This is a genomic window from Erwinia sp. LJJL01 (assembly GCF_047300805.2).
GTDB classification, from domain to species: domain Bacteria; phylum Pseudomonadota; class Gammaproteobacteria; order Enterobacterales; family Enterobacteriaceae; genus Erwinia; species Erwinia aphidicola.
On the sequence record NZ_CP178576.1, the window covers coordinates 920,603 to 978,273 of the forward strand.

A 57,671-nucleotide genomic window follows, 5' to 3' on the forward strand; every position below is an offset into this window, starting at 1 on the left:
TCCCTTCTTTCCATGTCCGTTTCTCCATAAAGACAGTGATACTGATGCGTCATGAGTGACGCCGCGTCACTTTATCGCAGAGAAGGGATCTTCAGAAAGCGGAATGAGTGGGAAGTTGTGCGCTTTAATCAGCAAAACGGGCCTTTCGGCCCGTTGATGTTATACCCGGCGTTTTTGTGCCAGCTGCCAGCCCCAGAGTACCGCAATGGCAATAGCAAACAGCGCGCCGAAGCCGACCCCGGTGGCAACCGGCGGCGCGCCCAGCTTGATCGCCAGCGAGTAAAGGCCGAGCATCAGCAGCATCGCGGTGTTCTCACCGAGGTTCTGCACCGCAATCGCATTGCCCGCCCCGACGCTCTCTTTACCGCGCATCTGCAGCAGCGCATTGAGCGGCACCACGAAGAATCCGCCGAGCATGCCGATAATCACCAGCAGCACGTAAGCATTGATCGCCTGATGCTGCAGCGAGAAGGCGACGACGGCCACACCGATCAACACCCCGGCAGGCATACAGCGGCCGACCGTTTTCAGCGTCACCAGCTTCGCGGCCGCAATCGCACCGATAACAATCCCTATCGCCACCATCGCATTCAGCAGCGTCGGCGTTTTATTATCGGTTATCCCCAGCGCCACCGGCACCCACAGCACCAGCAGGAAGCGCAGCGTGACGCCCGCGCCCCAGAACAGGCTGGTTCCGACCAGCGAGAAGCGCGTCTGGCCGTCGCGCCACAGCACGCGGCAGGCGTTGAAGAAGCTGGCCGACATCTGTTTCGGGTGCCAGGACTGGCCGCCGCGCGCCGCCGCCAGTTTCGGGATCAGCAGGTTAGCCGCTACCGCCAGGCCGTAGGCCAGCACGCAGGCCACCAGCGCCCCGGTCAGATTCCAGTCGGCGAGGAAGCCGCCCGCCACTGAACCCAGCAGGATCGCGGCGATGGTCGAAGACTCCATCAGCCCGTTGGCTTTTACCAGCGTTTCTCCGTCGGTCAGCTCGCCGAGAATGCCGTATTTCGCCGGGGAGTAAGCCGCAGCGCCAATGCCCACCAGGCTGTAGCCGAGGAACGGATCCAGCCCCACGCAGATGGTCAGCGCCCCCAGCAGCTTTAGCCCGTTGGCGAACATCATCACCCGTCCTTTAGCGTAGCTGTCCGCCAGCTGGCCGACGAACGGCGCGAGGATAATATAGGTAGCGACAAACACCATCTGTAATATCGGCTGGCTCCAGTCCGGATAGACCTGCTGTTTTAGCACCGCAAGGGTGGCAAACAGCAGCGCGTTATCGCCAAATGCTGACAGGAACTGGGCGGCGATCACCGCCATCATGCCTTTCGACATCAGCGGTTTAGCACCAGCAACTTCACTCTTCATGTTGTGCCTCTGGCTTTTCTGCCATTTCGCGCAGGGTGACAAAGTCCGGTTTCCCGCTGCCGAGCAGCGGCAGCTGTTTCAGCACGCGGATATCACGCGGTATCGCCAGCTCCGGGCTGCCCAGCTCGCGGGCGGCGCGGGTCAGCTGTTCACGCGTCAGTTCAGTATCGGTGGTAAACAGCACCAGCGCCTCGCCGCGATTACCGTCCGGCTTGATGGTTGCCGCATGCTGTTTTTCAGCGGACGCTTTCAGCGCGATCAGCTCGACGCTCTCCAGTGAGACCATCTCACCTGCGATTTTAGCAAAGCGCTTCACGCGCCCCTGTATCTGGCAGAAGCCGCCTTCGTCAAAGCTGACGATATCGCCGGTGTCATACCAGCCCGCTTCCATCTGCCCTTCGCCATTATCCGCCGCCGGCGCTTCCAGCACGCCCGGGCGTTCTACACGCAGGTAACCTTTCATAATGTTCGGGCCGCGCAGCTGGAGCTGGCCGCCATTTTCAATACCCGGAACCGAGATCAGGCGTGAATCCATCCCCGGGAGAATGCGCCCGACCGTGTGGGATTTTGCTGCCATCGGCACATTAATCGCCACCACTGGCGCGCACTCGGTAACGCCATAACCTTCGAGAATACGAATGCCGTACTTCTCCATCCACAGTTCACGCGTGGTATTTTGCAGCTTCTCAGCGCCGGCAACCACGTAGCGCAGGCGGGCGAAATCATACGGGTTGGCAAAGCGCGCGTAGTTGTTAAGGAAGGTCGAGGTGCCGAACAGCACGGTGCAGTTACGGTCATAGACCAGTTCAGGCACAATGCGGTAATGCAGCGGGCTGGGGTAGAGAAACACCTGCGCCCCGGTCATCAGCGGGGTAAACAGGCCCACGGTCAGGCCGAAGGCGTGGAACAGCGGCAGCGCGGACATAAAGCGGTCACGCGGGGTAAAGTCCGCCACGGTACGGATCTGCTCAACGTTAGCCAGCAGGCTCTTGTGTGAGTGCACCACGCCTTTCGGATGGCCTTCTGACCCCGAGGTGAACAGCACCATGGCTGCATCCTCCGGCTGCTGCACCACTTCCGCTCTGGACGGCATCAGCAGATGACGCAGCACCCACAGTTTGTCCTGCGTGGTGACGGTATCTTTCAGATCTTCGAGGTAGATCCATTTTACCTGGGTGATGCCTTCCGGCAGGTGCCACAGCTTGCCTTTGTCGAGGAACTGGCGCGAGGTGAAGACGGTTTTTACTTCAGCGGCGGTCAGCGCGCTGGTCAGCCCTTTCACCCCGGCGGTGTAGTTGAGCATCGCCGGAATTCGCCCGCGCAGCGATGCGCCCAGGATCGCCGCCGCGGTGACGGTGGCATTGGGCAGCAGCAGGCCGACATATTCGCCCTGGCGGGTGTAGCGCTCCAGAATGCGCCCGACGCCGAGCGCTTTTTTCAGCAGCCCGGTGTAGCTGTCAGGTTTGAAGCTGACGTCTTCAATGCAGGGCTTGAACAGGCCGTAGCGGGTGCGCGCCGCGAGAAATGCCTGATACAGCGTCTCACGCGGGCGCACCGCCATGCGTGCTTCCATCATAATGTGCTGCAGATGCTCGCCTGCCAGCTTGCGGCGGTCGCGCGCGCGCGGCGCATCCGGCATCGGAATGACGGTAGCGGGCAGCACGGTGAGGGTAATACGCGGGAACAGGCGGCGTTTAAACACCCCGGCCAGGCGGCCAAACGGCGAGAATTCGGCCCCTTCAATACGCATCGGCACCACGGTCGCCTGCGATTTGGCCGCGACGAACGCTGCACCGTCGTAGATTTTCATCAGGGAGCCGGTGACGGTGATACGTCCTTCCGGGAAGATCACCACCGGGCGCCCCTGGGCAACCAGCTTCACCAGATGTTTTAACGCCATCGGCTTCGTCGGGTCGAGCGGCACAAAGTCAATCAGCGAGCGCAGCGCGCGCATGTACCACTGTTCGCTGATCGAGGAATATACGGCAAAGACCGGCTTTACCGGCAGAAAGACCGCCAGCAGGATGCCGTCAATAAACGACATATGGTTGGGGGTGATGATCACCTTCTCTTTATATAACCCAGAGAGGTCGCCGTTCAGGCGCGTGCGGAACAGCACCCGCAACAGAAAACGCAGTACGGAAAACAGCATGTCTTGTCCTTTCTCGCTGCAATAAACTGGGTTAACGATGCAGGAAAGGTGCGGACAACTCAATATTTATTAAGGAATTGGTGCGGTGATGACGTGTAGGGGTCGACCTTCTTTTCCGGTCGACCCGTGCAGCCAGTTACGGGCGGACCGGAAAAAAAGGTCCGCCCCTACAGAACTTCGATGAGAAATAACCCATATATACTCTGTTAAGCATCAAGTAACCGACCCTACATTTTATCTGACCAGCCGCCGCCGAGCGCCACGATCAGCTTCACGCTGGTGACCCACTGGGTGCTTTGCAGCGTCAGCAGGCTCTGCTGCTGGCTAAGGCTGGTGTTTTCGGTGCTGGCAACGTCGAGATAGTCGATCATCCCGGCCTGATACTGATTATAGGTGACGCGGGCGGACTCCTGCGCCGATGCTGCCGCCCGCTGCTGCGCCTGCATTTCCGCCGCAAAAGTGTGCAGCTCCACCAGATAGTTTTCCACCTCTTCGAAGCCGGACAGCACCGTCTGCCGATAGCTGGCCACGTCAGCGTCATAGGCAGCCCGCGCCTGTTCAACTTTCGCCGAGGTGGCGCCAAAGTCGAGCAGCGTCCCGCTCAACTCCGGCCCCAGCGACCAGACGCGGTTCGGCAGGGAGATCAGGTGGCTAAAGGTCGAGCTGCTGTAGCCGCCGCTGGCGCTGAGCGTCAGGTCGGGATAGTAACCGGCAATCGCCACGCCAATCGCCGCATTGGCGGCGGCCACGGTGCGCTCGGCCTGGGCGATATCCGGGCGGCGCTGCAGCAGATCCGCCGGTAACGCCTGCGGAATAGCGGGCAGCGTGGCCTGCAGCGGTGCCACCGCCAGGCTGAACGCCGCCGGGGTTTGGCCGATCAGCACCGCAATGGCGTGCTCCAGCTGCGCGCGCTGCCAGCTGAGATCGAGCGCCGAGGCGCCGGCGCTCTCCAACTGCGTTTCCGCCTGCGCCAGCGTGCCGCGCGATTCGCTGCCCGCCTGGTATTTGTTGTTGATCACCGTCAGGTAGCGCTGATAGGCCTCAACGCTTTTCTGGTACAGGGCGATGCGCTGGTCGAGAATGCGCAGCTGGAAATAGTCCTGTGCCAGCGTCGACTGCGCGCTGAGGGTAATGTTGGCAAGCTCCGCCGCACTGGCATCGGCGCTGGCCCGGTTCTCCTCCAGCGTGCGGCGCAGTTTGCCCCAGATATCCAGCTCCCAGGACGCGGACGCCTGCAGCGAATGGCTGTTGCTGATGGATTTGCCTGTTTCACTGCTGCTGGCGGTGCCGCTGCGCGTCGAGCTGCCGCTGCCGGTAACGCTCGGCAACAGATTGCTGCGCGACTCCGAGGCCAGCGCCAGCGCCTGGCGATACTGCGCTTCATACTGCGCCACATTCTGGTTGGAGACCTGCACCTGACGCAGCAGGCCATCGAGCGTGGAGTCGCGATAGACCGCCCACCACGCGCCTTTGCTGGCCTGGTCCTGCGGAGTAGCCTGCTGCCAGCCCTGCGCTTCTTTATAGTGCAGCGCGCCCGGCGCACTCGGGCGCTGGTAGTCCGGGCCAACGGCACAGCCACCCATCAGCAGAGCGAGCGCAACGGGCAGGGTTTTCATCATCATTTTCATCGGATTATTCAGCCTGACGCAGGCGCTGCCACTGGCGTTGAGTGGCGCGACTGACGCGATCAAGATAGAGGTAAACCACCGGGGTGGTGAACAGGGTTAATAGCTGGCTGAGCGCCAGGCCACCGGCAATCGCCAGCCCCAGCGGGCTGCGCAGATCGGCATCGCCGCCGCTGCCGAGCGCCAGCGGCAGCGCGCCGAAGAAGGCGGCCAGCGTGGTCATCATAATCGGGCGGAAACGCATCAGGCAGGCCTGGGTAATCGCCTGCTGCGGGCTCATGCCCTGCTGGCGTTCGGCGGCCAGCGCAAAGTCGATCATCATAATGGCGTTCTTCTTCACAATGCCGATCAGCAGCAGAATACCGATCAGCGCAATCACCGTCAGCTCGGTGCCGGTCAGCAGCATCAGCAGCAGCGCGCCGACCCCGGCGGACGGCAGCGTGGAGAGGATGGTCAGCGGATGGATGTAGCTCTCATACAGCATGCCCAGCACGATATACACCGCCGCCAGCGCTGCCAGAATCAGCCACGGCATAGAGGCGCTCAGCTCGGTAAACGCCTGCGCGGTTCCGGCAAAGCCCGCCTGCACGTTGTCCGGCAGGCCGATTTTCGCCATCGCCGTTTTCACCGCCGCCTGCGCCTGCTCCAGCGATACGCCATCCTGCAGGTTGAAGGCGATGGTGCTGGTGGCCGACTGCCCCTGATGGTTTACCGACAAGGGCGCGTTAGCCCCGCTGAAGCTGGCGAAGGCGGAGAGCGGAATGCGATCGCCGCTGTCGTTAATCACAAACAGCTTATTCAGCGTCTGCGGGTCACGCGTCCATTCACCGCTGAGCGACATCACCACGTGGTACTGATTCAGCGTTTTATACAGCGTGGCGACCTGGCGCTGGCTGAAGGCGTTGTTCAGCATATCGTCGAGCATCTGCACGTTGACGCCGAGGCGAGTGGCGCGATCGCGATCGATGTTGATCATCACCTCTTGGCCGCCGGTCTGCGAATCTGAATCGACGCTGGTCAGCAGCGGGATCGCCTCCAGCGCCGCTTTGACCTTCGGCGTCCAGACGCGCAGCGTGTCGAGATCGTCGGCCTGCAGGCTGTACTGATACGAGGCGTTGGCGCTGCGCCCGCCGATATGGATATCCTGCGCCGCCATCAGAAACAGCTGCACCCCGGGCACGCTGCTCATTTTGCCGCTCAGGCGGTTGGCGACTTCGCTGGCGTTGGCGTCACGCTGGTCGAAGTCCTTCAGATGCACGAAGAACATCGCGGTATTGCGCGAACCGAATGCCCCGCTGCCCATCGACGACATCACGCCATCCACCGCCGGATCCTTTTCGATCATTGCGGCAAAGGCTTTCACCTTTGGCTCCATCGCCTGGAAGGAGACATTCTGATCGGCTCGCATCATGCCCATCAGCAGGCCGGTATCCTGATTAGGGAAAAACCCCTTCTGCACCACCGCATAGAGAAACAGGTTGAGCACCACGGTAAGCAGCAGGCTAAACAGCGTCAGGCGCTGGTGGCGCATCACCCACGCCAGCGCCGCCGCATAGCTGGACAGCAGGCGATTAAGGCCGTTTTCTATCCACTGGTAAAGAGGATGTGGCCGCTTTGTCACCTGCGGTTTACGCTTCAGCAGGCGCGAACAGAGCATCGGCGTCAGGCTGAGCGACACCACCATTGAGATAATCAGTGAGCTAGTCAGCGTGACCGCGAACTCGCGGAACAGGCGACCAACAATGCTGCCCATCAGCAGGATCGGGATAAACACCGCAATCAGCGACAGAGTCATCGACAGCACGGTAAAGCTGACCTCCTGCGCGCCTTTAATCGATGCACGTACCGGGCTCAGCCCCTGTTCGATATAGCGGGTGATGTTCTCCAGCACCACGATGGCGTCATCGACCACAAAGCCGGTGGCGATAATCAGCGCCATCAGCGACAGGTTATCCAGGCTATAGCCGAGCAGATACATCACCGCGCAGGTGCCGACCAGCGACACCGGCAATGCCAGCGCCGGGATCGCCAGCGCCCGCACGTCGCGCAGGAAAACAAACACCACGCCAATCACCAGCAGCATGGCGATCAGCAGCGTCTCTTCGGTGTCGTACAGCGAGGCGCGCACGTTGGGGCCGCGATCCACCACGATGGTCAGCCTGACGTCGGCGGGCAGCGCTTTCTCAATCTGCGGCAGCTGCGCTTTAATGCCGTCGATGGTCTCCAGCATGTTGGCCCCGGCGGAGCGCGTTACGCCAATGGTCACTGACGGCGAGCCGTTATAGAAACCGGCGCTGTAGTTATCCTCCACCGCGTCATAGACTTTCGCCACGTCGCTTAAGCGAATAGCGCGCCCGTTGCTGTAGCTCACCACCAGGTCACGATACTGCTGCGCCTGCTCCAGCTGGCCGTTGCCGTCAACCATCCACGACTGGGTTTTCCCTTCCAGCATTCCCTTAGGCAGATTGGTGGTGCTGTTGGCCACCGCTGCACGCACCGTATCCAGTGAGATACCGGCCTGGCTAAGCCGCTGCGGCTGCAGGTCGATGCGCACGGCGGGCAGCGCGCTGCCGCGCAGCGAGACCTCCCCGACCCCATTCACCTGGGCAACCTTCTGTTTGATCTTGCTGTCGGCAAGGTCATACAGCTCGGCGCTGGTGCGGGTGGTGGACGAGAGCGCCATCATCACTATCGGCGCGTCGGACGGGTTGGCTTTCTGGTAGGTCGGCAGCGACGGCATGCTGCTCGGCAGCAGGCTGCGCGAGGCGTTAATCGCCGCCTGCACGTCGCGCGCCGCGCCGTTGATATCGCGGCTCAGCGCAAACTGCAGGATGATATTGGTGGAGCCCTGCGAGCTTTCCGAGGTCATCTCGCTAATGCCGGCAATCTGCCCCAGCGCGCGCTCCAGCGGGGTAGCGACGGTGGCCGCCATGGTTTCCGGGCTGGCGCCGGGCAGGCTTGCCGACACCATAATGGTCGGAAAGTCCACCGTCGGCAGCGGTGCGACCGGCAGCAGGCGGTAGCCGAGCGCCCCCAGCAGCAGGATCCCCAGCGTCAGCAGCAGCGTGGCAACCGGGCGGAAAATAAACAGGCGCGTGATACTCATTCGCGCCCCCGCGCGGCGCGGCGGCGCAGAGCGCGTCTGGCGCGCTGCGACATGCCGTCAAACCACAGATAGATCACCGGGGTGGAGAACAGCGTCAGCAGCTGGCTGAAGATCAGCCCGCCGACGATCACCAGCCCCAGCGGCTGGCGCAGTTCGGCTCCGGAACCGGAAGCCAGCATCAGCGGCAGCGCCCCAAGCAGCGCGGCCATGGTGGTCATCAGGATCGGCCGAAAGCGCAGCAGGCACGCCTGGTGAATCGCCTCACGCGGGCTGAGGTGCTGCTTATTCTCCGCCTCCAGCGCAAAGTCGATCATCATAATGGCGTTCTTTTTCACGATGCCGATCAGCAGGATCACCCCAATCAGCGCGATCAGGCTGAATTCGGTATCCGCCAGCAGCAGCGTCAGCAGCGCGCCGACCGCCGCCGAGGGCAGCGTCGAAAGAATGGTCACCGGGTGGATAAAGCTCTCGTAGAGAATGCCCAGCACCACATACATGGTGAGCAGCGCGGCGAGGATCAGCCACAGCGTATTGCCGGTGGCGTTCTGGAATGCGGCGCTCTCGCCCTGGTAGCGCAGCGTAATGGATGACGGCTGCGCCAGCGCGGCGCTGACCTCGCTAATCGCCTGCTGCGCCTGCTCCAGCGAGTAGCCCTCATTCAGGTTGAACGACACGTTGACCGCCGGGAACTGATTGAGGCGCATATGGACCAGCGAGCCGGTGCGCAGATGGATGGCGGCCACCGAAGTCAGGCGCACCATGCCGGTGGTGGTCGTGGCGGTCGCGCTGCTGGAACTGCTGCTGGTTGATGTAGAGAGGGTAGCGCTGCTGGCGCTGGTCGAACTGCTGCCGGACGGCTGAAGCCAGACATCGTCAAACGACGCCGGGGAGCGCTGGAACCTTGGCGCCACCTCCAGCACCACGCGATACTGATTCGACTGGGTAAAGATGGTCGAAATCAGCCGCTGGCCGAAGGCGTTATACAGCGCGGTATCAACATCGGCGGCGGTAATGCCGTAGCGCGCGGCGGCATCGCGGTTCAGCTCGACCCAGGCCACTTGCCCCTGGTCCTGCAGGTCGCTGACCACGGAACTGAACTCCGGGCGCTGCTGCAGCGCGCTGACCAGCTTCGGCGACCACGTCACCAGGGTTTCGCTGTCGGCGTCGTCGAGGCTGAACTGGTAGCGGTCCGGCGTGACCCGATCGTTGACCGTGAGATCCTGTGCCGACTGCATATAGAGCTGAATGCCCGGCACGCTGGCGCTGGCCTGCTGCAGCTGTTTGATCACGGCATCGGCGCGCTCGTCACGATCCGCAAAAGATTTAAGGTTGATCTGCATACGGCCGCTGTTGAGGCTGGTGTTACTGCCGTCAATGCCGACGGTAGAGGAGAGGCTTTCAACCGCCGGATTTTTCAGGATCTCCGCTGCCAGCTGCTGCTGACGGCGCGACATCTCCTTAAACGACACATCCTGCGACGCCACGGTAACCCCCTGGATCAGCCCGGTATCCTGCGCCGGGAAGAAGCCTTTCGGGATCGCCACGTACAGCAGCACGGTAAACACCAGCGTGGCCAGCGCGACACAGAGCGTGAGCCGCTGATGGTTCAGCACGATGGTCAGCAGGCGGTCGTAACCGGCCACCAGCTTATCGAAGAACTGCCCGCCCTTGCGGTAAAAGCGCGACTGGCGCTCCTCGGGGATGTGGCGCAGCAGGTAGGCACACAGCATCGGCGTCAGGGTCAGCGACACCAGCATCGAGACGAAGATCGACACCGCCAGGGTGATGGCAAATTCGCGGAACAGCCGCCCGACGACATCCCCCATAAACAGCAGCGGGATCAGCACCGCAATCAGCGAGAAAGTCAGGGAGATAATGGTGAAGCCAATCTGCGCCGAGCCTTTTAGCGCCGCTTCCATCGGGGTTTCGCCCTGCTCAAGACGACGGGAGATGTTCTCCACCACCACAATCGCATCGTCGATGACAAAGCCGGTGGCAATGGTCAGCGCCATCAGCGAGAGGTTATTCAGGCTGAAGCCCGCCAGGTACATCACGCCAAAGGTGCCGACCAGCGACAGCGGCACCGCAAGGCTGGGGATCAGCGTCGCCGCCACGTTGCGCAGGAACAGGAAAGTCACCATCACCACCAGGCCAATCGACAGCATCAGCTCAAACTGTACGTCGCCGATCGAGGCGCGAATCGTCTGGGTGCGGTCGGAGAGTATCGTCATTTTCACCCCGTCCGGCAGCGCAGCCTGCAGGGCCGGCAGCTGGGCTTTGATGCTGTCCACCACCGAAATCACGTTGGCACCGGGCTGGCGCTGTACGCTGATAACAATCGCCGGGCTGTTGTTCGCCCACGCCGACTGCCAGGTGTTTTCCGCCGCCTCTTCAATGTGCGCCACGTCGCGCAGGCGCAGCGCCGACCCATTTTTATAAGTGAGGATCAGATTGCCGTACTCGGCGGCGGTGCGCAGCTGGTCGTTGGCGTCGATGGTGACCGAGTGAAACTGGCCGTCGAAGCCGCCCTTTGAACCGTTAACGTTGCTGTTGCTGACCAGGGTGTTAACGTCTTCCAGCGTCAGGCCGTGCGCCGCCAGCGCCTTCGGATCCATCTGCACGCGGATAGCGGGTTGATGCCCGCCCGCCAGCGTGACCATGCCAACGCCGGAGATCTGCGACAGCTTCAGCGCAATACGGGTGTTCACCAGATCCTGCACTTTGGTCAGCGGCAGCGTGTCCGAACTGGCCGCGAGAGCGATCACCGCGCTGTCCGCCGGATTCACCTTTTTATAGGTTGGCGGATTGGGCAGATCGGTCGGCAACAGGCTGTCGGCGGCATTGATCGCCGCCTGCACTTCCTGCTCCGCGACGTCGAGCGACAGGTCGAGGGAGAACTTCAGCGCAATTACCGAAGAGCCGCTGGAGCTGCTGGAGGACATCTGGCTAAGGCCCGACATCTGCCCGAGCTGGCGTTCCAGCGGCGCGGTGACCGAGGAGGCCATCACGTCCGAGCTGGCGCCGGGATAAAGCGTGGTGACCTGTATCGTCGGATAATCCACCTGCGGCAGCGCCGAGGTCGACAGCATGCGGTAAGCGAAAATCCCGGAGAGCAGCACGGCCACCATCAGCAGGATAGTGGCTACCGGGCGGGCGATAAAAATGCGTGACGGATTCATGGTGCTGTCTTACTGCCGGCCGCGCTCTGCACCTCTTCGGCAGAGACCACCGAGACTTTGCTGCCGTTGGTCAGGCGATCGATCCCTTCCGTAACGACCTGCTCGCCGGCCGTCACCCCTGCGAGGATCGCCTGCTGGCTGTCACCAAACGCCGGGCCAGTGTTCACCGCCCTGCGCGTCACGCTGTGGTCTTTATTGACCACCCAGACAAAGCTGCCATCGCTGCTGAGCTGCAGTGCCTGAGCCGGGATGACCATCGCCTGTTTCAGCGTGCCGGTTTGCAGGCGCAGATTGACAAACTGATTGGGATAGAGCGCCTCATCCTGATTGGCAAACAGCGCTTTTAGCTCCACGCTACCGGTACTGGTATCGATCTGGTTGCTGATAAACTGCACCTCCCCCTGCCCCAGCTCGCTGCTGCCCTGCTGGTCAAACGCGGTGGCGGGCAGGCTCTGGTCGTGGTGCAGCGCTTTAAGCAACGACGGGATATGGCTTTGCGGCACGCTAAAGGTCACCGCGGCAGGCTGGGTCTGGGTAATGGTGACTAACCCGGTAGTGGAGCTGCTCTGCACCATGTTACCGGCATCGACCAACCGCAGGCCGACGCGCCCGCCGATCGGGGCGGTGATGCGCGCATACTCAATGTTAAGCTTTGCCGCATCAATCTGTGCCAGATCGGCTTTCACCGCCCCGCTGTACTGGCCGACGGTGGCCGTTTGCGTGTCGAGATCCTGGCGCGCCAGCGAGTCCTGGGCAAACAGTTTCTGGTAGCGCGCCAGCGTCAGCTGGGCACTTTTCAGCAGCGCCTGATTCTGGTTAAGGTCGCCCTGATACTGCGCCAGCGTGGCCTGGTAGCTGCGCGGATCAATCTGCGCCAGCAGCTGCCCGGCGCTGACTTTCTGCCCCTCTTTGAAGTAAACGTGCGTCAGCTGCCCGTCAACGCGGCTGGTCACGGTGACCGTGGCGTTGGGGATGACAGTGCCAAGCGCCGTCAGATAGATGGGCACATCAGCCTGCGTGACCTCGCCGGTGTGCACCGGCGTCGTCATCCCCGCCATCATCGGGCCTGCACTGCCGGGCCCGCCCGGCCCTTTCATGCCGCCATGCGCGCCCGCTGCGGAATGAGCCGGCCAGAAGCGCCAGACCAGGCCTGCGACAAGCAATAGCAAAATAACGCAGAGGATGATATTACGCCGGGAGTGCGGCTTTTTCGGGCGGTTCGCGGTCATGAGGTTACGTTCTTTAAGATGCAGCAAAGTGATAAATGCGCCGGAATGTCCAGCGCGATAAGAATGCAATGCGGGTCAGATCTGTTCCGAACCCTACGCAACCTTGTACAACCACATTCTGACGGGCCAGGCATGCCATGGCCCCTACGGATATCTGATGCGGGCCTGGCATGCCATGGCCCCTACGGATATCTGATGTGGGCCAGGCATGCCGTGGCCCCTACGGATATCTGATGTGGGCCAGGCATGCCGTGGCCCCTACGGATATCTGATGCGGGCCTGGCATGCCGTGGCCCCTACGGATATCTGATGCGGGCCTGGCATGCCGTGGCCCCTACGGATATCTGATGCGGGCCAGGCATGCCGTGGCCCTACGGATATCTGATGTGGGCCAGGCATGCCGCGACAGCTGCGGATTTGTACTCTGGTTTTGTAGGGGTCAGGCATGCCTGACCCGCTAAGCCATCAACCTTTGTTGATAGTCATTTCTATCATCATCTATCCCGCTGACGAGATTCTATATTGGGGGCGTAAGAATTTCGTAAAAAATGCGATATTTAATCAGGAATGCTCACGATCTCCAGCCACCTCCCAGCGCTTTATACAGCGTGATCTGCTGGTTTAACTGCCCCAGACGGGTGGCAATCAGCGACTGCTGGGATGCATACAGTGAACGCTGCGCGACCAGAACATTGAGATAATTATCCACGCCTTCACGGTAGCGCACCGTGGCAAAGCGGAAATTGCGCTGGTTTGCCGCCTCATCCAGCTGGCGTGCTTTTAGCTCATCCTGATAGGTTTCCTGCCCCGCCAGGGCATCCCCCACCTCTTTAAACGCGGTCTGAATGGTTTTTTCATAGTCGGCGATTTCAATGCGTTTTTGCAGTTTAGCGATATCCAGATTGGCCGAATTCACCCCGCCATCGAAGATCGGCAGGCTGATACTCGGGCCAAACGACCAGGCCGCCGTGCCGCCGGAGAGCAGGTGGCTGAAAGTGGCCGAGGTCGAACCGCCAGAAGCGGTCAGGCTGATGCTGGGGAAGAACGCCGCCCGCGCCGCGCCGATATTGGCGTTGGCGGCTTTCAGGGTATGTTCCGCCGCGATAATATCCGGGCGGTGGGTCAGCAGGTCAGACGGCAGGCCCGCTGGCGTGGCCGGAAAGTGCCACGCTTTCTGCAGGCGCGCGCCCGCCAGCAGGTTCGGCGGCAGATCGCTCCCCACCAGCAGCGCCAGCGCGTTAACGTCCTGACGCACCTGACGGCTGTAGCTGGCGATATCGGCCTGCGCCGTGCGCACCGACGTTTCTGCCTGTACCAGATCCTGCTCGCTGGCCACGCCGCCGTCATAGCTGCGTTTGGTCAGGTCATATGAATCCTGCTGACTTTTCGCTGTCTCCTGCGCCAGTGCCAGCAGCTCGTTATCCGAGCACAGCGACAGATAGCTCGAAGCCACTTCGGCGATCAGGCTGATCTGCGTCGCGCGCTGGGTGGCTGCGGTGGCCAGATACTGTTCCAGCCCCTGGTCGCGCAGGCTGCGCAGGCGGCCGAAGAAGTCCAGCTCCCACGCGGTCACCCCCAGGCTGGTACTCATCTGATGATAGGTTACCGGGCCGCTGCTCTGCGTGCTGTAAAGGCCCCCTGGCAGATGGGTGCCGCTCCCTTCAGCATCGAGGTCGATGGACGGCAGCAGCGCCGCACGGTCAATTTGCACCTGCGAACGCGCCACTTCCACGTTCAGCGCCGCCACCCGCAGGTCGCGGTTATTGGCGAGCGCGCTGGCAATCAGTTTGTGCATCACCGGGTCGGTAAAAAAGCTCTGCCAGCGGATCTCTGCGCCATTTCCGGCGTGGGTTCGATCCTGGCTGCCATAGTGCGTGGCCACCGGCAGCGCCGGACGATGATAGTCCGGCTCCATGGTACAACCCGCCATAATCAGCGCCAGCGGCACAACACCCAGAGTGAATGACTTACGCATCATGTTTTTCATCCTCAGTTTGCGTCTTTTTAGTACGCGTGAAGCACTGTGAGATCGCCACATAGAACATCGGCACAAAGAAGATGGCGAGGAAGGTTGCGGTGATCATGCCCCCGACCACAGCGGTACCAATCGAGTGCTGGCTACCCGCCCCCGCGCCGTGCGAAATGGTCAGCGGGAAGACGCCCAGCACAAAGGCCATTGAGGTCATGATGATCGGGCGGATGCGCAGCCTGGCCGCTTCGGTTGCCGCCTCCACCAGGCTCTTGCCGTGGTTATCGTGCAGTTCTTTGGCAAACTCGACGATCAGAATGGCATTTTTCGCCGCCAGCCCGACGGTGGTCAACAACCCGACCTGGAAAAACACATCATTGGTCAGCCCGCGCAGCAGCACGGCGAGAATGGTCCCCAGCACGCCGAGTGGCACCACCAGCAGCACAGAAATGGGAATCGACCAGCTCTCATACAGCGCCGCCAGGCACAGGAACACCATGATGATCGAAATGGTATACAGCGCCGGGGTCTGCGATCCGGACATCTGCTCCTCATACGACAGGCCGTGCCACTGCACGCGGAACCCTTTCGGCAGCGTGGCGGCAATCTGATTAACGGCCTTCACCGCATCGCCGGAGCTGTAGCCTGCCGCCGGGGAACCCATAATTTCTACCGCCGAGACGCCGTTAAAGCGCTCATAGCGCGGCGAACCGGACTGCCATTTGCCGCTGCCAAACGCCGAATAGGGCACCATATCGCCGCTGGCATTGCGGAAGTACCATTTGTCGAGATCTTCCGGCGTGACGCGCGAACCGGCGTTGCCCTGCACGTAAACTTTCTTCACGCGCCCGTTGTAGATGAACTGGTTAACGTAGGTCGACCCCCAGGCGGTGGAGAGCGTGTCATTGATATCTTCCAGGCTCAGCCCCAGCGCCCGGGCGCGTTCATCGTCAATAATCAGGTGATACTGCGGCTCATCCTCCATGCCGTTGGGGCGGGTGGCGAACAGCCGTTTGTCCTGGGCGGCCTTAGCGAGGAACTGATTACGCGCCGCCATCAGCGCAGCATGGCCCTGGTTGTTGATATCCTGCAGGAAGAAGTCGAAGCCGGTGGCGTTACCCAGCTCCATGACCGCAGGCGGCACCAGCGCGTAGGCTTTGACATCTTTCAGCGTGGCGAAGTACGCCATGGTGCGCGCAGCCACTTTAGCCACCGACTCATTGCTGTTGCGCTGATCCCAGGGTTTTAGCAGTACGAAGGACATGGCGGTATTTTCCCCGCGCCCGGCAAAGCTAAAGCCGTTCGGTGAGAACACCGACTGTACGGCGGGTTCATGCTTCAGCAGCCAGGCTCCGGCCTCATCCAGCACCTGCTGGGTACGCTCGCTGGAGGCATTTGCGGGCAGGGTCATCTGCATCATCATCACCCCCTGGTCCTCGTCCGGCAGAAACGAGGTCGGCACGCGGGTAAACAGGTAGCCGGTGGCGCCGACAATCACCAGGTAGACGATAAAGAACAGGCCACGGCATGAGATCACCGTGCCCACGCTGCGGGTATAGCTCAGCGCCCCGGCGTCAAATTTGCGGTTGAACCAGCCCGCGAAACCGGTGGTTTTCACATTGGCCGAGCTGGCTTTTAGCAGCGTGGCGCAGAGCGCTGGCGTGAAGATCATCGCCATCAGCACCGACAGCACCATCGCCGAAACGATAGTGATCGAGAACTGGCGGTAGATGGTCCCGGTCGATCCGCTGAAGAAGGCCATCGGCAGCAGCACCGCCGACAGCACCAGCGCAATCCCCACCAGCGCCCCCTGAATCTGCTGCATCGATTTAATGGTGGCCGCTTTCGGATCCAGCCCTTCGTCATGCATCACGCGCTCGACGTTCTCTACCACCACGATGGCATCATCCACCAGCAGGCCAATCGCCAGCACCATGCCGAACATCGTCAGTGTGTTAATGGTGTAACCGCAGGCGGATAAAATACCGAAGGTGCCGAGCAGCACCACCGGCACCACCATGGTGGTGATCAGGGTAGCGCGCAGGTTTTGCAGGAACAGCAGCATCACCAGGAACACCAGGATAATCGCCTCAATCAGCGTTTTCACTACCTCGTGGATTGAGGCGCTGACCACCGGAGAAGTGTCATACGGGAAGTTCACTTTTACGCCTTCAGGCAGGAACGGCTCGATGGTTTTCACCGTGGCGCGCACGCTGTTAATCGCATCCAGCACGTTGCCGCCGCTGGCCAGGCGCAGCGCAATCCCCACGGAAGGTTTACCGTTAAAGGTGGCGGAAATGCTGTAATCCTGCGGACCGAGGTCGACACCGCCGACATCGCGCAGGTGCACCTGCGAGCCGTCCGTATTTACCCTCAGCAGGATATTTTTAAACTGTTCCACCGACTGCAGGCGCGTCTTGCCGACGATAGTGGCGCTGAAGCGCGCCCCCTGCACGGTTGGCAGCCCCGCCAGCTTACCGCTGGAGACCTGGACGTTCTGCTGGGTGATGGCGGTGGTGATATCGCTGGGGATCAGCTGATATTTGTACAGTTTCGCCGGGTCGAGCCAGATGCGCATGCCGTACTCAGACCCCAACACGATAAAATCACCGACGCCGTTACTGCGGGCGATGGGGTCCTGCAGTTTCGACACCAGCAGATCCGCCAGGTCGCCGTTGCTCATATTAGGGTTGCTGGAGGTGAGCCCAACGACCAGCATAAAGTTCGCCTGGTATTTACGGATATTGATCCCCTGATTCACCACCTCGGTCGGCAGCTGGGATTCCGCCAGCGACACCTTGTTCTGCACCTGCACCTGGGCAGTATCCGGGTCGGTGCCCTGATTAAAGGTGACAATGATGGTCGCGCTACCGTCACTGTTACTCTGTGATTCGATATAGCGCAGATTATCCAGCCCGTTGAGCTGCTGCTCGATAACCTGGACCACGGTGTTCTGGGTGGTCTCCGCGCTGGCGCCTGGGTAAGCCACCTGCACCGAGATCGCCGGCGGCGCAATGTTAGGATACTGGTTGATCGGCAGGCTGTAGATCGACAGTGCGCCGACCAGCATCACCACGATTGCCACCACCCAGGCGAAGATCGGGCGTTCAATGAAGAATTTTGACATCTGATTTTCCTGATTTACTGCGCGGAAGGATCGGTGGTGGTGAGGTTGGCCTGCGGCGCGACTTTAGGCTGGCTCGCCGTGGCGTTGACCCGTGTTCCGGCACGCACGTTTTGCAGGCCGTCCACCACCACGCGGTCGCCCGCTTTCAGGCCGGAGTTGACCAGCCAGGCTTTGCCGACCATCTGCCCGGTGCTGACCATCTGCACTTGCAGCCGGTTATCTGCCCCCACTACATACGCATAGGGCCGCCCTTTGGTGTCGTGCATAATCGCTTCCAGCGGCACCAGCAGCCCCTGCTCGGCGACGCCCTGCGGCAGGCTGGCATGCACAAACATTCCCGGCAGCAGTTGGCGCTGAGGGTTCGGGAATGCGGCTCGCAGCGTCACGCTTCCGGTGCTTTCATCGACGGTCACCTCAGTGAACTCCAGCTTCCCTTCCAGCGGGTACGCCGAGCCATCCTCCAGCGTCAGTTTTACGGCGGCGGCATTCTGCCCTGCGGCCTTCAGCCTGCCATCAGCCAGCGCGCGCCGCTGTGCCAGCAGGTTGAGTGAGGACTCGCTGACGTCAACGTAGATCGGGTCAAGCTGCTGGATCAGGCTCATATAGCCTGTCTGCCCGCTGGTGACCAGCGCGCCTTCCGTCGACAGCGAGCGGCCAATATGACCGCCGATCGGTGCCAGCACGTGGGTGTAATTGAGATTGACTTTAGCGCTTTCGAGATCGGCTTTCGCTTCGCGCGCGGCGGCAACGGCATCATCCCAGGTCTGGAAGCTGATGGCGTGGGCGGCGGCCAGCGGTTTGTAGCGCGCCGCCAGCTTGTCGGCGTTAATTGAGGTTGCCAGCGCCTTATCGTAAGCAGCCTGATAGGTCGCCGGATCGATCTGGTACAGCGGCTGCCCGGCTTTTACCTCGCTGCCTTCGGTAAACAGGCGTTTGAGAATAATCCCGCTCACCTGCGGGCGAACTTCCGCGGTACGTACCGCTGTGGTGCGGCCAGGCAATTGAGTAAACAGCGTGACGGGCTGGCTGTGTAAGGTCGCGACGCCGACGTTGACGGCAGCCTCGCTAATGGTTGGCGCGGGCGTCCGATCGCAGGCGGCCAGCAAAAAAATTAAACTCGCGGGGAGGATCCTTAAGCGCATGGTGAAGTCTCAATTAGATGATACTAATTAGTAACGAGAGTGATTACTCTCATAAAGGAGAGCCATTATAGAGGGAGCGTCATCCTGACAGTGTTAAGTTTCTGCAAGGGTTGTTATCGAAACGCTACGTTTAAACGCTTCGTGCCGAATCAACATAATCAACAGCCGTACATGGCCCCTTCGTACGGTTCATTCGCTGTTATTAGCCGCGCGGTTCAATCCCTCGCCGACGCAGCTCACGCCGGGCCAGCTCCTTCAGCCAGCAGGCAAGCGTGACATTGTCATCGTCGGTCAGCGTTCTTAGCTGAGCGTGAAGTTCAGGGTTGATACGCAACTGAAAAGCCGCTGAGCGGCCACCGACTTTCTGCGTCCTGTCTTTAAGTTTCGGCATCGTGAGCAATTCCTGAGAGTAAAAAAGCGCCCCTTGTCGCGCTACCAACACATCAAGGGGCTGACACCACGCAATGGAATGCAGAACTGCGCAGTGGTAGAAGCACCTTACAGGGTCGGAATTTTTTCTTTTGACGATTGGTGTAGTTAAAGCGGCTGCAGATGTTAGCGAGTCTTTCTGCTGACATGATTAGGTAATGGGAGAGTGGCGGGCAAAAAAAAACCCACGCATCCGCGTGGGTTGGTGCAACTGAACAGGGTATCAGCCTGCCGGGAGCAGGCTGCATTCTCACCAATCAATACCTCTGGGAAAGCTATTGTCATCTGAACCCCTTGGGGAAACCAGCAAACAAAAGCAAATGATTGGCGCGAAATGAAACCAGTTATGACCGCTGCTGCACTTCTTTACATATTGATTATATTAGGATTTTTCTTATCCATGGTTATTTAAGGCATCGGGGGCGATATTCATATGCTTCAGCACCGGGCCGATAATATTGCCAAATACCGGGGCCGCAACCGAGCCACCAAAGTGGTCGCCGGCGGTTGGGTGGTTAATCATGATCACCAGCGCCACCTGCGGGTTACTGGCCGGCGCCACGCCTGCCGTGTAGTTAATGTAGCCACCGTCATATTTTCCGCTGTCGCCCATCTTTTCGGCGGTACCGGTTTTAATTGCCAGGCGGTAACCCGGCACGGCGGCGCGCACGCCACTGCCGCCCGGCAGCGCATCGCTCTCCATCATGTGCACCACCGAACGCACCGTATCCTCCGGTGCGACCCGGGTGCCCATGACCGGCGGGCTGACCTTAGTGATCGACAGCGGGCGATAAACGCCAAACGAACCGAGGGTGGCATATTCACGGGCAATCTGCAGCGGGGTGACGCGCAGGCCATAGCCGAATGAGAAGGTGGCGCGTTCGATATCGGCCCAGCGCTCGCGGTGCAGCGGGAAGTAGCCCACGCTTTCACCGGTCAGCCCCAGCCCGGTCGGCTTGCCCAGCCCGAACGAGTGATAGGTGTTGACCAGCACTTCGGCAGGCATCGCCAGCGCGATGTGCGATACGCCGATATCGCTCGATTTTTGCAGGATGCCGGTCATGGTCAGGCGCGGCCAGTGACCAACATCGCGGATCAGGTGACCGTTGACGCGGTACGGCGTGGTGTCCAGCACCGAGTCCGGGCGCACCAGCTTGCGGATCAGCCCTTCCATCACCACCAGCGGCTTCACCGTCGAACCCGGTTCATAGCTGTCGTTGATCGCCGTATTGCGCATCTGCATCGGCGACACATCGACAAAATTGTTCGGGTTGAAAGAGGGGTAAGACGCCATACCGAGGATCTCCCCGGTGTCGATCTTAATCAGCACCGCCGCGCCCGAATCCGCTTTATTGAGGATCACCCCGTCGCGCAGCTTGCTGTACATGGTGTACTGATCAAATTTGTCGATGCTGAGCTGCACCGTCGGCGGCTGCCTGGGCGGCTCGTAGTTGATCATCGCCACAATATTGCCGTTGGCATCCTGGCGATATTTCTCCACGCCCGGCGTGCCCTGCAATAGCTTGTCGAAGCCCTTCTCCAGCCCGGTCAGGCCGGTATTATCCGCGCCGACAATCCCGAGCAGCGGGCCGGTTGCCTCAGACATCGGGTAGAAGCGGCTGTCGTCATACACGGTGGTGATGCCGGTCAGGTGCAGCTTGGCGATATCTTTGGCAATGCCGAGTTCGATTTTACGCCCAAGATACAGGAAGCGGCGATTGGGATTGGCGTTGATCTGGGCCGCCAGCTGTTCCGGGCGCTGATCGAGCGCATTCGCCAGGTATTCCCACTTGTCGCTGGTAAAATCCGGGTGCGCTTCCAGCACGCGCTGCGGGTCCGCGATGATATCGCGCGACGGCACGCTCAGGGCCAGCGCTTCACCGTTACGGTCCAGCAAGGTGCCACGGTTAGTCGGCAGCGTAACGGTACGCAGCGAGCGCTCGTCCGCCTGCTTCTCCAGCATTGGATGGTTGATGAGCTGCAAATCCGCAGTGCTGGCCAGCAGGAACACCAGGCAGCCCAGCACACCCAGGCACACCAGCCGGAAACGCACGGGATTAAAAGTGGGAGCAGGCTGATCTTTAGCCTTATTACGTTTGAGCGGCGGCATCAATTTTCCGGAAAAGAGAACGAGGTAACTATGCGGGAGTTATACAAAAAATGCAGGTGGGTTAACAGGGAAACTGTGTTTCAGATCGTGAGTGACAGGCAAAAAAAACCTGCGCATCTGCGCAGGTTGGTGAAACAAAGCGATAAAAACTTTTTGATGTTCACCCATCAATACCTCTGGGATCTGAACTGTAGCAATCCCCCCACTTCAGCCGCTACCGCGCAATCGCAACAGTTACCCGCAAAATGTAACCAGCTATGTGATATGTAGGGGTTTCTGCAATCTTTTTAGTCCGTCACCTCTGCCTTTTTAATTTCCACCAGGCAGCTCATCGCGTTCGGGCCCTGGGTCAGCGATGAGGTGCCGATATCCAGCGTCAGCACGTTAGGATTTCCGGCGCGATCGTACGGCTTCCACGCTTTACCAAAGCCCGGATCGAACCAGGCGCCGGTGGCGATCAGTACCACCTGCGGGCTGACGCCGTCGGTAAGGCGCACCCCGGCCTGCATACGGCCACGGTCGTTGCTCACTTCAATCACGTCGCCGTCGCTGATGCCGCGTGCGGCCGCATCGTCAGGATGCATCCACAGCGTTTCACGCCCGGCGGTTTTATTGGCCTGCACGGAAGGGGTCGCATCCATCTGACTGTGCAGACGGTCGTGCGGCTGAATGGAGATCATGTGCAGCGGGAAGCGCTCGCCAATTGGCGCACCCAGCCACTCCTGCGGCGGCAGCCACTCGGGATGCGGTGCGAAATCTTCCAGCTGATAACCGGCAATGGTTTGTGAGAACAGCTCGATCTTGCCGCTGGCGGTTTTGATTGGGTTGGCAATCGGGTCCTGGCGGAAATCGGCCATAAAGACCCACGGCTTTTCGCTCGGCGGGATCTCAACGTGGCCCTGCTGCCAGAAGGTTTCAAACTCCGGGAAGTCGATGCCTTTGCCCTGATGCGCCAGCGCGCAGCGCTGGTAAAGATGCTTGATCCACGCCATCTCATCACGCCCCTCGGTAAAGGTGTCGCGGTAGCCGAGGCGCTCTGCGATATCGGCAAAAATGTCGAAGTCATTACGCGCCTGATGCTGCGGCTTGATCGCCTGATGCATCGCCAGCACGAAGCGGTCCTTCGAGGAGCCGCCGATATCGTTACGCTCAAGGGAGGTCGTCACCGGCAGCACGATGTCCGCCATTTGCGCCGCGGGCGTCCAGACAATATCCTGCACGATCACCGTGTCCGGGCGATGCCAGCCCTCTACCAGCCGGTTGAGCTGCTGATGATGGTGGAACGGATTGCCACCGGCCCAGTGGATCAGGTGGATATCCGGGTAGTGATGCGTCTTGCCCTGGAAGCGATATTCCTGGCCCGGATTCAGCAGCATGTCGCTGATACGCGCCACCGGGATCGCCAGATCTTCAATCGGGTTGCGCCCGGTCGACATCAGCGGCGATGGCCCCTCGGTGCGCGGGTTGCCGACGCTGTTCATTGACCCATGCCCGAAGGAGAAACCCGCTCCCGGCAGGCCCGGCTGACCGAGCATCGATGACAGCGCGATCATCATCCAGTACGGCTGCTCGCCGCGATGGGCGCGCTGTACCGAATAGGAACAGGTAATAAAGCTGCGTTTGCCGCACAGCTGCTGCGCCAGCAGGCTGATACGCGCCGCCGGGATACCGGTAATCGCGCTGGCCCACTGCGCCGTTTTCGCCTGCCCGTCGCTGTGGCCAAGCAGATAATCGCGCAGCTGCGGATAGCCCACGCAGTGCGATTGCAGGAAGGCATTATCTACCGCGCCGAGGCGCTCAATTTCAAAACCGAGCGCCAGCATCAGCGCTACGTCGGTATTCGGGCGGATTGGGATCCACTCTGCGTTAACAAACGCCGGGCAGTCATCGCGCATCGGGCTGATGTTAATCACCGGCGTGCCTTTAGCCGCCAGCTGCAGCAGCGCGGGTTTCAGGCTGTGCTCCCCTGCTCCGCCGGACGCCACCTGGCTGTTTTTCAGCGCCAGGCCGCCAAAGGCGACAAAAATCTCGCAGTGATCGACCACGCTCGGCCAGTCGGTGACGCGCCCGGTCAGCGGCATGTAGGTGCCGATAACATACGGCAGGAAGAACTGCGCCGCCCCCCAGCTGTAGTTGCCCTGCTGGTCGATACCGCCGCCGCCCAGGTTATAGAAGCGGCGCACCAGCGTGCGCGCGTGGTTGACGCGCCCGGCAGAGGACCAGCCGTAAGAGCCGTTGAAAATGCCGCTGGCACCGTAGCGATCGCGCACGCGGCGGTTCTCATCCGCCACCAGATCGAGCGCGGTTTCCCAATCCACCGCGACAAAGTCCTCGCGCCCGCGCAGGGTGCGGTCGCTTTTCTCACGCGATTTCAGCCACGAGCGGCGCACCATTGGCTGGCGGATACGTTTATCCGAATAGACCAGCTCGGGAATAGTGTTGAGCATCGGGGACGGATCCTGGTCCGCGAAAAAAGGCTCGCAGCGCAGCAGTTTTTCATTTTCAACCACGGCACTGAAGGCACCCCAGTGGGCCAGATGGGGCAGTTTTTTTATCGTCATGGCAGGATCCGCTATTCGGCAAATTTTCTGGAAACTCAGAATATCATCTTTCACCGTACCCCGGCAGATGTCGTTTATCTCTCCGGTTTGCGATGGCTGCGACACTCTGCACGCTTGCAGTCGCTGGCGCTTTCCGCAACACTATCCGCTATGTAAACGCTTACCCAGGAAGGCATTTAACCGATGGCTACCATTAAGGATGTTGCCAGGCTCGCGGGCGTTTCGGTTGCTACCGTCTCACGCGTGATTAATCACTCCCCCAAAGCCAGTGAAGCATCAAGGCTGGCCGTCACCCAGGCGATGGAGTCGCTGCAGTACCACCCGAACGCCAATGCGCGGGCGCTGGCGCAGCAATCCACGGAAACTATCGGGCTGGTGGTCGGTGACGTTTCCGATCCGTTTTTCGGCGCAATGGTGAAATCGGTTGATGAAGTCGCCTGGCAGACCGGCAACTTTTTGCTGATTGGTAACGGTTACCATAACGAGCAGAAAGAGCGTCAGGCGATTGAGCAGCTTATCCGCCACCGCTGTGCGGCGCTGGTGGTTCACGCCAAGAAAGTTCCCGATGAAGATCTGCTGCCGTTAATGCAGCAGATCCCGGGGATGGTGCTGCTCAACCGCGTGCTGCCCGGCTTTGAAACGCGCTGCATTGCGCTGGATGACCGCTACGGATCCTGGCTGGCGACGCGCTACCTGATCCAGCAGGGTCACAAAAATATCGCGTTTATCTGCTCTAACCATCCGATCTCCGATGCCAGCGACCGCCTGCAGGGCTACTACGACGCGCTGAAAGAGCACAGCCTGCCGTGCAACGACCGGCTGGTGGCGTTTGGCGAGCCGGATGAGGTGGGCGGCGAGCAGGCGATGACCGAACTGCTCGGCCAGGGGAAAACCTTTACCGCAGTGGCCTGCTATAACGACTCGATGGCCGCCGGGGCGCTGGCGGTGCTGAGCGATAACGGCGTGCGCGTGCCGGAAGAGATGTCGCTGATTGGCTTTGATGATGTGCTGGTGTCGCGCTATGTGCGCCCGCGCCTGACCACCGTGCGCTATCCGATTGTCACCATGGCGCAGCAGGCTGCCGCGCTGGCATTGGCATTAGCCCACGGCCAGCCGCTGCCGGAGGTCACCAACCTGTTCAGCCCAACGCTGGTGCGCCGCCATTCGGTGGCATCGCCGCCGTAATCCTGCGAAAAACGGGCGAGGCATGCCATCGCCCCTACACCGTATCCGTGGGATCGCCGCAGGGGTCGGCATCGACGACGCACTATCCGTGGGATCGCCGCAGGGGTCGGCATCGACGACGCCCTAACCGTGGGATCGCCGCAGGGATCGGCATCGACGATGCCCTATCCGTGGGATCGCCGTAGGGATCGGCATCGACGATGCCCTATCCGTGGGATCGCCGTAGGGGTCGGGCATGCCCGACCCGCACCGCTTAACCCAGCGCTTTATGATACAGACGCACGCGCGTCGCCGGGTAATCCAGCGCATCGCCGATATAGTGCCAGCCAAAACGCTCGTAATAATCAGCACAGGCAGAATAGAGGTACAGATGGCGGTCGCCGCGCTGAAGGCAGCAGTCGATCACCGTCTGCTGCAGGCGTTCACTTAAACCGCGCCCGCGATAGCTCTCATCCACGTACAGCGCCGCCAGCCACGGGAAAAGATCCTGACGGCTGATCAAATCGCAGCGCCATAATCCCACGGTACCCACCGGGCGGTCGTCATCCAGCGCCACAAACGTCAGCGGCAGGTCGGCACCGCTCAGACTGCTGTCGATCACGCTGGCATAAAAGTCGCGGCTGTTATCGCTGCCAAAAGCCTGCCATAGCCAGTCGGTGACCACTTCGCGGGTTGCCGGTACCGCGCTCAGCGGCACAATACGCAGCAAACTCATACCAGCTTGCCCTGAAAAATCGGCACTGATTCAAACAGATAGCCATCGAAATCTGGGGCATCGGCATCGGAGAGCTCCAGCAGGCTGTGCTTCACATTTTCCAGATGCTGCCACATTGCCTGCCACGACCCCATCACGTCACGGCGGCGCAGCGCGGCGAGGATGGTCTGATGGTCGCCGAGCCACTTCAGGCGGTAGCTGCGGGTTTCAATATGGCCGCGCAGCTGCTGCCACAGCGGACTGCTTTCGTGATGACGCCAGATGCTGTTAACGGTATCCAGCAGCATCTGATTCTGCGTCGCGCCGGCCAGCAGCAGGTGGAACATTTTGTCGTTGTCCTGACTTTTGTCATCGAGCGCGATGGCGCGCTGCTCCTGCTCCAGCGTGCGCTTGAGGTTTTCGATATCCGCTTTGGTGGCCATCTTCGCCGCAAATGCTGCGATATTGCTCTCCAGCAGCTGGCGCGCCTGCAGCATCTCAAACGGCCCGACGTCGCTGCGGAAGAATGCCTCTTCTTCGTCGCTGCTCTCCGAGGGGATGCGCATCACGTAAACGCCGGAGCTTTGGCGAATATCTACCGTGCCCTCCAGCTCCAGCATTAGCAGGGCTTCACGCACAATGGTACGACTGACGCCCCAGGTCTCGGCGATATTACGCTCCGGCGGCAGACGCGAACCGACCGGATAGTGACCATCGATGATTTGCTGGCGCAGATCGTGACCGATTTCCTGATACTGCTTTTTTTCCTGCGCAGGCGCACCTTTGTCCACAAAACCACCCTTTCAGCCATTATCCGTATTGATTGGCGCTAGTTTACCAAAGCCAGCGCCTGATCGAGTACTTTTGCGCCGTTAAGGGTGCCATAAGCCACCGAATCAATCACCGCGATGGGGATTTGATAGCTGTCGGTCAGCTTGCGGTTCTCCTCCAGCTTGAAGCGCACCTGCGGCCCAAGCAGCACCACGGCCACTTCACCGACGTTATTTTCCAGCTCGTCGCGCAGGTTCTGTTCCGGGATGGCGTAGATCTGATACGCCAGCCCGCGTGCCGCCGCTTCTTTTTCCATCCGCGTCACCACCATCGAGGTGGACATGCCTGCTGCACAGGCGAGAACGATTCTTTGCATGATTAACTCCTTATTTGGCTTCATCATCCAGCTCAATGCTGAGCTGGCGGCTGTCACTTATCTGGCGATACCAGCGGGCGGATTTTTTCATCCGGCGCTGGCGCTGGTTTTGCAGGTCGATCTCGATCAGTCCGTAGCGATTTTTAAACGCGTTCATCGGCGACACGTTGTCGGTGAAGGCCCAAAGCATATAGCCCTGGCAGTTGATGCCCGCCTCACGCGCCAGCAGCGCCTGATAAAGATGCTCGCCGATAAATTCAATGCGGTAGTTATCCTGAATCTCTCCGCTGGCGTTTTTGAACTGCGCTTCGTTCTCAATTCCCATCCCGTTTTCGGCAATAAACCACGGGAAATTGTCATACTCACTCTTCATGCGCTGCGCCATATCCCAGACGATGTGCGGTTGGATCTCCCAGCCGCGCGACTTATTCATTCGCCGCCCCGGCAGTTCAAAGTGCTCAAAATAGTAAGCCGGATGGAACGGGGTCTCCGGGTGCCAGGCGCGCGACGGAGCTTTCACGCGGTGTGGATAATAGAGGTTGATGCCCACTTCATCGACGCGGTTGGCGCGGATAATGGCCAGCTCCTGCGCGTCGACCTGCCAGTTCACGCCATGTTTTTCCAGCAGCGCCAGCAGTTCATCCGGGTACTCGCCTTTGATTGCCGGGTCGAGGAATACGCGGTTATAGAACAGATCGTAGATCTGTGCCGCCTGCACATCGTGCGCGGCAGCCGAGCGTGGATAGGTCACTTCCGGGTTGAGGATAGTGCCGACGGTGCCCTGATAGCCTTTGGCGCGGAACAGCTGCACCACTTTCGCCGTGGCGAGATTTTTGTGGTGGTTCCACTGCATCCAGGTGTCGGTGCTCTGCTGATACGGCCAGCGCAGCGCATCGAGATAGACCCGCGTCTGCACCACCACCGGCTCATTAAAGGCAAACCAGCGCGTCACTTTGTGTGCGTAGCGGGCGAACACCTGCTCTGCGTAGCGCATAAACAGCTCGACCACGTGTTTCGATGCCCAGCCGCCGTACTGCTCCAGCAGCGTGGCGGGCAGTTCGTAATGCTCCAGGCAGAGCATCGGCTGGATGCCGTTTGCCAGCAGCTCGTCAATCAGGCTGTCGTAATACGCCGCGTACTCTTCATCCACCACCGCATTCTCATAGTCGGTAAGAAAGCGCGACCAGTTGATTGAGGTGCGGTAGTGCGTCAGCCCCGCCGCTTTCATCAGCGCCACGTCCTCTTTATAGCGGTTGATGAAATCGGTGGCGACCGCCGGGCCGTAGCCGTCGTGCCAGACGTGGCGGTCCTGCTGATACCAGGCATCGAGATAGGAATCCTGGCCGGCTTTCTTGCCGCTCCAGCCTTCGGTTTGCCACGCGGAGGCGGCAGCACCGAGAATAAAATCCGCCGGAATGGTGATAGTTACCTTACTCATTTTCGCTCCTTAATTTTTCGCCAGTTCAGGCTGCAGCGCCTGCGCTTCCGCAGCCTCTGCGCGGCGGGCGGCAACTTTGACAAATGGGATATAGATGAGGATCGACACCAGGATGCAGACAATCTGCGTTACCACTGCCCCCATCGACCCGGCGGTGGAGAGCCAGGCGTTAATGATGGGCGGCGTGGTCCACGGCACCATGACCACCGCTTTGCCAGCAAACCCGGTCAGCGTCGCAAAGTAGCCAATGGAACCGGTAATCAGCGGAGTGATGATGAACGGGATAGCGAGGATCGGGTTCAGCATGATTGGCATGCCGAAGATCACCGGTTCATTGATATTGAACAGGCCGGGGCCAAAAGAGAGCTTGGCGATTTCACGCATCTCTTTGCGTTTGGTCGCCAGCATCACCGCGCTCAGCAGGCCGATGGTCAGCCCGGAGCCGCCGATGCTCATGTACACATCCCAGAACGGCATGGTGATGATATTCGGCGCCTCTTTACCCTGCTCAAAGGCGTTCATATTGACCAGAATCGCCCCCAGCAGCAGCGGTTCGCGGATCGGCTTCACCATCTGGTTACCGTGGATGCCAATCACCCAGAACAGCTGGGCAACAAACATCAGCAGCAGAATGCCCCACAGGCTCTGCACCACCGATTCCAGCGGCTCCTGCACCACTTTGTACACGGCGTCATACAGATACATGCCGGTGAAGCGGTGGAAAATAAAGCCAAAGGTGGCGATGGCGGAGACGGTGATAATCGCCGGGATCAGCGCCGAGAAGGAGGCGGCAACGTTGGGCGGCACGGTGTCCGGCATTTTGATTTTCAGGCGATCGACATGCTCCAGGCGGCAGTAGATCTCCACCGAGAGGATGGCAATAAACATGCCGAGGAACAGGCTTTTGGTGTCGGAGAACTGCTTAGCCAGCACGTCGGTTACCACCTGCATCTGGCCATTGACCATCATGCTCAGCGTGGTGGGGGTGACGGCAATAAAGCAGATGATCGCCAGCAGGCCAGGAAACAGCGTTTTAATGCCGTTGATTTTTCCCAGCTCAATGCCGATCAGAAACACCGCGCCGATATTGAGGAAGCTCAGCGTGGCGTAGTTGATGCTGGAGGTGATCGGTTTCAGCTCGGCAAGGAACGACAGCGCCTGAAAACTGGCGAGGCCATTTTTGCCGTCCAGCACCATATTGGAAATCAGCACCGAAAATGCACCGACGATAATGACCGGCATCAGCGTAATAAACGACGCCTTGATCGCCATGATATAGCGATAGCTGTTGAACTTGGTGGCAAAACTCCCCAGAGAGTCGATTAGCCGTTCCTGTAGAGACATGGGTGAATCCTCGAGGTAAGGGGTCAGGCATCCCGGCATGAATATTTCTGCAGCTCACGCGGCAGTGGCATACCAAAAATAAACAATCGGTGATTATTTACTGTGATAAATCTCTCAGAAGTGATCACTGGTATTCCAATAAGATGAATCAACCAATTTTGGTATACCAATGGAGACAATCATGGATTTTGAACAGACGATGATGGAGCTGCTGATTAATGCGGGTGAAGCGCGATCCCACGCCATGAGCGCCATCCAGCAGGCGCGCAAGCGCGACTGGCAGGCGGCAGATGAGGCGCTGGCGGCCTCCTCTGAGGCTTCACGCGCCGCGCATAAAATCCAGACGCAGCTGATCGGTGCCGATGAGGGCTGCGGCAAAGTGCCGGTGACGCTGATCCTGGTGCACGCGCAGGATCACTTGATGAATGCGATGCTGTGCCGCGATCTGGCCGAGGAGATTGTGCTGCTGAGGAGAGAGATGTTCGCGGGATGAGAACTCAAACGGGCCGACCGGAAAAAAAGTCTTCATCCCGGAGGGTGCAAACCATCGGCACGGGGCGACCGGAAAAAAGGGTCGCCCCCTACGGATCCATTCTGGCGTAGGGGCTGACCCTCTTTTTCGGTCAGCCCTCAGGCCGGGTTACAGCTCCAGCGCCAGCAGTTCGGCGACGGTCTGCGCGCGGCGGATCTGGCGCGGTTCGCCGTTTTCGAACAGCACCTCCGGGATCAGCGGGCGGCTGTTGTAGTTGGAAGACATCGAAGCGCCGTAGGCACCGGTATCGTGGAACACCAGCCAGTCGCCGACTTTCACTGCAGGCAGCGCACGGGTCTCGACCTTGCCGCCTTCCAGCTGGGTGAAGACATCCCCGGATTCGCACAGCGGCCCCGCCACTACGCTCGCAAGCGTCGTGGATTCATCCAGCTGGCGGCCATCACCGGCCATCGCGGAAATGTGGTGATAGCTGCCGTACATGGAAGGACGCATCAGGTCATTGAAGCCGGCGTCCACCAGCACAAAGTGACGGCTGCCCATACTCTTCACCGCGCGCACCTGGCTCAGCAATACGCCGGACTCCGCCACCAGGAAACGCCCCGGTTCAATCTCCAGCTTCACCGGGTGGCCGAGGTGCTGCGCCACGCGCTGGCGCGCTGCGTCCCACAGGCCGTAATAGTGATGAGTATCAATGGTCTCTTCGCCAAAGCGGTACGGGATCGACAGGCCGCCCCCGGCAGAGATCGCTTCAAGATCCTGACCAAAGCTCACGACCAGGTTAACCATCGCATCGCACACCTGCTCGAGGTGGCCGTAGTCGACGCCGGAACCGATATGCATGTGGAGGCCGACCAGCTTCAGCTGGTAGCGCTGAATCGCTTCCAGCGCCAGCGCCATATCCTCGTGCCAGATACCGTGCTTGCTGTTTTCACCGCCGGTGTTGGTTTTCTGACTGTGACCGTGACCAAAGCCCGGGTTGACGCGCAGCCACACCGGATGCCCGGCAGAGACCTGGCCCAGCTGGTGCAGCATATCCACCGATCCCGCATTCACCGGCACTTTCAGCTCGGCCACGCGCGCCAGCGTTGGCTCATCCAGCAGGTCGGCGGTAAACACAATCTCATCGCCGCCCGCCACATAGCCCGCCGCCAGCGCACGCTCAATCTCACCCAGCGAGACGGAATCCACCTTCACACCCGCCGCACGCATCAGGCGCAGGATATGAATATTGGAGCAGGCCTTCTGCGCAAAGCGCACCACGTCGAACTGCTGTAGCTGGCTGATACGATCGTGGATGATCGCCGCATCGTACGCCCAGAGCGGGCCGCCGTATTGCAGCGCCAGCGGCAGCAGGTTGTCCTGATTCAGGGCGGTGGTGGTGTCGGTAAGCAGGCGTGGCATAAGCAGTTCTCCATAAGGTTATGCCGCTATTACGCCACAGCAGGGGGCGGGAGAAAAATATCTGTTTTAACGAACCCTATTCATCCATGATATAGGTTGTGAGAGTCAGAGGATCAGATCATGGCCGGGGTTTCGTTACGTCATATTGAAATTTTTCACGCGGTGATCACCACCGGCAACCTGACGGAAGCCGCGGCGCTGCTGCACACCTCCCAGCCCACCGTCAGCCGCGAGCTGGCGCGCTTTGAGAAGCTGACCGGCCTGCAGCTGTTTGAGCGGGTGCGCGGCCGTCTGCAACCCACAGCGCAGGGGCTCCATCTCTTCGAGGAGGTGCAGCGCTCGTGGTACGGGCTGGATCGCATCATCAGCGCAGCGGAAGGGCTGCGCCAGTTCCGTCAGGGCGAGCTGTCGCTGGCCTGCCTGCCGGTATTTTCGCAGTCGCTGCTGCCGCTGCTGTGCCAGCCGTTTATGCAGCGCTACCCGGATCTGAGCCTGAATATTATTCCGCAGGAGTCGCCGCTGCTGGAGGAGTGGCTGTCGGCGCAGCGCTACGATCTGGGCCTGACCGAAACCACCCATACCCCGGCAGGCACCGAGCGCAGCGCGCTGTTTACCGCTGATGAAGTCTGCGTGCTGCCTGCCGATCATCCGCTGGCGCAGCGCGCCGTATTAACTCCGGCGGATTTCAACGGTCAGAACTATATCAGCCTGTCGCGCACCGACAGCTATCGGCAGATTGTGGATGGGATTTTTGCTGAGCATGGCGTGCAGCGGCGCATGGTGATGGAGACGCACAGCGCGGCATCAGTGTGTTCGATGGTGAAAGCGGGGATTGGCGTATCGATAGTCAACCCGCTGACGGCGCTTGACTACGCCGACAGCGGAGTGACGATCCGGCGCTTCAGCATTGCCGTGCCGTTCACCGTCAGTCTGATCAGGCCGCGCCATCGCCCTGCTTCTGCGCTGGTCGACGCCTTCAGTCAGCATCTGCACCAGCACATCGGCCTGTTCAGCGAGCGGCTGGCGCAGCGGCTGAGTTAAGCGTTCGCCACCTGCGGACGACCGCGTGAACCACGGAAGGTGTACAGACAGACCAGCAGGCCGATGAGCGCCAGCACGGCGGCCGATACCGGCACCGCCGTCAGGCCGTAGCCGCCGCCAATCACTGCACCGCCAACCCAGGCCCCGAGCGCATTGCCGACGTTAAACGCCGAGATATTTAGCGTCGAGACCAGATTGGGCGCATCTTTCCCGTGGCGCACCACGTTGATTTGCAGCGCCGGAACCATAGCGAAGGTGGCCATCGCCCACAGGAACAGGGTGATCTCCGCTAACCACAGCGAGTGGCTGGTCCAGCTAAACAGCAGTGAAAACACCGCAATCAGCGAGAAGCTGAGGATCAGGCTGAACGACACTTTCCAGTCGGCCAGCTTGCCGCCGAGGATATTGCCCACCGTCAGGCCAGCGCCGATCAGGAACAGCGTCCAGCTGACGCCGCGGTCGGTGATGCCCGTTACCTGCAGCAGCAGCGGGGCAATGTAGCTGAACAGCGCAAACATCGCGGCGGCAAAGAACACCGTCATCAGCAGCGACAGCCACAGCTTACCGTTGTTCAGCGCGCTCACTTCGGCAGCCAGATGCACCGGCTTTTCGTCGCGGTTGGTTGGCAGGCTGACGATCAGGCCGATAAACGCCAGTACGCCGATAATCGCCACGCCCCAGAAGGTGGCGCGCCAGCCGAACATCTGGCCAAACCAGGTTCCCAACGGTACGCCCAGCACGTTCGCCAGCGTTAAGCCGGTAAACATCAGGGCCACGGCGGATGCCTGCTTGCCCGGCGCCACCAGGCTGGCAGCAACCACGGCACCAATTCCGAAGAACGCACCGTGACAGAGCGCGGTGACAATACGCGCCAGCATCAGCAGGTTGTAGGTGTAGGCCAGCGCACAGAGAATGTTGCCGACGATAAAGATCGCCATCAGCAGGATCAGCGTGCGTTTACGCGGCAGCTTCGCGGTCAGCAGCGCCATAATCGGTGCGCCAATCGCTACGCCGAGCGCATAGCCACTGATCAACCAGCCCGCCGAGGGGATGGAAACACGCAGGTCATTCGCCACCTCCGGCAGCAGCCCCATAATGACGAATTCGGTGGTGCCGATGGCAAAGGCACTCAGCGCCAGCGCCAGTAATGAAACAGGCATATGAAACACTCCCAGGATAATAGAAATTCGGCTCTCAGGATGCTGAGAGCAACAGCGAACAGGTGAAGAAATATAATCCAGCTGCCCCGATATGAACCATCAGAGGAATAAATTTGATCCAGATCACATTAACTAATTAAAACACAGCTGATGAAAGGCTTACAGTCCGGCGTCGGCAAGGGTCTGTTGCCGCAGAAGCAACAATTGGCGATTTGCGTTAAAATCAGAATCAATAAAATGTGATCCCACACTCATTTTGTCTTTTTTCTTCGCTATACTTGCCAGTAGCTCACCGAAACATCATTTTTTCTAATCATTTTAAACTGGGCTTTTTCTTAGTTTTGAATCTGGATATTCAGGCTGCTTGCATTTCGGGCGCAATGAGTCAGACCTTACCGCCGCGGCGATACATTAAAGTTCTGCCAGGCACCGCCGATAAGTCAAATATCAGGATTTGGCGCTAACTGTCAGGATCCTACCTACCGCTGAGGAGAGTCGATGCGCATTGCACTTTGCCTGCTAGCCCTGTGCCTGACGGGGTGTTCTGTAGGGAAGTATCAGTACAGCAGCGAGGCTGAAGAGCGCGTCGATATGACGGTGACCGGTATCCCCACGGTATTAGGGCTGGGCACGCTCGGCACCACCATTCCGCTGACGCCGGATTACAGCCTGACCGCCGCGCACGTAGCAAAATATTCGCTGTACAAGGTGAAGTCGTATCACCCTGAGTGCGATCTCGCGGTGGTGTACCATAAAAACAGCAACCTGCAGCCGCCGCACTTCCGTAACGGCTTGATCGGCGACAAGGTGAACCTCTACGGCTACAGCTTTATCTCGGCAATGCCGGTAGCATCCAGCGGCACCAATCTGATCAATACCGGGCTGAAAAATTCCTGGAACAAGGTGAGCTGCGTGGTGGTGGCTTCCGATGCGGGCGTAGTGCAGGGGATGTCCGGTGGGGCGGTGTACAATGCCTCGGATGATTCGATTGGCGGCGTGATCGTTGGCTACAGCAAGCGCATCAACGATATAAAAAGCGGCAAAACGCTGTATAAGAACGTATCGCTGTATATCCCCTTCGCCCGCTTTAAAGAGTGGCTGAATGACGCGGTGAAATCGTAATTGCAGGGGGCGGCATCGGCCACAGCATCCGCCCGGCTTTATCCCACTCACCGCTGGCCTGGCAGGCCTCAATATCATGAAAATCAACGCTGTATAACACTATCTTTGCCGAATGCAGGCCGCCGAGACGCGCCTTGATCCCTTCATTGATCATACGGTAATAGGGCACGGTGGATTCCCAGCTCATGCCGCCAATCAGTCCCAGCGTCTTCATTGTTGGTCCTTCTTTAGGGCATCCGGCAGCCCGTCATGGGGGCCAAATTCCTGCGCGGGGGGGTTCTCCCACCGATCCTCACGCGTGGCGAGGTAGACCGGATTTTTCGGATACCAGATGCGGTTCTCGGGTTTATTGGCTTCACCGACTACGATAAAGCGCGCTTCGCGATCGCTGTTATTGATAAAGGTGTGGCAGATGGCGGTGCCAGCCGGAAACGCCACTGCATCTCCGGGCTGCAGGCGGTGCAGCTCGCCGTTAATCCATACGTCCGGCTCGCCCTCCAGCACGAAAGCGAACTCCTCTTCGGCACTTTCGGCATGTGGATAGGACATGCGGCGTCCCGGCAGCAGGCGCTCGTGGTGGATCCCCAGACGCGTCAAGCCAAGCAGGCGCCCGAGCGGGGCGCCAATGGACATCAGCTCGTCGCTGTCCGGGTAGTGTTCATTATCCTCCCCCTCCAGCTCCTGCCAGTGGCGGATAAAATCAGGTCGGGTCATGGCTGCTCTCCGTGCCGGGATATTTTTGAACAGTCACTATTGGCTATTTTGCTGATGGAAGCAAAAAAAAACGGCCCGCATTGCGGACCGTTTATCAGAAAAACAGGACTTACTTGTTGGTCGGGCGCAGTGCCGGGAACAGGATCACATCGCGGATGGTGTGGCTGTTGGTGAACAGCATCACCATACGGTCGATACCGATGCCGAGGCCGGCGGTTGGCGGCAGGCCGTGCTCCAGGGCGGTAACGTAGTCTTCGTCGTAGAACATCGCTTCGTCATCGCCGGCATCTTTGGCATTAACCTGCTGCAGGAAACGATCGGCCTGATCTTCCGCATCGTTCAGCTCCGAGAAGCCGTTGCCGATCTCGCGGCCGCCGATAAAGAACTCGAAGCGGTCGGTGATTTCCGGGTTGTGATCGTTACGGCGCGCCAGCGGCGACACTTCTGCCGGGTATTCTGTAATGAAGGTTGGCTGGATCAGGTGCGCTTCTGCGGTCTCTTCGAAGATCTCAGTGACCACGCGGCCCAGACCCCAGCTCTTCTCAACTTTGATGCCGATAGACTGGGCGATAGCCACGGACTTATCGAAATCGTCGAGATCGGCCAGGTTGGTTTCCGGGCGATACTTCAGAATCGCTTCTTTCATCGTCAGCTTGTCGAACGGCTTGCCGAAGTCAAACTGCTGGTCACCGTAAGGCACCACGGTGGTGCCCAGCACGTCCTGCGCCAGCGTGCGGAACAGGCTTTCAGTCAGCTCGATCAGATCTTTGTAATCCGCATACGCCATATAGAGTTCCATCATGGTGAACTCAGGGTTATGGCGCGGCGAGATACCTTCGTTACGGAAGTTGCGGTTAATTTCGAACACGCGATCGAAGCCACCGACCACCAGGCGCTTCAGGTATAGCTCTGGCGCAATACGCAGGTACATATCGATGTCCAGCGCGTTGTGATGGGTAATAAACGGACGTGCAGAAGCACCGCCAGGGATCACCTGCATCATCGGGGTTTCCACTTCCATAAACTCACGGCCAACCATGAAGTTACGGATACCGGCCATGATCTGTGAGCGGATTTTGAAGGTCTTACGCGAGTCGTCGTTTGAGATCAGATCCAGGTAACGCTGGCGGTAGCGGGTCTCCTGATCGGCCAGGCCGTGGAACTTGTCCGGCAGCGGACGCAGGGCTTTAGTCAGCAGGCGCAGTTCGCTACAGTGCAGGGTCAGCTCGCCGGTTTTGGTCTTAAACAACTTGCCGCGCGCGCCGAGAATATCCCCAAGGTCCCATTTCTTGAACTGCTCGTTGTATTTGCCTTCTGGCAGATCGTCGCGGGAAACATAGAGCTGGATAATCCCGCCCACGTCCTGCAAGGTGACGAAAGAGGCTTTACCCATAATACGGCGGGTCATCATACGACCGGCAACGCTGAACTCTTCGCCGATCAGCTCCAGCTCTTCATTCTCTTTATCGGCGTATTTAGCGGCCAGAACGTCAGAGGTGCTGTCACGGCGGAAGTCGTTCGGGAACGCCACGCCAGTTTCACGCAGTGCGGCCAGCTTTTCGCGACGTGATTTCAGTTCGTTATTAAGCTCAAGTGCGGCATCAGCGGCCTGCGGTTGTTGTTCAGACATGTGAGTTCCTTATAACCCTGCTTTCAAACTTGCTTCGATAAAACGATCCAGATCGCCGTCCAGAACCGCCTGAGTATTGCGCGTTTCTACGTTGGTACGCAGATCCTTGATGCGGGAGTCATCCAGCACGTAAGAGCGGATCTGGCTGCCCCAGCCGATGTCAGACTTGTTGTCTTCCGCCGCCTGTTTGTCCGCATTTTTCTTCTGCATTTCATATTCATACAGCTTGGCACGCAGCTGTTTGAAGGCCTGATCTTTGTTCTTATGCTGAGAACGGTCGTTCTGGCACTGCACCACAATGTTGGTCGGTAAGTGGGTAATACGCACCGCCGACTCGGTTTTGTTGACGTGCTGACCACCGGCACCGGAAGCGCGATAAACGTCAATACGCAGGTCGGCCGGGTTGATATCGATATCGATATTGTCGTCCACTTCCGGATAGACAAACACCGAACTGAACGAAGTGTGGCGGCGGCCGCCGGAGTCGAACGGGCTTTTACGTACCAGGCGATGCACGCCGGTTTCAGTACGCAACCAGCCGAACGCGTAGTCGCCGATGATTTTAATGGTGGCGGATTTGGTTCCGGCCACTTCACCGTCGGACTCTTCAATAATTTCGGTTTTATAGCCTTTGGCTTCCGCCCAGCGCAGATACATCCGCAGCAGCATGCTGGCCCAGTCCTGTGCTTCGGTGCCGCCGGAACCGGCCTGAATATCCATGTAGCAGTCAGCGCTGTCGTACTCGCCGGAGAACATGCGGCGGAACTCTAATTCACCGAGTTTCTTTTCCAGAATATCGAGTTCAGCCACTGCTTCATTGAAGGTCTCTTCGTCTTCGGCTTCTACGGCCAGCTCAAGCAGGCCAGTGACATCTTCCAGCCCCTGCTCCATCAGATCCAGCGTTTCAACGACGGCTTCTAATGCAGAGCGCTCTTTACCCAGCGCCTGGGCGCGGTCAGGTTCATTCCAGACATCAGGCTGCTCAAGTTCAGCGTTTACTTCCTGCAGGCGTTCTTTCTTGGCATCATAGTCAAAGATACCCCCTAAGAACGGCGCTGCGCTCTGTGAGATCCTGAATACGGTTCTTTACCGGATTAATTTCAAACATGTTTTGAGATCTTTTTAGGTGATCGAAATGGACGAGAATGTAACCACGCAGTTTAACTGAAATAGCGCCCGGTTTGTAGCACAGAACGCACCTTGTGCGTTTTGTGCGGTAGGGGTCGGGCATGCCTGACCCGCTCTTTTGACCACAATGGAGACCTGAAGATGTCCGTTACTGATGCCCTGCTGGCATTTACTTTCGCCGCCACCCTGCTCACCCTGACGCCGGGGCTGGATACCGCGCTGATTTTGCGCACCTCCACCGTGGAGGGCAGCAGAAAGGCCATTCAGGCACAGCTGGGGATCAATGCCGGCTGTCTGGCGTGGGCAGCGGCGGTCGCTTTCGGCCTGGGTGCGCTGATTGCGGTGTCCGAGCTGGCGTACAACCTGCTGAAGTGGTGCGGTGCCGCCTATCTCGCCTGGCTGGGCGCACAGATGCTGCTGAAGCCACGCAGCCAGATGGGCGAGGCCAGGCTGGCAAAAGGCACGCAAAACTGGTTTTTGCGCGGCTTTTTCGGCAATTTGCTGAACCCGAAAGTGGGTATTTTTTACGTCTCTTTCCTGCCGCAGTTTATCCCGAGCGGACATTCACCGGTGCTGTGGACTTTTGGCCTGGTGATGATCCACGTGCTGCTCGGCACACTGTGGTCATCGTTACTGATTTTCAGCACGCGCCGTCTTTCCGGGGTGCTGAAGCGTGAGAAGGTAGTGAAATGGCTGGACCGCACCACCGGCGGGGTGTTTCTGCTGTTTGCCGCGAAGCTGGCGCTGAGCCGCCGCCCGGGATAGTGCAAAGGGCCGACCGCAAAAAAGAGGGTCGGCCCCTACAGGCTGTTGCTTACAGCGCCCAGAGATGGTCGATAATCAGCTGCACGGTACGGTTACCGCGAAACTCATTGACGTCGAGCTTGTACGCCAGCTCAACCTGCCTGACGCTCGGGTCCGGCCACAGGGTGGTATCGACATTAAAGGCAATACCGTCCAGCAGCGGGCCGCCGCCAAGCGGCTCAATCATCACTTTCAGATGACGCTCGCCCACCAGCCGCTGCTGTAACAGCTTGAACTTGCCGTCGAAGGTCGGCTCCGGGAAGGCCTGCCCCCACGGACCGGCTTCGCGCAGCAGCTCCGCCGTGGGTAACGTCAGCTCCTGTGCCATCAGCTCACCGTCGGACCAGACCACGCCCTGAAGGGACTCGGCATCCAGCCACTCGCCGACCAGCTCAGCAAAGCGCTGGCGGAACTCGTCGAACTTAGACGCCTCCAGCGACAAACCCGCCGCCATCGCGTGGCCGCCAAACTTAATGATCAGCCCGGGGTTTAGCGTATCAAGCCGCTCCAGTGCGTCACGCATATGCAGCCCGGCAATAGAGCGGCCTGAGCCTTTCAGCGTACCGTCCCCCGCCGGAGCAAAGGCGATCACCGGGCGGTGGAAGCGCTCCTTCAGGCGCGAGGCCAGAATGCCGACCACGCCCTGATGCCACTCGGGATGATACATGGCGATACCGAGCGGCAGCGCGTCATCGCTGCTTTCGAGACGATCGCACAGCGCCAGCGCTTCCGACTGCATCCCCTGCTCGATCTCTTTACGCGTCTGGTTTAACGCATCCAGCTCGCTGGCCAGCATACGTGCCTGACCGAGATCGTCACTCAGCAGCAGCGCCACGCCAACCGACATATCGTCGAGACGGCCCGCAGCATTTAACCGCGGCCCGAGCGCGAAGCCTAAGTCGCTGGCGGCCAGCTGACGGGCATCGCGATTGGCGATCTCCAGCAGCGCGCGGATACCCGGGCGGCATTTCCCGGCGCGAATACGGCTCAGCCCCTGCCACACCAGGATGCGGTTATTAGCATCCAGCGGTACCACGTCGGCGACCGTGCCCAGCGCCACCAGATCCAGCAGTTCCGCCAGGTTTGGCAGAGTGGTCACGCCGCTGTCGCGCAGCTGCGATCGCAGGGCCAGCATCAGGTAGAACGCCACGCCCACGCCCGCCAGCGCCCGTGAAGGGAACTGGCAGTCGCTCAGGTTGGGGTTAACAATTGCGTCGGCTTCAGGCAGCGAGTCGCCCGGCAGGTGGTGATCGGTCACGACCACCGGGATCCCTTTCTCGTGCGCCAGCGCCACACCCGCGTGGGAGGAGATGCCGTTATCGACCGTGACAATCAGCTGCGCGCCGCGTGCCGCGGCCTGCTCAACCACTTCGGGACTGAGGCCATAGCCATCATCAAACCGGTTCGGCACCAGATATTTAATGTTGCTGCCGCCCATGCTGCGCAGTGCCAGCACCGTCAATGCGGTGCTGGTGGCACCGTCGGCGTCGAAATCGCCGACGATCATGATGCACAGGTTATCCGCCAGCGCGCGCTGCAGGATCTCAACCGCCCGCTGAATACCGCTCAGCGACTGGAAGGGATGCAGGTTTTTCGCACCGCGCTCCAGCTCGGCAGCCGCGGTGACACCGCGTTGAGCGTAGAGACGACGTAACAGCGGGTGCAGTTCAGCAGGAAGTGCAGCAGCATCCGTCGCCTCGCGGCGACGGAGTTCAGTTTTACTGTTCACGAAAATCAGCCGCCGTTTTTCTGGCTGTCGAGGAATTTCTTCAGATCCTGCGGCCCCTGATAGCCGGGGATCATGGTGCCATTTTCCAGCAGCATGGCAGGGGTGCCCTGAATGCCGAACAGCACGCCCAGTTTGTACTGCTGACCAATATCGATTTTACAATCGGCCGGTGCGACCGTGTCGCCCTTCATCGCGGCGCTGAATGCTTTGCGCGGGTCGGCGCTGCACCAGACGGACTTCATCTCTTTGGCTACCTGACCATTCATCCCTTCACGCGGGAAGGCCAGGTAGCGCACGGTAATGCCCAGCGCGTTGTAGTCAGCCATCTGCTCGTGCAGCTTGCGGCAGTAGCCACAGGTGATATCGGTAAATACCGTGATCACATGCTGCTCTTTTGCGGCTTTGTACACGATCATCTCGCTGCTTAACGCATCGACTTTTTTCTGCAGCAGCTGATTGGTCACGTTGACCGGCTGGCCGCCGCTGACGTCGTACAGCGGCCCCTGCAGGAAGTGTTTGCCGTCTTCGGTGACGTACAGCACACCGCTCTCACTCAGCACGGTTTTAATGCCCGGCAGCGGCGAAGGCTGGATCTCGGTCTGCTGTAAGCCCAGTTTGGTCAGCGACTGTTTAATGGCGGCATCATCGGCGTGGGCCAGCCCGCTGACCGAAGCGATGAGGAGAGAAAGTAACAGGTAATGCTTCTTCATTTGATGTCCTTATGTACTCTGAAATCAGGCACGCGGGTGATGCTGCTGATGCAGCTGGCGCAGGCGCTCGGTCGCCACGTGCGTATAAATCTGGGTAGTGGATAAATCGCTGTGGCCTAACAGCATCTGCACCACGCGTAAATCAGCGCCGTGGTTAAGAAGATGCGTGGCAAACGCATGCCTCAGCACGTGCGGTGACAGTTTTTCGCTGTCGATACCCGCCAGTGTGGCGTAATGTTTGATGCGATGCCAGAAGGTTTGTCGGGTCATTTGTTGCGCGCGGTTACTGGGAAACAGCACGTCCAGCGTCTGGCCGTTAAGCAGCCACGGGCGCCCGTACTCGATAAACTGCTCGATCCAGTGCACCGCTTCCTCGCCCATCGGTACCAGCCGCTCCTTGTTGCCTTTACCGATCACCCGCACCACGCCCTGGCGCAGGCTGACATCGCTGAGCGTTAAACCCACCAGTTCGGTGACGCGCAGCCCGGTGGCGTACAGCAGTTCCAGCATCGCTTTATCGCGCAGCTCAATCGGCTGATCAAGGCAGGGTGACTGCAGCAGGCGTTCGACCTGTGCTTCCGACAGATCCTTAGGCAGGCGCTGCGGCAGTTTGGGCGAGGAGAGCAGCGCGCTGGGGTCGTCCTCGCGCAGCTTCTCGCGGTAGAGGTACTGGAACAGGCGGCGCATGGCACTCAACAGACGGGCAGAGCTGGAGGCTTTGTAACCGCCTTCCAGCCGCTCGGCGAGAAACCCCTGCAGGCTGACGGCATCCACGCTCAGTAATGACAGCTGTTGATGCTCCAGCCAGCCGCACAGCGAACGCAGGTCGAGACGATAAGAGGCAACGGTATTCTGCGCCAGATTGCGCTCGATCCACAGGGCATCAAGAAATTGCTCAATCAGATCGTTATCCTGCACCTTATCCTCTCTTTTATTGACACGGCGTGGCTGTCAGTGCGCTGCCAGAAGTAGTTTTATAGCTAAATATCAGCATGATACGTCATACTCATGCTGAGTGAACCGCGTCCATTATGCCTTATTCATGGCCGTTTCTGATATAATCGCCACCAGACTTTAGTAAAAATGAGTTCCACTACCATGAATATTGGTCTGTTTTACGGCTCCAGCACCTGTTATACCGAAATGGCCGCTGAGAAAATCCGCGACTTTATCGGCGAAGATCTCGTCACGCTGCACAACCTGAAAGATGACTCCCCGGCGCTGATGGAGCAGTACGATCTGCTGATCCTCGGCATTCCCACCTGGGATTTTGGCGAGCTGCAGGAGGACTGGGAAGCGATCTGGACCGATCTGCCAACGCTGAATCTGCAGGGCAAAGTGGTGGCGCTGTACGGCATGGGCGATCAGGGGGAGTACAGCGAATGGTTCCTCGATGCGCTGGGCATGCTGCATGAAGTACTGGCCCCGTCCGGCGTCAAGTTTGTCGGCTACTGGCCGCTGGCAGGCTACGAATTTACCAGTACCAAACCGCTCACCGCGGATGGTCAGAAATTTGTCGGGCTGGCGCTGGATGATATCACCCAGTTTGAGCAGACCGATGAGCGCATTGCGCAGTGGTGTGAGCAGATCCTGACCGAGATGGCGGAGCTGCTGTAATCAGAAAAGGGGCGACGGGTAGAAAGGTCGCCCCCTGCATCCGGTAACGGCACTCTGCACGAATTACTGTCGCGGCTGGCCCTCTTTTTCGCTCAGCCCGTTAATGACCTGCGTTGCGGACAGGCGATACCAGTCGATATGGCGCGTCAGAGCCATAATTGCTGCCAGTGCCGCCATCAATACCCCGGTTCCCAGTAGCAGCGCACTATCCTCTGACTGCAGCAGCTGCCACAGCACCGCATCCAGCACCAGCAGCCCGGTGACAAACATCAGGCTTCGGCGCCATCCTTTCAGCACCGCCTGCAGGTAGAAGCCGTTGATCGCCGCGCAGGTCAGGCTGGCACTGAGCCACGCCAGGTTGAAACCGATATGCTCAGACAGCGCCAGCAGCACCAGGAAGAACATCACCAGCGACAATCCAACCAGCAGATACTGCATCGGGTGAACGCGCAGCGCGGTGAGGGTTTCGAACAGAAAGAACGCCATAAAAGTCAGGCCAATCAGCAGTACGGCATATTTGACCGCCCGCTCAGTTTGCTGATACTGATCAACCGGATTGACCACCATCGCGCTGAAAGCAGGCAGTTTATCGCTGCTGACGGTGCGGTCGTCACGCACCAGCGAGTTCAGGTTGTTGGCAAACCAGCTGCTCTGCCAGCGGGCACTGTAGCCCTGCGCTGTAATGGTGTGCTTTTCGGGCAGGAAGCTGCCGGTAAAGCCCGGGTGCGGCCAGTTGCTTTGTAAATCGAAAGTACTGTTTTTCCCCAGCGGCACCACCTCCAGCTGCTGAGTCCCCTGAAGCTTGAGGGTAAAATTCAGCGCCAGACTCTGCTCCTGCAGCACACGGTCAGGCAGGGTGACATGCAGCCCTTCGCTGCTGCCCGGCAGTTCACTTCCCGGCTGGAAATCGAAGCTCTGCTCGCCGATATGCAGTGCTGACACGCCGCTGATGCCGCGCGAATCCCCCAATGCCATCACCAGCTTAGGCTCACCGAGCGTAATGCCGGGTCTGTTCAGGTCGCGTAACTGCCCGCCATCAAAGGTGGCGCTCAGCGCAAGGTCTGTGCGCCATACCTGCCCCTGATAAATGCCCACGCTGCGCGGCTCCACACGCTGCTCCCCAGCCACTTTCAGGCTCTCTGGCAGGTAATAACGCAGGTGGCTGACCTGTTTGGTCACCTCTTTTCCGTCCTGCATTTCGCGGGTGATTTCGCTCCAGGGTACGGCAATCAGTGGACCAAAAAGGCGCTGCGGACCGCTGGTACTCTGACTGAGCTTGAGCGCCACATCATCGCGCCAGGCGGTACGCTCGGCGATCAGTGAGCTGAGCATTTGCAGCGGTACCAGCAGCAGCAGCAGGCAGCCAATAAGGGTTAATACTTTCCAGAATAGCGGGGATTTGATCATGGGTTCCTCCTGAGTTTGTCACGCAGAAGCTAACCGCTGTTAATGAGGTGAGAATGAAGCTGTGTGAAGGGACGGTGAAGTGGTGAAGGATTTCTTTAGCGTCAGACAGGCAACCACCCCTCCCTGCGGCAGATTGCTCAGCGTTATTTTGCCGTGATGCAGACGCGCCACTTCCTGCACGAAAGCCAGCCCCAATCCGCTGCTTTTCTCTCCATTGCTGCGCGCCAGGGAGTAAAAACGGTCAAAGATAAACGGCAGGGCGTAATCAGGGATACCGCTCCCGCTGTCGCTGACCTTGATGACGATTTCCGTATCAAGAAGTTCGGCACTCAGCGTCACCTCTCCCTGCTGCGGCGTAAAATCCAGGGCGTTATCCAACAGATTAGCCAGCGCCTGTTCCAGCAGTAGCCGATCGGCATTCACGCTGATCCCGGCAACGGCAATATGGTCAATGTGCAGATGCTTACCCTGTGCCTGCACCGCACGACTGTCGCAGAGCGATGCCATCAGCGGCAGCAGTTCCAGGGTTTGCAGCGCAATCTCCGGGCGGTTTTCAAGCTTCGCCTGGCGCAGCAGGTTGTCGATCAGCCTTTGCATGCGCGCATTTTGCTGCAGGATATTGGCAGAGAAGCGTTGTACCACTTCGACCGGGGGGCACTCCTGAAGAATTTCCGCCGCTCCGCGTATTGCCGCCAGCGGGCTTTTCAACTCGTGCGTCAGGGCGTGAGCATAGTGCTCAATATAGCGTTTGCCCTCCAGCCTCAGGCGCATACTCTCCAGCGCCTGCGCCAGCTTACGCAGTTCACTGCTGTTCATCGCGGGCAGCGGCAGCGCATCGCCGCGCGTGACCGAGTCGGCATAGCGCACTAATCGCCCAACCGAGCGGTTGATCCACAGCACAAATCCCAGCCCAATCAGCAAGGCTATCCCCAGCAGCGCCGCACCCGCCCACAGAATGCGGTGCTCACTGCGGCGGATCACCGGCAGCATAGTGCTGTTGGCCTTGCCTACGCTGACCACGCCGATTAGCCGCTCGCCGTCACGCACCGGAGCAGCCACGTACATCACTGAACTGCTTTCATCATCCGGATTACTGCGGGTACTGCGCGCGCCGTACTGCCCGCGCAGCGTCAGCCAGACATCGTTCCAGCGCGAGTAATCCTCCCCCGTCGCCCGCCCTGCCGAGTCGAATAAAACCTTGCCGCGATCGTCAGTGAGGTAAACGCGATACTCATTACGCCGCTTGGCAATACCGCTAATGCTGGCGTTGACCGGATAATCAGCCAGCTGGGCAAATGCCTGCGCCAGCTCTCCACGCTGCGGATTGCCGCTCAATATATCGCTACGGGCAAACTGTGCCAGCAGCGTGGCGGTATCCACCAGCGTGCCTTCCATGGCGCGCCGCACGCCGGGTTTTATCTCCTGCAGGAAGATGTTCAGTACAAACCAGGCGGCTACCGCGACAATCAGGAAGTAGCCGAGCAGCAGGCGCATTCCGATACGCATCAGCCCGCCACCAGGCTGTACCCCAGCCCGCGATGAGTCATCAGCACCTGGCTGTCAGGGTTGATTTCACGCAGCTTGGCACGCAGGGTTTTGATATGGGTATCAACGGTACGGTCAAGGCTCTCCTCGGCCTCTTTCCACACCAGATCCATCAACTGCTGGCGTGAAAAAACGCGCCCGGGTGACAGCAGCAGGGTTCGCAGTAACAGATATTCATAGCGCGTTAAGGATAACGGCTGCTGGCACCACTGAATGCTGGCAGCAGCCTCATTAAGGGTAAAGCGCCCGACCTGAAGTTGCGCAGCCTGCGCCACACGCTGCTGTTTTTGCAGGCGGCGCAGCAGGGTTCGCACCCGGGCGCAAACTTCGCGTGGTGAAAAGGGTTTAGCGACGTAGTCGTCCGCGCCGATCTCTAAGCCGAGCAGGCGGTCGATCTCCTCACTGCGCGCAGTCAGAAACAGCACCGGCAGCTCAGGCAGCTGCGCCAGTAGCTGGCGGCACAGCTCAAAGCCGTTAATGTCCGGCAGCCCGACATCAAGAATAACCAGATCGGGCTGCTGGCGGGCAACCGCCTCCAGCACCGGCAGCCCGCGGGGAAACCAGCGGGTAGTGAAGCCTTCAAGCTGCAGCATGTAGAGCAGGGTATCCGCGATGGCAGCTTCATCCTCAACTAACCAGATCGTCGCACTACTCATCCGCGCGCTCCTTATTCATCAGCAGCTGCTGGCGCAGCAGGCGCCATTCGGCGCTTTCCATAGCGTCGGCAAACAGCCACAGCCGCTCGCGCTGACCTGCGTGATTACGCAACGACAGCAGTATCGCCTGGCGGGTGATCCACGGCGGAATCGGCATCTGCCACTGCTGCTGGCGCCAGCGCACAATGTGCCCCGGCAGCAGGGCGAGATCCCCCTCGCGTCTGACAATCCGCCGCTGACTGCGCAGGCATTCCAGCACCACCAGCACCGTTAAGCCTGCCCACAGCAGGGTATAGCCAAAGCTGGCCGACCAGGCTGCCAGCAGCAGCGCGAGGATGACGGTGCCATGCAGCATCAGCGAGGCACAGCGGGCATACCAGGAAACCCGCAGGCTACATTGCCACAGGACCACGTTGTTGGTTTCGCTCCTGAATCAGCGCCACCATCCTTCTCAGCTCCGCATCGGCTGGCTCGCCGTGGTTCATCAGCCAGTTAAACAGGTCCGGGTCATCGTTCTCCAGCAGCCGGACAAACAGCTGCTTGTCGGTGTCGTCCAGTGAGTCAAACTCATACTCAAAAAACGGCATGATGGAGATATCCAGTTCGCGCATGCCGCGGCGGCATGCCCAGTGAATACGTGCTTTATTTGTAATATCCATGTCACTCAGCGTCGGTTAACCAAACATGGCGCACAGTGTACCGCTTTTTTGCGGCGCTGTTGATGATGCAATGCACTGCGTGCGGCACGGCGCGCAAAACAGCGTTACCGGTTGCAGGGTTATCACGCGTTTTGTGCCGCTTTTTCTGGAAACAGGTTGCAAAGCAGGTGCGCTCTTTTAACATGAGCAACAGATTTCACTAAATTCGTTAATTTAGGACTGAATTATGCCGAATATTTCTTACCCTCCCCGCCAGCCGGTCGCCTCAGCACGCCTGCCGCTGACCCTGATTTCACTGGAAGAGTGGGCGCTGGTGAACGCCAGCGGTGCAGATCACGTTAGCTATTTACAGGGTCAAGTGACGCTGGATGTTGCGGCGCTGGCCGACAATCAGCACCGCCCTGCCGCGCACTGCGATGCCAAAGGGAAGATGTGGAGCAACCTGCGCCTGTTCCACCGTGGCGAAGGAATGGCCTTTATTGAGCGCCGCAGCCTGCGCGACACTCAGCTGACCGAGCTGAAAAAATACGCGGTATTCGCCAAAGTGACGCTGCTCCCGGACGATGAAGCGGTGCTGCTGGGCGTGGCCGGGTTCCAGGCACGCGCCGCACTGGCGGGGGTTTTTGACGCCCTGCCCGACGCTGGCTCCCCGGTGATCCAGCAGGATGACAGCACGCTCTTGTGGTTTAACCTGCCCGCCGAGCGTTTCCTGCTGGTCACTACGGCGGCCAAAGCGCAGGAGCTGCAGGATAAACTGGCGGGTGAAGCCCAGCTCAACGACAGTCGGCAGTGGCTGGCACTCGATATTGAAGCCGGCTTCCCGATCATCGACAGCGCCACCAGCGCCCAGCTGATCCCACAGGCGACCAACCTGCAGGCGCTGGACGCCATCAGCTTTAAGAAAGGCTGCTATACCGGTCAGGAGATGGTGGCACGCGCTAAATTCCGCGGTGCCAATAAACGTGCGCTCTTCTGGCTGGCCGGCAAGGCTGGCGTAGTGCCTGCGGCAAATGATGCGCTGGAGATGCAGATGGGTGAGAACTGGCGCCGCACCGGCACCATCCTTGCCGCCTGCCAGCTGGATAACGGCGAGGTCTGGGTGCAGGCCGTGCTAAATAACGACCTGGAAGCGGATACCGTGCTGCGCGTGCAGGGCGATGAAGGCGGCAAACTGGCGATTCAGCCACTGCCTTACGAAATCACCCAGGGCTAATTGAAGGGGCGCAAGCCCCTTACATCACGTATAAATAGATGGCGAGAAAGTGGCATAGCGAACCGCCCAGCACGAAACCGTGCCAGATGGCATGGTTATACGGAATGCGCTTCGCCACGTAGAAAATCACCCCGAGCGAATAGATTATCCCCCCGGCGGCCAGCAGCCAGATACTGCCTGACGGCAGGCGTAGCGCCAGCTGATACAGCACGATCAGCGACAGCCAGCCCATCAGCATGTAGGTCACCAGCGACAGCGCCTCAAAACGATGCGCAAACACCAGCTTAAACACTATTCCTACCAGCGCCAGACCCCAGATAACCGCCATCAAACCGTGCGCCAGCGGCGATTTCAGCGCCACCAGCAGGAACGGCGTATAGGTTCCAGCTATCAGCAGATAGATTGCCGAATGGTCGAGCTTTTTCAGCCAGAACTTAGCGCGTTCGCCAGGAATGGCGTGATACAGGGTGGAAGCGAGAAACAGCAGGATCATACTGCCGCCGTAAAGGCTGTAGCTGGCGATTGCCAGCGCACCGGCACGGGCGTCTATGGCCTGGTCGAGCATCAGAACTAAGCCAATCACGCCAAACAGGCAGCCAATGCCGTGGCTGATGCTGTTGGCGACCTCTTCCGCCAGTGAGTAACCGGGCTCCAGTAGTTTTTGTTTCGCCATATCTAACGATAATCCCCAAGAAATAGGTCCAACCCTCGCAAAATGCGCGGGTGGAAAATTCATCACAAATAGCCTAACTGAGAATAATTTCAGAGTACACATGTAAGCTAAAATATATATGTAACCTTGTAATACATTTTCTTTAAAGAATTACGCAAACGTTTCCCTTAAACTATTGGCAAGTTTTTAGGGGATAAGTGAGAGTGTGATGTCTGACAGGGTAGCAGCCTTAGATTTCGGCGCGATGACAGAAGTGGTGCAGTTTTTAATGGAGCTCGACAAGCTAAAAGGCGTGGAGCGCCGCACGCGACTGCTGGGCAATGCGCGCCAGGAGAACTCTGCGGAACACAGCTGGCACCTGGCGATGGCCGCCATGAGCCTGGCACCGTTCTCCCGTGAGGCAATCGATGTGCAGCACGTGGTGCAGATGGCACTGGTGCATGATGTGGTGGAAATCGATGCCGGGGATGTGATGGTTTACGACCTGGCAGCACGCGATGCGATTCATGAGCAGGAAGTGGCGGCCGCCGGACGTATTTTTGGCCTGCTGCCTGCGGAGCTCAATCAGCGTTTTCGCGCCCTGTGGGATGAGTATGAATCCGGCGAAAGCGCCGATGCGCGCTTCGCCAATATGCTCGACCGCGCACTGCCCATCATGCTTAACCTGCATAATCAGGGACAGAGCTGGCGAGAGAACGGCATTCGCCTGGAGCAGGTTAAGGCACGCAACGTGAAGCTGGCGCAGCAGTGGCCGGAGCTATGGCAGCACTTAGAGCAGCATCTGGATAATGCGCACCAGCAGGGATGGTTATTGTGACTTGCGGGCGGACCGAAAAAGAGGGTCCGCCCCTACAAATATTTCGCCTTACCTTCCCCCCGCCGCATCAATAATCGAACCGGTAATATATGAGGCGTCTTCGCTCAGCAGCCACGCAATGGCCTGGGCGATCTCCTCTGGCTGACCGCCGCGCTGCATAGGTATTGACGCGGCTAGGCGGTCCACCCGCTGCGGTTCCCCCCCGTCAGCGTGCATTTCGGTGTAGATAAAGCCGGGCCGCACGCCGTTGACGCGAATGCCCTGCGCCGCCACTTCCAGCGACAGCCCTTTTGTCAGGGTATCCATGGCCCCTTTCGAGGCGGCGTAGTCAATGTACTCGCCCGGTGCCCCAATGCGCGACGCGGCGGAAGAGACATTGACAATCGCCCCACCTTTGCCGCCGTGATGATGGCCCATGCGTTTGACCGCCTCACGGCAGCAAATAAAGCTGCCGGTCACATTGGTGGCAAATACCCGATTGATGCGCTCGGCGCTCAGCTGCTCCAGCGTCGCCTGCTGGAACAGGATCCCGGCGTTATTCACCAGAGCTGTCAGTTGACCTGGCTGGCGGTCAATCTCCGCAAACATCGCTATCACCTGCGCCTCATCGGCAATATCCGCCTGAATAGCGAGTGCGCTGCCGCCCTGCTGTTCTATCACATCCACCACTTCCAGCGCGGCATCGCGACGGCGGGTATAGTTGACCGCGACCCGCCAGCCCATCTGCGCCAACAGAATAGCGGTCGCGCGACCGATCCCCCGGCTGGCACCGGTAATTAAGGCGATATTCATTCAGAATCTCCAATAAAAAGGGCTGACCGGAAAAGAAGGTCAGCCCCTGCAAATAACCAAACTTTTGCTGCCTGTCAGATGATTATTCGTATTCGCTCATCGGTACGCAGGAGCAGAACAGATTGCGGTCGCCATAAACATCGTCGAGGCGCTTTACGGTTGGCCAGTATTTGTTGTCGCTGCCTGCCGGAAATACCGCCAGCTCACGCGTGTAAGGATGGCTCCACTCACCGACAATTTCCCTCTGCGTGTGCGGCGCATTCACCAGCGGGTTATCGTCTGCCGGCCATTCACCGTTGGCTACGCGATCGATTTCCATACGGATCGCCAGCATCGCATCGATAAAGCGGTCCAGCTCAGTTTTGCTTTCCGATTCGGTCGGCTCAACCATCAGGGTGCCCGCTACCGGGAAGGACATGGTAGGTGCATGGAATCCGTAATCGATCAGGCGCTTGGCAATATCCAGCTCGCTGATACCGGTCTGCTCTTTCAGCGGACGAATATCGAGTATACATTCATGCGCCACGCGGCCGTCACGCCCGACGTAGAGGATTGGGTAAGCTGACTGCAGGCGATGGGCGATGTAGTTGGCGTTAAGGATCGCCACCGAACTCGCCTGCTTGAGCCCCTCTGCGCCCATCATGCGGATATACATCCAGCTAATCGGCAGAATGGATGCACTGCCGAATGGCGCAGCAGAGACCGCACCCTGGCCGGTCAGCATGTCGTCAATCTGCACCACGCTGTGGCCCGGCACAAACGGTGCCAGATGCGCTTTCACGCCGATGGGGCCCATGCCCGGGCCGCCGCCGCCGTGCGGGATACAGAAGGTTTTATGCAGGTTGAGGTGCGACACGTCTGCGCCAATATAGCCCGGCGTGGTGATGCCGACCTGCGCATTCATGTTGGCGCCGTCCAGGTAAACCTGACCGCCAAACTGATGGACGATCTGGCACACTTCGCGGATCGTCTCTTCATACACGCCGTGCGTCGACGGGTAAGTGACCATAATGCAGGAGAGTGCTTCGCCCGCCTGCTCCGCCTTCAGGCGCAGGTCGTGCAAATCGATATTGCCCTGTTTGTCGCAGGCTACCACCACCACAGCCATACCGGCCATCTGCGCCGAAGCCGGGTTGGTGCCGTGTGCAGAGCTGGGGATCAGGCAGATATTTCGCCCGGCTTCGTTGCGGCTTTCGTGATAGCGACGGATGGCCAGCAGGCCGGCATATTCGCCCTGCGCGCCGGAGTTCGGCTGCATGCACAGCGCATCGTAGCCGGTCAACTGCACCAGCCACTGCGACAGTTGGCCGATCATCTGCAGATAGCCAGTTGCCTGCTCTGCCGGGCAGAACGGGTGCAGCTCGGCGAACTCGGGCCAGGTGATGGGGATCATCTCCGCCGCCGCGTTCAGCTTCATCGTGCACGAGCCAAGCGGGATCATCGCCTGATTGAGCGCCAGATCTTTGCGCTCCAGGCTGTGCATATAACGCATCATCTCGGTTTCGCTGTGATGACGGTTAAACACCGGATGGGTCAGGATCGCATCCTGACGCAGCATTGCAGCGGGAATGGAAGCGCCATCCGCATCGAGGGCATCGATCTCCAGCCCGTGCTGCTCGCCCAGCAGGATTGAGAACAGCGCCGCGACGTCTTCACGCGTGGTGGTTTCATCCAGCGTAATGCCGACCGCATTGAGTATATCGCTGCGCAGATTAATACCAAAGCTCAGCGCACGATCCAGCACGGCAGCTTTATCCGCCACTTCTACCGTCAGCGTATCAAACCAGCTGTGATAACGCAGTTTCAGACCGCCCTTCTGCAACCCGGCCGCAAGAATATCGGTCAGGCGATGGATACGCCCGGCGATGCGCTGCAGCCCGGCCGGGCCGTGGAATACCGCGTACAGGCTGGCAATGTTTGCCAGCAGCACCTGCGAGGTGCAAATGTTAGAGTTAGCTTTCTCACGGCGGATATGCTGCTCGCGCGTCTGCATCGCCATACGCAGTGCGGTGTTGCCCGCGGCGTCACGCGATACGCCGATAATACGGCCAGGCATTGAACGTTTGTGTTCGTCACGCGCGGCGAAGAATGCCGCATGCGGACCACCGTAGCCCATTGGTACGCCGAAGCGCTGCGCGGAGCCGAAAACGATATCCGCGCCCTGCTTGCCCGGCGCCTGTAACAGCACCAGCGCCATAAAGTCGGCTGCCACGCTGACCACCACTTTGCGGCTTTTCAGCTCAGCAATCAGGTCACCGTAATCATGCACTTCACCGCCGGTGCCGACCTGCTGTAACAGCACGCCGAACACATCCTGCAGCTCCAGCACTTTCTCCGCTTTATCGACCAGCACCTCGAAGCCAAAGGTTTCAGCGCGGGTGCGCACCACGTCCAGCGTCTGCGGATGAATATCATCAGCAACGAAGAAGCGATTGGCATTTTTCAGCTTGCTGACGCGCTTTGCCATCGCCATCGCTTCGGCGGCGGCGGTCGCTTCATCCAGCAGCGAGGCAGACGCGATATCCAGCCCGGTCAGGTCAAGAGTCAGCTGCTGAAAGTTCAGCAGTGCTTCCAGACGGCCCTGGGAGACTTCCGGCTGGTAAGGAGTGTATGCGGTGTACCAGCCTGGGTTTTCCAGCATGTTGCGCAGGATCACCGGCGGCGTCAGCACCGGGGTGTACCCCATGCCAATAAAGGATTTATAGCGCTGATTTTGTGATGCAATCGCCTTCAGCTCGGCCAGCGCCAGGTGTTCGGTCAGCGCATCGCCTACCGCAGGTGGGCTGGGAAGCTGGATGTCGGCGGGCACAATCGAGGCGATGAGCTCGCTCAGCGATGAGGCACCGATGGCGCTGAGCATCGCTGCCTGCTGTTCCTGGGAAGGTCCGATATGGCGCTCGATAAATGCACCGTGATGTTCAAGCTGGCTGAGAGTCTGGGTCATTAGCGGTAAATCCTGCATCGGGCATCGGGTTTCAGGGCAGCGAATAGCCCGCCCTGAAGTGACGATTAAACGTTATTCTGAGATGGCGGCAGCGTAAGCAGCAGCATCAAGCAAGGTTTCGAACTCGGTATCATCGCTGGCTTTGATCTTGAACAGCCAGCCTTCGGTGTAGGGATCGCTGTTCACCAGTTCAGGCTCAGATTCCAGCGCGCTGTTTACCTCAATGATTTCGCCGCTCAGTGGGGCATAGATATCAGACGCGGCTTTCACCGATTCAGCCACAGCGCAATCTTCGCCCTGGCTATAGGTGTTGCCAAGATCCGGCAGGTCAACAAACACCATGTCACCGAGCAGCTCCTGCGCATGCTCGGTGATCCCGACGGTAAAGGTGCCATCGGCCTCTTTGCGCACCCATTCATGGCTGTCACGATATTTCAGTTCGGCTGGTACATTGCTCATCAATATGCTCTCCAAAAGGCAAAAATTATTTCGTCACCGGCTTACCGGCGCGGACAAAAATCGGTTTAGTCACCTGCACCGGCATTTCGCGGTTGCGGATCTGCACAATCGCCTGCTCGCCAATTCCGGCAGGCACGCGCGCAAGGGCAATACTGCATCCCAGCGTTGGGGAAAATGAACCACTGGTTATAATACCTTCATGCTGATTGCCATCGGCATCGCTGAAGCGCACCGGCAGTTCATTACGCAATACGCCTTTTTCGGTCATGATCAGGCCCACCAGCTGGTCGGTACCCTTTTCGCGCTGCTGTTCCAGCGCTTCACGGCCAATGAACTGGCGATCGGCTGGATCCCATGCAATGGTCCAGCCCATATTGGCGGCCAGCGGAGAAACGCCTTCATCCATCTCCTGACCGTACAGGTTCATGCCGGCTTCCAGACGCAGCGTATCGCGCGCGCCAAGGCCGGCAGGCTTGACACCCGCTGCCAGCAATTTCTTCCAGAAATCGGCAACCTGCTCGTTTGGCAGGGCAATCTCGTAGCCGGATTCACCGGTATAACCGGTGGTGGCGATGAAATAGTCACCGGCCTGCACGCCAAAGAACGGCTTCATTCCGCTGACGGCGGCGCGCTGCGCGTCATCAAGCAGCGTCTGGGCTTTCTGCTGGGCATTGGGGCCCTGCACGGCCACCAGCGCCAAATCGTCACGCTCGGTCAATTCAACGCCGTAGTCAGCGGCATGCTGACCGATCCACGCCAGATCTTTCTCACGCGTGGCGGAGTTGACCACCAGGCGGAAGAACTCTTCGCTAATAAAGTAAACAATCAGATCGTCAATCACCCCGGCAGAGGCGTTGAGCATCGCGCTGTACAGGGCTTTGCCCGGCAGCGTCAGTTTGGCAACGTCATTGGCCAACAGATAACGCAGAAATTCGCGCGTGCGTGCGCCGTGCAGGTCGACAATCGTCATATGAGAAACGTCAAACATCCCGGCGTCCGTGCGCACTGCATGATGTTCATCCATTTGCGAGCCGTAATGCAGCGGCATCATCCAGCCATGAAAATCCACCATGCGGGCACCACACGCCTGATGCTGTTCGAAAAGGGGAGTTTGCTGAATCTCGGTTTGCTGAGTCATATCATTCCTGTATCTGATATCCGGTTGCTGACCAGCGCCTCTCACCGCCTTTGCGGGACCGACGCAAACGTTACCTTAGCTCTGAACTTACCACCGAACACGCCAATTAACCATAAGTAAAACGGGGTCGAATCTGTTGCCGTGCCAGAAATGGCCAGGCTGAGTTTCCAGTGTTTTTCACCAAAAAAATGCGTTATAACGCACGAATTCAGTAATTAACCGTCACTCATTCAGTTTAATGGCCAGGATTAAGCACGCACGGGGAAAAAAACCACTTGAGGGAAAAGACCTATGCATTATTAAAAGTAATGCGAGCGCGGGGGTGAAATTAGAATAATTCAAACGATGTGCAAAAAAGGGGCATCCATTGCACCAAAAGTGCAAACAGGGACAAAGAGGGACAAAGAGGGAGGAGGAAGGCAAGAAGATTCCTCAGTTACGCTAATAATCGGCATCCCGATACAAAGATGCCTATATCAGACGAGAAGAGGGGGGTATGGTAAAACATCAGTCAGCCTTTCAGAACGGCTTCCTTCACGAACCAGGCAAGAACAGCCAGGATTGCCGGGACTAAAAGTGTCCAGGTGATTTTAGCGTTGAGCGCATCAAACCTGTTATTCGTTCTTACTTCTAAAGCGGCTAACTCTTGTATCAACTCTGCGCGAACACTTTGCACCTCGGCGCGGATACTTTGCCCCTCAGCGCGGACACTTTGCACCTCGGCGCGGATACTTTGCCCCTCAGCGCGGACACCTTGCACCTCAGCGCGGACACCATGCACCTCGGCGCGGACACCTTGCACCTCTGTTCTGACACTCTCAACATCAGCTTTGGTCGCAAAGCTTTCAGAGCGCGCAGTGAGTATGCCCAGATCGATTTTGATCTGATGGCTATCCTGTTCCAGATGTTCCACGCGTCTGGTCAAATTGTCCATTCCACCTCCATTCCCCCCTGTTTGCGAAACACGATAACTGCGCCATTGATGTATATTCTCACTCATTAAGCCATCCTTGCTTTGCCTGAACTTTTCCGAACAAATTTTAACCAGCACGCAGACGCAATCCTTGCATCTTTAGCTATCAGGCCGTTGGTGAATATGTGCTATTGCGGTGAATCAGGGCCGCAGCCCCGATTTTTTACTGATTTCAGCTCAGCCAGTCAGGCAGATCGTGCAGCCCCATTGCCTGCTTGAGCAGGCGTGGCTTGACGCCGGGAAGCGTGTCCGCCAGCGCCAGGCCAACATCGCGCAGCAGTTTCTTCGCCGGATTATTCCCGTCAAACAGCTCGCGGAAACCCTGCATGCTGGCGAGCATCACCGCCGCGCTATGCTTGCGGCTGCGCTCGTAGCGACGCAGATAAAGATGCTGGCCAATATCTTTGCCCTGCTGCTGCAGGCGCTTGACCTGACCAATCAGCTCAGCGGCATCCATAAAGCCAAGGTTAACCCCCTGTCCGGCCAGGGGATGAATGGTGTGGGCCGCATCGCCTACCAGCGCCAGACGATGAGCCGCGAAGTTGCGCGCGTAGCGCCCCATCAGCGGGAAGGATTGGCGCTCGCTCTCCACTTCACACAGGCCAAGACGCAGGTCGAACGCGACCGACAGCTGCTGGTTAAACACCGCAGCAGGCATCTCTTTCAGGCGCAATGCTTCCTGGGGTGATAATGACCAGACAATTGAGCTCAGATGCGGGTCGCTGAGTGGCAGGAAGGCCAGAATGCCGTCGCCGTGAAACACCTGACGCGCCACCGCGTCATGCGGCTTCTCGGTGCGGATGTTGGCAACCAGCGCATGATGCTGATAGTCCCAGAAAGTTAGCGGGATATCGGCTTTATTACGCAGCCAGGAGTTGGCGCCATCCGCCGCGACCAGCAGACGAGCGGTCATCATGCTGCCATCCTGCAGGGTAACGAACGCTTCGTTGTCACCAAAGGCGACCTGCTGTAACTGCGCCGGGGCAATCAGGGTGATATCACTGAGGCTCTCCGCACGCTGCCATAACGCCTGGTGGATCACCC

The 57,671-nt window shown here is 59.2% G+C and carries 46 protein-coding genes and 1 pseudogene (2 of these 47 running past the window's edge); 8 read left to right on the plus strand and 39 right to left on the minus strand.

From position 1 onward, the window contains the following. From ACLI4M_RS05090 to ACLI4M_RS05150, 13 genes are all read right to left on the minus strand, one after another. On the minus strand, positions 1–14 hold the 5' portion of the coding sequence (locus ACLI4M_RS05090; RefSeq protein WP_133622853.1) for a DJ-1/PfpI family protein. The gene continues 817 nt to the left of window position 1, outside the view; the window shows 14 of its 831 coding nt (coding positions 1–14); it begins with the start codon at positions 12–14; the stop codon falls past the left edge of the window. A 145-nt stretch (positions 15–159) separates the two neighbouring features. Then, positions 160–1,365, minus strand: a complete 1,206-nt coding sequence (gene lplT, locus ACLI4M_RS05095; protein WP_133622852.1) for a lysophospholipid transporter LplT — start codon at positions 1,363–1,365, stop codon at positions 160–162. Then, positions 1,355–3,517 carry a bifunctional acyl-ACP--phospholipid O-acyltransferase/long-chain-fatty-acid--ACP ligase gene (gene aas / locus ACLI4M_RS05100; protein ID WP_048917180.1) on the minus strand — a complete coding sequence of 721 codons (2,163 nt, stop codon included), beginning with the start codon at positions 3,515–3,517 and terminating at the stop codon, positions 1,355–1,357. Before aas ends, lplT begins: the two co-directional genes overlap by 11 nt. 227 nt (positions 3,518–3,744) lie before the next feature. Continuing rightward, a complete protein-coding gene (locus tag ACLI4M_RS05105; protein WP_133625016.1) occupies positions 3,745–5,133 on the minus strand; it encodes an efflux transporter outer membrane subunit in 1,389 nt (462 codons plus the stop codon). A 16-nt stretch (positions 5,134–5,149) separates the two neighbouring features. After that, entirely contained in the window at positions 5,150–8,248 is a 3,099-nt protein-coding gene (locus ACLI4M_RS05110) for an efflux RND transporter permease subunit (RefSeq protein ID WP_133622851.1), read from the minus strand. Beyond that, positions 8,245–11,427 carry an efflux RND transporter permease subunit gene (locus ACLI4M_RS05115; protein ID WP_133622850.1) on the minus strand — a complete coding sequence of 1,061 codons (3,183 nt, stop codon included), beginning with the start codon at positions 11,425–11,427 and terminating at the stop codon, positions 8,245–8,247. Before ACLI4M_RS05115 ends, ACLI4M_RS05110 begins: the two co-directional genes overlap by 4 nt. Continuing rightward, entirely contained in the window at positions 11,424–12,656 is a 1,233-nt protein-coding gene (locus ACLI4M_RS05120) for an MdtA/MuxA family multidrug efflux RND transporter periplasmic adaptor subunit (protein ID WP_133622849.1), read from the minus strand. Before ACLI4M_RS05120 ends, ACLI4M_RS05115 begins: the two co-directional genes overlap by 4 nt. A 571-nt stretch (positions 12,657–13,227) precedes the next feature. Continuing rightward, entirely contained in the window at positions 13,228–14,634 is a 1,407-nt protein-coding gene (locus tag ACLI4M_RS05125; protein ID WP_301291991.1) for an efflux transporter outer membrane subunit, read from the minus strand. Further along, a complete protein-coding gene (locus ACLI4M_RS05130) occupies positions 14,624–17,752 on the minus strand; it encodes an efflux RND transporter permease subunit (protein WP_133622848.1) in 3,129 nt (1,042 codons plus the stop codon). The genes ACLI4M_RS05125 and ACLI4M_RS05130 overlap by 11 nt, the downstream gene beginning before the upstream one ends. A gap of 14 nt (positions 17,753–17,766) precedes the next feature. Continuing rightward, positions 17,767–18,894 (minus strand): efflux RND transporter periplasmic adaptor subunit, encoded by a 1,128-nt coding sequence (locus tag ACLI4M_RS05135; protein WP_133622847.1) that lies wholly within the window; start codon positions 18,892–18,894, stop codon positions 17,767–17,769. 202 nt (positions 18,895–19,096) lie between these two features. Further along, positions 19,097–19,285, minus strand: coding sequence for a hypothetical protein (locus ACLI4M_RS05140; protein WP_048917186.1), 189 nt, complete (start codon positions 19,283–19,285; stop codon positions 19,097–19,099). A gap of 432 nt (positions 19,286–19,717) precedes the next feature. Next, positions 19,718–21,433, minus strand: a complete 1,716-nt coding sequence (locus tag ACLI4M_RS05145) for a penicillin-binding transpeptidase domain-containing protein (RefSeq protein ID WP_133622846.1) — start codon at positions 21,431–21,433, stop codon at positions 19,718–19,720. Between the two features lie 287 nt (positions 21,434–21,720). Continuing rightward, positions 21,721–23,994, minus strand: coding sequence for a molybdopterin guanine dinucleotide-containing S/N-oxide reductase (locus ACLI4M_RS05150; RefSeq protein ID WP_133622845.1), 2,274 nt, complete (start codon positions 23,992–23,994; stop codon positions 21,721–21,723). A 183-nt stretch (positions 23,995–24,177) separates the two neighbouring features. Here ACLI4M_RS05150 and galR point away from each other — a divergent pair, with 183 nt between their 5' ends. Further along, positions 24,178–25,179 (plus strand): HTH-type transcriptional regulator GalR, encoded by a 1,002-nt coding sequence (gene galR / locus ACLI4M_RS05155; RefSeq protein WP_133622844.1) that lies wholly within the window; start codon positions 24,178–24,180, stop codon positions 25,177–25,179. A gap of 253 nt (positions 25,180–25,432) precedes the next feature. Here the strand turns inward: galR and ACLI4M_RS05160 are convergent, their stop codons facing one another. The 5 genes from ACLI4M_RS05160 to ACLI4M_RS05180 are packed head-to-tail and all read right to left on the minus strand — an operon-like array spanning position 25,433 to position 29,802. Next, positions 25,433–25,888 carry a GNAT family N-acetyltransferase gene (locus ACLI4M_RS05160; RefSeq protein WP_133625014.1) on the minus strand — a complete coding sequence of 152 codons (456 nt, stop codon included), beginning with the start codon at positions 25,886–25,888 and terminating at the stop codon, positions 25,433–25,435. Between the two features lie 2 nt (positions 25,889–25,890). Beyond that, the gene (locus ACLI4M_RS05165) at positions 25,891–26,664 is read right to left on the minus strand and encodes an FCD domain-containing protein (RefSeq protein ID WP_133622843.1); all 774 of its coding nucleotides are present in this window, start codon (positions 26,662–26,664) and stop codon (positions 25,891–25,893) included. 38 nt (positions 26,665–26,702) lie between these two features. Then, the gene (locus ACLI4M_RS05170) at positions 26,703–27,020 is read right to left on the minus strand and encodes a PTS sugar transporter subunit IIB (protein ID WP_048917192.1); all 318 of its coding nucleotides are present in this window, start codon (positions 27,018–27,020) and stop codon (positions 26,703–26,705) included. Positions 27,021–27,030: 10 nt separating this feature from the next. After that, positions 27,031–28,458 carry a glycoside hydrolase family 1 protein gene (locus tag ACLI4M_RS05175; protein ID WP_133622842.1) on the minus strand — a complete coding sequence of 476 codons (1,428 nt, stop codon included), beginning with the start codon at positions 28,456–28,458 and terminating at the stop codon, positions 27,031–27,033. Between the two features lie 9 nt (positions 28,459–28,467). Then, positions 28,468–29,802: a PTS sugar transporter subunit IIC gene (locus tag ACLI4M_RS05180; RefSeq protein ID WP_048917194.1), complete on the minus strand. Its 1,335-nt coding sequence runs from the start codon at positions 29,800–29,802 to the stop codon at positions 28,468–28,470. A 181-nt stretch (positions 29,803–29,983) separates the two neighbouring features. On the opposite strand from ACLI4M_RS05180, the gene ACLI4M_RS05185 reads away from it, so the two are divergent. Further along, the gene (locus ACLI4M_RS05185) at positions 29,984–30,295 is read left to right on the plus strand and encodes a PTS lactose/cellobiose transporter subunit IIA (RefSeq protein ID WP_133622841.1); all 312 of its coding nucleotides are present in this window, start codon (positions 29,984–29,986) and stop codon (positions 30,293–30,295) included. A gap of 147 nt (positions 30,296–30,442) precedes the next feature. Here ACLI4M_RS05185 and lysA read toward each other — a convergent pair whose 3' ends face one another. Beyond that, on the minus strand, positions 30,443–31,696 hold the full coding sequence (gene lysA, locus ACLI4M_RS05190; protein WP_133622840.1) for a diaminopimelate decarboxylase: 1,254 nt from the start codon (positions 31,694–31,696) through the stop codon (positions 30,443–30,445). 120 nt (positions 31,697–31,816) lie between these two features. Between lysA and ACLI4M_RS05195 the strand changes: the two genes are divergently transcribed. Next, on the plus strand, positions 31,817–32,737 hold the full coding sequence (locus tag ACLI4M_RS05195) for a LysR family transcriptional regulator (RefSeq protein WP_133622839.1): 921 nt from the start codon (positions 31,817–31,819) through the stop codon (positions 32,735–32,737). Here ACLI4M_RS05195 and ACLI4M_RS05200 read toward each other — a convergent pair. Continuing rightward, positions 32,734–33,897 carry an MFS transporter gene (locus tag ACLI4M_RS05200; RefSeq protein WP_133622838.1) on the minus strand — a complete coding sequence of 388 codons (1,164 nt, stop codon included), beginning with the start codon at positions 33,895–33,897 and terminating at the stop codon, positions 32,734–32,736. The genes ACLI4M_RS05195 and ACLI4M_RS05200 overlap by 4 nt on opposite strands. A gap of 498 nt (positions 33,898–34,395) precedes the next feature. On the opposite strand from ACLI4M_RS05200, the gene ACLI4M_RS05205 reads away from it, so the two are divergent. Further along, positions 34,396–35,019: a trypsin-like peptidase domain-containing protein gene (locus tag ACLI4M_RS05205; protein ID WP_133622837.1), complete on the plus strand. Its 624-nt coding sequence runs from the start codon at positions 34,396–34,398 to the stop codon at positions 35,017–35,019. 22 nt (positions 35,020–35,041) lie between these two features. On the opposite strand, the pseudogene ACLI4M_RS05210 reads toward ACLI4M_RS05205, so the two are convergent. The 4 genes and pseudogenes from ACLI4M_RS05210 to prfB all read right to left on the minus strand — a co-directional run. After that, positions 35,042–35,233: pseudogene (locus ACLI4M_RS05210) on the minus strand (aspartate/glutamate racemase); the annotation flags it as partial. Next, positions 35,230–35,733 (minus strand): cupin domain-containing protein, encoded by a 504-nt coding sequence (locus ACLI4M_RS05215; protein WP_133622836.1) that lies wholly within the window; start codon positions 35,731–35,733, stop codon positions 35,230–35,232. The pseudogene ACLI4M_RS05210 and the gene ACLI4M_RS05215, both read right to left, overlap by 4 nt. Positions 35,734–35,842: 109 nt before the next feature. Continuing rightward, positions 35,843–37,363 (minus strand): lysine--tRNA ligase, encoded by a 1,521-nt coding sequence (gene lysS, locus ACLI4M_RS05220; RefSeq protein ID WP_133622835.1) that lies wholly within the window; start codon positions 37,361–37,363, stop codon positions 35,843–35,845. A gap of 9 nt (positions 37,364–37,372) precedes the next feature. Further along, a protein-coding gene (gene prfB / locus ACLI4M_RS05225; protein WP_099753485.1) for a peptide chain release factor 2 occupies positions 37,373–38,471 on the minus strand; the annotation gives its coding sequence in 2 pieces (ribosomal slippage) (positions 37,373–38,395 and positions 38,397–38,471; 1,098 coding nt in all). A 161-nt stretch (positions 38,472–38,632) separates the two neighbouring features. On the opposite strand from prfB, the gene ACLI4M_RS05230 reads away from it, so the two are divergent. Beyond that, on the plus strand, positions 38,633–39,256 hold the full coding sequence (locus ACLI4M_RS05230) for a LysE family translocator (RefSeq protein ID WP_133622834.1): 624 nt from the start codon (positions 38,633–38,635) through the stop codon (positions 39,254–39,256). A 49-nt stretch (positions 39,257–39,305) separates the two neighbouring features. Here ACLI4M_RS05230 and recJ read toward each other — a convergent pair whose 3' ends face one another. The 3 genes from recJ to xerD are packed head-to-tail and all read right to left on the minus strand — an operon-like array spanning position 39,306 to position 42,652. After that, a complete protein-coding gene (gene recJ / locus ACLI4M_RS05235) occupies positions 39,306–41,024 on the minus strand; it encodes a single-stranded-DNA-specific exonuclease RecJ (RefSeq protein WP_133622833.1) in 1,719 nt (572 codons plus the stop codon). Positions 41,025–41,029: 5 nt separating this feature from the next. Beyond that, positions 41,030–41,734 (minus strand): bifunctional protein-disulfide isomerase/oxidoreductase DsbC, encoded by a 705-nt coding sequence (gene dsbC, locus ACLI4M_RS05240; RefSeq protein ID WP_048917209.1) that lies wholly within the window; start codon positions 41,732–41,734, stop codon positions 41,030–41,032. Positions 41,735–41,758: 24 nt separating this feature from the next. Continuing rightward, on the minus strand, positions 41,759–42,652 hold the full coding sequence (gene xerD / locus ACLI4M_RS05245) for a site-specific tyrosine recombinase XerD (RefSeq protein ID WP_048917210.1): 894 nt from the start codon (positions 42,650–42,652) through the stop codon (positions 41,759–41,761). A gap of 180 nt (positions 42,653–42,832) precedes the next feature. Here xerD and fldB point away from each other — a divergent pair, with 180 nt between their 5' ends. Beyond that, entirely contained in the window at positions 42,833–43,351 is a 519-nt protein-coding gene (fldB, locus tag ACLI4M_RS05250) for a flavodoxin FldB (protein WP_048917211.1), read from the plus strand. A 63-nt stretch (positions 43,352–43,414) separates the two neighbouring features. On the opposite strand, the gene creD is transcribed toward fldB, so the two are convergent. Genes creD through sdhE form a run of 5 tightly spaced genes read right to left on the minus strand, consistent with a single transcriptional unit; the run spans position 43,415 to position 47,618 of the window. Further along, positions 43,415–44,758, minus strand: a complete 1,344-nt coding sequence (creD, locus tag ACLI4M_RS05255) for a cell envelope integrity protein CreD (RefSeq protein WP_133622832.1) — start codon at positions 44,756–44,758, stop codon at positions 43,415–43,417. A 39-nt stretch (positions 44,759–44,797) separates the two neighbouring features. After that, positions 44,798–46,264 carry a two-component system sensor histidine kinase CreC gene (gene creC, locus ACLI4M_RS05260; RefSeq protein ID WP_133622831.1) on the minus strand — a complete coding sequence of 489 codons (1,467 nt, stop codon included), beginning with the start codon at positions 46,262–46,264 and terminating at the stop codon, positions 44,798–44,800. After that, a complete protein-coding gene (creB, locus tag ACLI4M_RS05265) occupies positions 46,264–46,959 on the minus strand; it encodes a two-component system response regulator CreB (RefSeq protein WP_133622830.1) in 696 nt (231 codons plus the stop codon). The genes creC and creB overlap by 1 nt, the downstream gene beginning before the upstream one ends. Then, a complete protein-coding gene (locus ACLI4M_RS05270) occupies positions 46,952–47,371 on the minus strand; it encodes a protein YgfX (RefSeq protein ID WP_133622829.1) in 420 nt (139 codons plus the stop codon). Before ACLI4M_RS05270 ends, creB begins: the two co-directional genes overlap by 8 nt. Further along, on the minus strand, positions 47,352–47,618 hold the full coding sequence (gene sdhE / locus ACLI4M_RS05275) for an FAD assembly factor SdhE (protein WP_099753482.1): 267 nt from the start codon (positions 47,616–47,618) through the stop codon (positions 47,352–47,354). The genes ACLI4M_RS05270 and sdhE overlap by 20 nt, the downstream gene beginning before the upstream one ends. A gap of 226 nt (positions 47,619–47,844) precedes the next feature. On the opposite strand from sdhE, the gene ygfZ reads away from it, so the two are divergent. Then, a complete protein-coding gene (ygfZ, locus tag ACLI4M_RS05280; RefSeq protein WP_133622828.1) occupies positions 47,845–48,831 on the plus strand; it encodes a tRNA-modifying protein YgfZ in 987 nt (328 codons plus the stop codon). A 19-nt stretch (positions 48,832–48,850) separates the two neighbouring features. Here ygfZ and trhA read toward each other — a convergent pair whose 3' ends face one another. Beyond that, positions 48,851–49,504: a PAQR family membrane homeostasis protein TrhA gene (gene trhA / locus ACLI4M_RS05285; RefSeq protein ID WP_133622827.1), complete on the minus strand. Its 654-nt coding sequence runs from the start codon at positions 49,502–49,504 to the stop codon at positions 48,851–48,853. Between the two features lie 208 nt (positions 49,505–49,712). Between trhA and ACLI4M_RS05290 the strand changes: the two genes are divergently transcribed. Beyond that, positions 49,713–50,321, plus strand: coding sequence for an HD domain-containing protein (locus tag ACLI4M_RS05290; RefSeq protein ID WP_048917217.1), 609 nt, complete (start codon positions 49,713–49,715; stop codon positions 50,319–50,321). Positions 50,322–50,369: 48 nt separating this feature from the next. Here the strand turns inward: ACLI4M_RS05290 and ACLI4M_RS05295 are convergent, their stop codons facing one another. The 6 genes from ACLI4M_RS05295 to ubiI form a co-directional block, all read right to left on the minus strand. Beyond that, on the minus strand, positions 50,370–51,113 hold the full coding sequence (locus ACLI4M_RS05295; RefSeq protein WP_133622826.1) for an SDR family oxidoreductase: 744 nt from the start codon (positions 51,111–51,113) through the stop codon (positions 50,370–50,372). 82 nt (positions 51,114–51,195) lie between these two features. After that, complete coding sequence (gene gcvP / locus ACLI4M_RS05300; RefSeq protein WP_133622825.1) at positions 51,196–54,057, minus strand: aminomethyl-transferring glycine dehydrogenase; 2,862 nt, start codon at positions 54,055–54,057, stop codon at positions 51,196–51,198. Between the two features lie 72 nt (positions 54,058–54,129). After that, complete coding sequence (gene gcvH, locus ACLI4M_RS05305) at positions 54,130–54,516, minus strand: glycine cleavage system protein GcvH (RefSeq protein WP_048917220.1); 387 nt, start codon at positions 54,514–54,516, stop codon at positions 54,130–54,132. Between the two features lie 25 nt (positions 54,517–54,541). Continuing rightward, a complete protein-coding gene (gene gcvT, locus ACLI4M_RS05310) occupies positions 54,542–55,654 on the minus strand; it encodes a glycine cleavage system aminomethyltransferase GcvT (protein WP_133622824.1) in 1,113 nt (370 codons plus the stop codon). 511 nt (positions 55,655–56,165) lie between these two features. After that, positions 56,166–56,588 carry a hypothetical protein gene (locus ACLI4M_RS05315; protein WP_133622823.1) on the minus strand — a complete coding sequence of 141 codons (423 nt, stop codon included), beginning with the start codon at positions 56,586–56,588 and terminating at the stop codon, positions 56,166–56,168. 211 nt (positions 56,589–56,799) lie between these two features. Beyond that, on the minus strand, positions 56,800–57,671 hold the 3' portion of the coding sequence (gene ubiI, locus ACLI4M_RS05320) for an FAD-dependent 2-octaprenylphenol hydroxylase (protein WP_048917223.1). It continues 331 nt past the right edge of the window; the window shows 872 of its 1,203 coding nt (coding positions 332–1,203); its start codon lies beyond the right edge, outside the window; its stop codon occupies positions 56,800–56,802.

Bases quoted from the DNA above. Each gene is read 5' to 3' on its own strand.
- gcvP (WP_133622825.1), bottom strand. From the start codon at position 54,057: ATGACCCAGACTCTCAGCCAGCTTGAACATCACGGTGCATTTATCGAG.
- aas (WP_048917180.1), bottom strand. From the start codon at position 3,517: ATGCTGTTTTCCGTACTGCGTTTTCTGTTGCGGGTGCTGTTCCGCACG.
- ACLI4M_RS05185 (WP_133622841.1), top strand. From the start codon at position 29,984: ATGGATTTTGAACAGACGATGATGGAGCTGCTGATTAATGCGGGTGAA.
- gcvT (WP_133622824.1), bottom strand. From the start codon at position 55,654: ATGACTCAGCAAACCGAGATTCAGCAAACTCCCCTTTTCGAACAGCAT.
- fldB (WP_048917211.1), top strand. From the start codon at position 42,833: ATGAATATTGGTCTGTTTTACGGCTCCAGCACCTGTTATACCGAAATG.
- ACLI4M_RS05135 (WP_133622847.1), bottom strand. From the start codon at position 18,894: ATGCGCTTAAGGATCCTCCCCGCGAGTTTAATTTTTTTGCTGGCCGCC.
- dsbC (WP_048917209.1), bottom strand. From the start codon at position 41,734: ATGAAGAAGCATTACCTGTTACTTTCTCTCCTCATCGCTTCGGTCAGC.
- ACLI4M_RS05110 (WP_133622851.1), bottom strand. From the start codon at position 8,248: ATGAGTATCACGCGCCTGTTTATTTTCCGCCCGGTTGCCACGCTGCTG.
- ACLI4M_RS05295 (WP_133622826.1), bottom strand. From the start codon at position 51,113: ATGAATATCGCCTTAATTACCGGTGCCAGCCGGGGGATCGGTCGCGCG.
- ACLI4M_RS05150 (WP_133622845.1), bottom strand. From the start codon at position 23,994: ATGACGATAAAAAAACTGCCCCATCTGGCCCACTGGGGTGCCTTCAGT.
- ACLI4M_RS05205 (WP_133622837.1), top strand. From the start codon at position 34,396: ATGCGCATTGCACTTTGCCTGCTAGCCCTGTGCCTGACGGGGTGTTCT.
- ACLI4M_RS05105 (WP_133625016.1), bottom strand. From the start codon at position 5,133: ATGAAAACCCTGCCCGTTGCGCTCGCTCTGCTGATGGGTGGCTGTGCC.
- ACLI4M_RS05180 (WP_048917194.1), bottom strand. From the start codon at position 29,802: ATGTCTCTACAGGAACGGCTAATCGACTCTCTGGGGAGTTTTGCCACC.
- ACLI4M_RS05215 (WP_133622836.1), bottom strand. From the start codon at position 35,733: ATGACCCGACCTGATTTTATCCGCCACTGGCAGGAGCTGGAGGGGGAG.
- ACLI4M_RS05290 (WP_048917217.1), top strand. From the start codon at position 49,713: ATGTCTGACAGGGTAGCAGCCTTAGATTTCGGCGCGATGACAGAAGTG.
- ACLI4M_RS05140 (WP_048917186.1), bottom strand. From the start codon at position 19,285: ATGCCGAAACTTAAAGACAGGACGCAGAAAGTCGGTGGCCGCTCAGCG.
- ACLI4M_RS05200 (WP_133622838.1), bottom strand. From the start codon at position 33,897: ATGCCTGTTTCATTACTGGCGCTGGCGCTGAGTGCCTTTGCCATCGGC.
- ACLI4M_RS05130 (WP_133622848.1), bottom strand. From the start codon at position 17,752: ATGTCAAAATTCTTCATTGAACGCCCGATCTTCGCCTGGGTGGTGGCA.
- gcvH (WP_048917220.1), bottom strand. From the start codon at position 54,516: ATGAGCAATGTACCAGCCGAACTGAAATATCGTGACAGCCATGAATGG.
- ACLI4M_RS05315 (WP_133622823.1), bottom strand. From the start codon at position 56,588: ATGGACAATTTGACCAGACGCGTGGAACATCTGGAACAGGATAGCCAT.
- ygfZ (WP_133622828.1), top strand. From the start codon at position 47,845: ATGCCGAATATTTCTTACCCTCCCCGCCAGCCGGTCGCCTCAGCACGC.
- galR (WP_133622844.1), top strand. From the start codon at position 24,178: ATGGCTACCATTAAGGATGTTGCCAGGCTCGCGGGCGTTTCGGTTGCT.
- ACLI4M_RS05195 (WP_133622839.1), top strand. From the start codon at position 31,817: ATGGCCGGGGTTTCGTTACGTCATATTGAAATTTTTCACGCGGTGATC.
- lysS (WP_133622835.1), bottom strand. From the start codon at position 37,363: ATGTCTGAACAACAACCGCAGGCCGCTGATGCCGCACTTGAGCTTAAT.
- ACLI4M_RS05115 (WP_133622850.1), bottom strand. From the start codon at position 11,427: ATGAATCCGTCACGCATTTTTATCGCCCGCCCGGTAGCCACTATCCTG.
- lplT (WP_133622852.1), bottom strand. From the start codon at position 1,365: ATGAAGAGTGAAGTTGCTGGTGCTAAACCGCTGATGTCGAAAGGCATG.
- creB (WP_133622830.1), bottom strand. From the start codon at position 46,959: ATGAGTAGTGCGACGATCTGGTTAGTTGAGGATGAAGCTGCCATCGCG.
- ACLI4M_RS05125 (WP_301291991.1), bottom strand. From the start codon at position 14,634: ATGATGCGTAAGTCATTCACTCTGGGTGTTGTGCCGCTGGCGCTGATT.
- ACLI4M_RS05230 (WP_133622834.1), top strand. From the start codon at position 38,633: ATGTCCGTTACTGATGCCCTGCTGGCATTTACTTTCGCCGCCACCCTG.
- ACLI4M_RS05170 (WP_048917192.1), bottom strand. From the start codon at position 27,020: ATGCAAAGAATCGTTCTCGCCTGTGCAGCAGGCATGTCCACCTCGATG.
- ACLI4M_RS05145 (WP_133622846.1), bottom strand. From the start codon at position 21,433: ATGCCGCCGCTCAAACGTAATAAGGCTAAAGATCAGCCTGCTCCCACT.
- ACLI4M_RS05120 (WP_133622849.1), bottom strand. From the start codon at position 12,656: ATGACCGCGAACCGCCCGAAAAAGCCGCACTCCCGGCGTAATATCATC.
- trhA (WP_133622827.1), bottom strand. From the start codon at position 49,504: ATGGCGAAACAAAAACTACTGGAGCCCGGTTACTCACTGGCGGAAGAG.
- creC (WP_133622831.1), bottom strand. From the start codon at position 46,264: ATGCGTATCGGAATGCGCCTGCTGCTCGGCTACTTCCTGATTGTCGCG.
- creD (WP_133622832.1), bottom strand. From the start codon at position 44,758: ATGATCAAATCCCCGCTATTCTGGAAAGTATTAACCCTTATTGGCTGC.
- ACLI4M_RS05175 (WP_133622842.1), bottom strand. From the start codon at position 28,458: ATGAGTAAGGTAACTATCACCATTCCGGCGGATTTTATTCTCGGTGCT.
- sdhE (WP_099753482.1), bottom strand. From the start codon at position 47,618: ATGGATATTACAAATAAAGCACGTATTCACTGGGCATGCCGCCGCGGC.
- lysA (WP_133622840.1), bottom strand. From the start codon at position 31,696: ATGCCACGCCTGCTTACCGACACCACCACCGCCCTGAATCAGGACAAC.